Source organism: Ancylomarina sp. YFZ004 (genome assembly GCF_054254355.1).
Genome location: NZ_JBTCHQ010000002.1, coordinates 230,687 through 288,357, shown reverse-complemented (window position 1 = coordinate 288,357; position 57,671 = coordinate 230,687). Strand labels below are relative to the sequence as shown.

General features: G+C 34.6%; 50 protein-coding genes and 2 tRNA genes (2 of these 52 running past the window's edge). 36 read left to right on the top strand and 16 right to left on the bottom strand.

Translation table 11 applies throughout. The annotated features are described in order from the left end of the window. A tRNA-Gln gene (locus tag ACXR6G_RS04460) sits at window positions 1-72 on the top strand; it begins 2 nt to the left of the window's first position. A 118-nt stretch (window positions 73-190) separates the two neighbouring features. Here the strand turns inward: ACXR6G_RS04460 and ACXR6G_RS04455 are convergent. Continuing rightward, window positions 191-1,222 (bottom strand): glycosyltransferase family 9 protein, encoded by a 1,032-nt coding sequence (locus ACXR6G_RS04455; RefSeq protein ID WP_458360196.1) that lies wholly within the window; start codon window positions 1,220-1,222, stop codon window positions 191-193. A 346-nt stretch (window positions 1,223-1,568) separates the two neighbouring features. Between ACXR6G_RS04455 and ACXR6G_RS04450 the strand changes: the two genes are divergently transcribed. From ACXR6G_RS04450 to recO, 4 genes are all read left to right on the top strand, one after another. Then, window positions 1,569-2,393 carry a universal stress protein gene (locus tag ACXR6G_RS04450; RefSeq protein WP_458360195.1) on the top strand — a complete coding sequence of 275 codons (825 nt, stop codon included), beginning with the start codon at window positions 1,569-1,571 and terminating at the stop codon, window positions 2,391-2,393. Window positions 2,394-2,630: 237 nt separating this feature from the next. Continuing rightward, complete coding sequence (locus ACXR6G_RS04445) at window positions 2,631-3,455, top strand: universal stress protein (protein ID WP_458360194.1); 825 nt, start codon at window positions 2,631-2,633, stop codon at window positions 3,453-3,455. Between the two features lie 170 nt (window positions 3,456-3,625). After that, a complete protein-coding gene (locus ACXR6G_RS04440; RefSeq protein ID WP_458360193.1) occupies window positions 3,626-4,198 on the top strand; it encodes a non-canonical purine NTP diphosphatase in 573 nt (190 codons plus the stop codon). Between the two features lie 174 nt (window positions 4,199-4,372). After that, on the top strand, window positions 4,373-5,101 hold the full coding sequence (gene recO / locus ACXR6G_RS04435) for a DNA repair protein RecO (RefSeq protein WP_458360192.1): 729 nt from the start codon (window positions 4,373-4,375) through the stop codon (window positions 5,099-5,101). An 88-nt stretch (window positions 5,102-5,189) separates the two neighbouring features. Here the strand turns inward: recO and ACXR6G_RS04430 are convergent, their stop codons facing one another. From ACXR6G_RS04430 to ACXR6G_RS04415, 4 genes are all read right to left on the bottom strand, one after another. Further along, window positions 5,190-5,870 (bottom strand): deoxynucleoside kinase, encoded by a 681-nt coding sequence (locus tag ACXR6G_RS04430; protein ID WP_458360191.1) that lies wholly within the window; start codon window positions 5,868-5,870, stop codon window positions 5,190-5,192. 9 nt (window positions 5,871-5,879) lie between these two features. Beyond that, on the bottom strand, window positions 5,880-6,509 hold the full coding sequence (locus ACXR6G_RS04425) for a deoxynucleoside kinase (protein WP_458360190.1): 630 nt from the start codon (window positions 6,507-6,509) through the stop codon (window positions 5,880-5,882). A 101-nt stretch (window positions 6,510-6,610) separates the two neighbouring features. Beyond that, window positions 6,611-7,375, bottom strand: coding sequence for a hypothetical protein (locus tag ACXR6G_RS04420; protein WP_458360189.1), 765 nt, complete (start codon window positions 7,373-7,375; stop codon window positions 6,611-6,613). Between the two features lie 10 nt (window positions 7,376-7,385). Then, the gene (locus ACXR6G_RS04415) at window positions 7,386-8,900 is read right to left on the bottom strand and encodes a GH3 auxin-responsive promoter family protein (RefSeq protein WP_458360188.1); all 1,515 of its coding nucleotides are present in this window, start codon (window positions 8,898-8,900) and stop codon (window positions 7,386-7,388) included. Between the two features lie 242 nt (window positions 8,901-9,142). On the opposite strand from ACXR6G_RS04415, the gene rbfA reads away from it, so the two are divergent. From rbfA to ACXR6G_RS04400, 3 genes are all read left to right on the top strand, one after another. After that, a complete protein-coding gene (gene rbfA / locus ACXR6G_RS04410) occupies window positions 9,143-9,481 on the top strand; it encodes a 30S ribosome-binding factor RbfA (protein ID WP_458360187.1) in 339 nt (112 codons plus the stop codon). A 50-nt stretch (window positions 9,482-9,531) separates the two neighbouring features. Continuing rightward, window positions 9,532-10,752, top strand: coding sequence for an FtsX-like permease family protein (locus tag ACXR6G_RS04405; RefSeq protein WP_458360186.1), 1,221 nt, complete (start codon window positions 9,532-9,534; stop codon window positions 10,750-10,752). A gap of 120 nt (window positions 10,753-10,872) precedes the next feature. Further along, window positions 10,873-11,532 carry a hypothetical protein gene (locus ACXR6G_RS04400; protein WP_458360185.1) on the top strand — a complete coding sequence of 220 codons (660 nt, stop codon included), beginning with the start codon at window positions 10,873-10,875 and terminating at the stop codon, window positions 11,530-11,532. A 77-nt stretch (window positions 11,533-11,609) separates the two neighbouring features. Here ACXR6G_RS04400 and dusB read toward each other — a convergent pair whose 3' ends face one another. Further along, window positions 11,610-12,602 carry a tRNA dihydrouridine synthase DusB gene (gene dusB, locus ACXR6G_RS04395; protein ID WP_458360184.1) on the bottom strand — a complete coding sequence of 331 codons (993 nt, stop codon included), beginning with the start codon at window positions 12,600-12,602 and terminating at the stop codon, window positions 11,610-11,612. Between the two features lie 264 nt (window positions 12,603-12,866). Between dusB and ACXR6G_RS04390 the strand changes: the two genes are divergently transcribed. The 3 genes from ACXR6G_RS04390 (at window position 12,867) to ACXR6G_RS04380 (ending at window position 18,947) form a co-directional block, all read left to right on the top strand. Continuing rightward, complete coding sequence (locus ACXR6G_RS04390; RefSeq protein WP_458360183.1) at window positions 12,867-15,635, top strand: DUF3352 domain-containing protein; 2,769 nt, start codon at window positions 12,867-12,869, stop codon at window positions 15,633-15,635. Window positions 15,636-15,770: 135 nt separating this feature from the next. Further along, a complete protein-coding gene (locus tag ACXR6G_RS04385) occupies window positions 15,771-17,426 on the top strand; it encodes a hypothetical protein (RefSeq protein ID WP_458360182.1) in 1,656 nt (551 codons plus the stop codon). Between the two features lie 96 nt (window positions 17,427-17,522). Continuing rightward, on the top strand, window positions 17,523-18,947 hold the full coding sequence (locus ACXR6G_RS04380; protein WP_458360181.1) for a DUF5723 family protein: 1,425 nt from the start codon (window positions 17,523-17,525) through the stop codon (window positions 18,945-18,947). Window positions 18,948-19,025: 78 nt separating this feature from the next. Here the strand turns inward: ACXR6G_RS04380 and ACXR6G_RS04375 are convergent, their stop codons facing one another. After that, on the bottom strand, window positions 19,026-21,014 hold the full coding sequence (locus ACXR6G_RS04375; RefSeq protein ID WP_458360180.1) for a GTP-binding protein: 1,989 nt from the start codon (window positions 21,012-21,014) through the stop codon (window positions 19,026-19,028). A gap of 447 nt (window positions 21,015-21,461) precedes the next feature. On the opposite strand from ACXR6G_RS04375, the gene ACXR6G_RS04370 reads away from it, so the two are divergent. From ACXR6G_RS04370 to ACXR6G_RS04355, 4 genes are all read left to right on the top strand, one after another. Beyond that, window positions 21,462-21,713 carry a DUF4834 family protein gene (locus ACXR6G_RS04370; RefSeq protein ID WP_458360179.1) on the top strand — a complete coding sequence of 84 codons (252 nt, stop codon included), beginning with the start codon at window positions 21,462-21,464 and terminating at the stop codon, window positions 21,711-21,713. Between the two features lie 117 nt (window positions 21,714-21,830). Next, entirely contained in the window at window positions 21,831-23,384 is a 1,554-nt protein-coding gene (locus ACXR6G_RS04365; protein WP_458360178.1) for a glycine--tRNA ligase, read from the top strand. A gap of 675 nt (window positions 23,385-24,059) precedes the next feature. Beyond that, a tRNA-Leu gene (locus ACXR6G_RS04360) sits at window positions 24,060-24,141 on the top strand. Window positions 24,142-24,259: 118 nt separating this feature from the next. Then, the gene (locus ACXR6G_RS04355) at window positions 24,260-25,168 is read left to right on the top strand and encodes a DNA/RNA non-specific endonuclease (RefSeq protein ID WP_458360177.1); all 909 of its coding nucleotides are present in this window, start codon (window positions 24,260-24,262) and stop codon (window positions 25,166-25,168) included. Window positions 25,169-25,319: 151 nt separating this feature from the next. On the opposite strand, the gene ACXR6G_RS04350 is transcribed toward ACXR6G_RS04355, so the two are convergent. Both ACXR6G_RS04350 and ACXR6G_RS04345 read right to left on the bottom strand, forming a co-directional pair. Beyond that, window positions 25,320-25,799 carry a DUF6438 domain-containing protein gene (locus ACXR6G_RS04350; RefSeq protein WP_458360176.1) on the bottom strand — a complete coding sequence of 160 codons (480 nt, stop codon included), beginning with the start codon at window positions 25,797-25,799 and terminating at the stop codon, window positions 25,320-25,322. Window positions 25,800-25,949: 150 nt separating this feature from the next. Further along, entirely contained in the window at window positions 25,950-26,927 is a 978-nt protein-coding gene (locus ACXR6G_RS04345; RefSeq protein WP_458360175.1) for a hypothetical protein, read from the bottom strand. 256 nt (window positions 26,928-27,183) lie between these two features. Here ACXR6G_RS04345 and ACXR6G_RS04340 point away from each other — a divergent pair, with 256 nt between their 5' ends. The 3 genes from ACXR6G_RS04340 to ACXR6G_RS04330 all read left to right on the top strand — a co-directional run bounded on the left by ACXR6G_RS04340 (window position 27,184) and on the right by ACXR6G_RS04330 (window position 31,318). Beyond that, the gene (locus ACXR6G_RS04340; RefSeq protein ID WP_458360174.1) at window positions 27,184-27,711 is read left to right on the top strand and encodes an RNA polymerase sigma factor; all 528 of its coding nucleotides are present in this window, start codon (window positions 27,184-27,186) and stop codon (window positions 27,709-27,711) included. A 146-nt stretch (window positions 27,712-27,857) separates the two neighbouring features. Further along, entirely contained in the window at window positions 27,858-28,760 is a 903-nt protein-coding gene (locus ACXR6G_RS04335; RefSeq protein ID WP_458360173.1) for a FecR family protein, read from the top strand. Next, complete coding sequence (locus tag ACXR6G_RS04330; RefSeq protein WP_458360172.1) at window positions 28,760-31,318, top strand: carboxypeptidase-like regulatory domain-containing protein; 2,559 nt, start codon at window positions 28,760-28,762, stop codon at window positions 31,316-31,318. Before ACXR6G_RS04335 ends, ACXR6G_RS04330 begins: the two co-directional genes overlap by 1 nt. Window positions 31,319-31,551: 233 nt before the next feature. Here ACXR6G_RS04330 and ACXR6G_RS04325 read toward each other — a convergent pair whose 3' ends face one another. The 4 genes from ACXR6G_RS04325 to ACXR6G_RS04310 all read right to left on the bottom strand — a co-directional run bounded on the left by ACXR6G_RS04325 (window position 31,552) and on the right by ACXR6G_RS04310 (window position 35,294). After that, on the bottom strand, window positions 31,552-32,208 hold the full coding sequence (locus tag ACXR6G_RS04325; RefSeq protein WP_458360171.1) for a hypothetical protein: 657 nt from the start codon (window positions 32,206-32,208) through the stop codon (window positions 31,552-31,554). 529 nt (window positions 32,209-32,737) lie between these two features. Continuing rightward, window positions 32,738-33,541, bottom strand: a complete 804-nt coding sequence (locus tag ACXR6G_RS04320; RefSeq protein ID WP_458360170.1) for an alpha/beta hydrolase — start codon at window positions 33,539-33,541, stop codon at window positions 32,738-32,740. A 102-nt stretch (window positions 33,542-33,643) separates the two neighbouring features. Beyond that, on the bottom strand, window positions 33,644-34,219 hold the full coding sequence (locus tag ACXR6G_RS04315) for a uracil-DNA glycosylase family protein (RefSeq protein ID WP_458360169.1): 576 nt from the start codon (window positions 34,217-34,219) through the stop codon (window positions 33,644-33,646). Window positions 34,220-34,439: 220 nt separating this feature from the next. After that, window positions 34,440-35,294, bottom strand: a complete 855-nt coding sequence (locus ACXR6G_RS04310; RefSeq protein WP_458360168.1) for a GIY-YIG nuclease family protein — start codon at window positions 35,292-35,294, stop codon at window positions 34,440-34,442. A 456-nt stretch (window positions 35,295-35,750) separates the two neighbouring features. Between ACXR6G_RS04310 and ACXR6G_RS04305 the strand changes: the two genes are divergently transcribed. The 4 genes from ACXR6G_RS04305 to ACXR6G_RS04290 are packed head-to-tail and all read left to right on the top strand — an operon-like array spanning window position 35,751 to window position 41,175. Continuing rightward, the gene (locus ACXR6G_RS04305; RefSeq protein ID WP_458360167.1) at window positions 35,751-38,369 is read left to right on the top strand and encodes a YfhO family protein; all 2,619 of its coding nucleotides are present in this window, start codon (window positions 35,751-35,753) and stop codon (window positions 38,367-38,369) included. Continuing rightward, a complete protein-coding gene (locus ACXR6G_RS04300; protein ID WP_458360166.1) occupies window positions 38,362-39,585 on the top strand; it encodes a CDP-glycerol glycerophosphotransferase family protein in 1,224 nt (407 codons plus the stop codon). Before ACXR6G_RS04305 ends, ACXR6G_RS04300 begins: the two co-directional genes overlap by 8 nt. Window positions 39,586-39,636: 51 nt before the next feature. Next, on the top strand, window positions 39,637-40,737 hold the full coding sequence (locus ACXR6G_RS04295; RefSeq protein WP_458360165.1) for a CDP-glycerol glycerophosphotransferase family protein: 1,101 nt from the start codon (window positions 39,637-39,639) through the stop codon (window positions 40,735-40,737). Window positions 40,738-40,785: 48 nt separating this feature from the next. Further along, a complete protein-coding gene (locus tag ACXR6G_RS04290; RefSeq protein ID WP_458360164.1) occupies window positions 40,786-41,175 on the top strand; it encodes an adenylyltransferase/cytidyltransferase family protein in 390 nt (129 codons plus the stop codon). Here the strand turns inward: ACXR6G_RS04290 and ACXR6G_RS04285 are convergent, their stop codons facing one another. Next, window positions 41,176-42,645 (bottom strand): lipopolysaccharide biosynthesis protein, encoded by a 1,470-nt coding sequence (locus ACXR6G_RS04285; protein WP_458360163.1) that lies wholly within the window; start codon window positions 42,643-42,645, stop codon window positions 41,176-41,178. It abuts the gene before it with no gap. Window positions 42,646-42,891: 246 nt separating this feature from the next. On the opposite strand from ACXR6G_RS04285, the gene ACXR6G_RS04280 reads away from it, so the two are divergent. From ACXR6G_RS04280 to ACXR6G_RS04235, 10 genes are all read left to right on the top strand, one after another. Further along, window positions 42,892-43,764 (top strand): cell division protein FtsX, encoded by an 873-nt coding sequence (locus ACXR6G_RS04280; protein WP_458360162.1) that lies wholly within the window; start codon window positions 42,892-42,894, stop codon window positions 43,762-43,764. Between the two features lie 46 nt (window positions 43,765-43,810). Then, window positions 43,811-44,053 carry a DUF3098 domain-containing protein gene (locus ACXR6G_RS04275; protein ID WP_125029093.1) on the top strand — a complete coding sequence of 81 codons (243 nt, stop codon included), beginning with the start codon at window positions 43,811-43,813 and terminating at the stop codon, window positions 44,051-44,053. Between the two features lie 170 nt (window positions 44,054-44,223). After that, window positions 44,224-45,012 carry an undecaprenyl-diphosphate phosphatase gene (locus tag ACXR6G_RS04270; RefSeq protein WP_458360161.1) on the top strand — a complete coding sequence of 263 codons (789 nt, stop codon included), beginning with the start codon at window positions 44,224-44,226 and terminating at the stop codon, window positions 45,010-45,012. Between the two features lie 146 nt (window positions 45,013-45,158). Next, window positions 45,159-45,863: a tRNA pseudouridine(55) synthase TruB gene (gene truB, locus ACXR6G_RS04265; protein ID WP_458360160.1), complete on the top strand. Its 705-nt coding sequence runs from the start codon at window positions 45,159-45,161 to the stop codon at window positions 45,861-45,863. A gap of 185 nt (window positions 45,864-46,048) precedes the next feature. After that, entirely contained in the window at window positions 46,049-47,098 is a 1,050-nt protein-coding gene (gene queA / locus ACXR6G_RS04260) for a tRNA preQ1(34) S-adenosylmethionine ribosyltransferase-isomerase QueA (RefSeq protein ID WP_458360159.1), read from the top strand. A 148-nt stretch (window positions 47,099-47,246) separates the two neighbouring features. Continuing rightward, window positions 47,247-48,221, top strand: a complete 975-nt coding sequence (locus ACXR6G_RS04255; protein ID WP_458360158.1) for a polyprenyl synthetase family protein — start codon at window positions 47,247-47,249, stop codon at window positions 48,219-48,221. 94 nt (window positions 48,222-48,315) lie between these two features. After that, a complete protein-coding gene (gene atpD, locus ACXR6G_RS04250; protein ID WP_458360157.1) occupies window positions 48,316-49,827 on the top strand; it encodes a F0F1 ATP synthase subunit beta in 1,512 nt (503 codons plus the stop codon). Window positions 49,828-49,886: 59 nt separating this feature from the next. Continuing rightward, the gene (atpC, locus tag ACXR6G_RS04245; RefSeq protein ID WP_458360156.1) at window positions 49,887-50,123 is read left to right on the top strand and encodes an ATP synthase F1 subunit epsilon; all 237 of its coding nucleotides are present in this window, start codon (window positions 49,887-49,889) and stop codon (window positions 50,121-50,123) included. Window positions 50,124-50,382: 259 nt separating this feature from the next. Further along, entirely contained in the window at window positions 50,383-51,375 is a 993-nt protein-coding gene (locus ACXR6G_RS04240) for a dihydroorotate dehydrogenase-like protein (protein WP_458360155.1), read from the top strand. 176 nt (window positions 51,376-51,551) lie between these two features. Next, the gene (locus tag ACXR6G_RS04235; protein ID WP_458360154.1) at window positions 51,552-52,391 is read left to right on the top strand and encodes a carboxypeptidase-like regulatory domain-containing protein; all 840 of its coding nucleotides are present in this window, start codon (window positions 51,552-51,554) and stop codon (window positions 52,389-52,391) included. 3 nt (window positions 52,392-52,394) lie between these two features. Here the strand turns inward: ACXR6G_RS04235 and cls are convergent, their stop codons facing one another. Continuing rightward, entirely contained in the window at window positions 52,395-53,861 is a 1,467-nt protein-coding gene (cls, locus tag ACXR6G_RS04230) for a cardiolipin synthase (protein ID WP_458360153.1), read from the bottom strand. A gap of 75 nt (window positions 53,862-53,936) precedes the next feature. Here cls and prmC point away from each other — a divergent pair, with 75 nt between their 5' ends. The 4 genes from prmC to ACXR6G_RS04210 all read left to right on the top strand — a co-directional run bounded on the left by prmC (window position 53,937) and on the right by ACXR6G_RS04210 (window position 57,490). Next, the gene (gene prmC, locus ACXR6G_RS04225; RefSeq protein WP_458360152.1) at window positions 53,937-54,797 is read left to right on the top strand and encodes a peptide chain release factor N(5)-glutamine methyltransferase; all 861 of its coding nucleotides are present in this window, start codon (window positions 53,937-53,939) and stop codon (window positions 54,795-54,797) included. Between the two features lie 37 nt (window positions 54,798-54,834). Then, entirely contained in the window at window positions 54,835-55,326 is a 492-nt protein-coding gene (locus ACXR6G_RS04220; RefSeq protein ID WP_458360151.1) for a regulatory protein RecX, read from the top strand. 70 nt (window positions 55,327-55,396) lie between these two features. Then, complete coding sequence (locus ACXR6G_RS04215) at window positions 55,397-56,791, top strand: LPP20 family lipoprotein (protein WP_458360150.1); 1,395 nt, start codon at window positions 55,397-55,399, stop codon at window positions 56,789-56,791. A 105-nt stretch (window positions 56,792-56,896) separates the two neighbouring features. Beyond that, complete coding sequence (locus tag ACXR6G_RS04210) at window positions 56,897-57,490, top strand: hypothetical protein (RefSeq protein WP_458360149.1); 594 nt, start codon at window positions 56,897-56,899, stop codon at window positions 57,488-57,490. A 77-nt stretch (window positions 57,491-57,567) separates the two neighbouring features. Here ACXR6G_RS04210 and ACXR6G_RS04205 read toward each other — a convergent pair whose 3' ends face one another. Further along, window positions 57,568-57,671: the 3' end of an aspartate:alanine exchanger family transporter gene (locus tag ACXR6G_RS04205; protein ID WP_458360148.1), read on the bottom strand. 1,483 nt of this gene lie beyond the right edge of the window; 104 of the gene's 1,587 nt are visible here — the last part of the coding sequence; its start codon lies beyond the right edge, outside the window — the gene reads right to left on this strand; its stop codon occupies window positions 57,568-57,570.

Genomic DNA, 57,671 nt, shown 5'->3' with positions numbered 1-57,671 from the left:
TCCCATGGTGTAATGGTAACACACCTGTTTTTGGTACAGGCATTCAAGGTTCGAGTCCTTGTGGGACAACCAAAATTTAAGCTTCGAATTTATATTCGGAGCTTTTTTTATGCCTAATATTTTCATTAGGCATAAAAAAAAGAGACCTTAATTGCTTAAGGTCTCTAATGTTTTTCACTTTTGTTTCGATTTAAATCATTTCTAAAGCTTCCTTGGCTACCCATTCTGGAGAAATATCTACCATACACTTTTGATACACATCCTGAGAGCACTTCCCCGATCCATCTTTCGTACATGGGCGACACTTCATATCAACTTCTAATGTTTTAATCTGTGCGCCACTCGTAAAACCAAAAGCTGTTGGTCCCATTAAGGATAGGGCTTTTATATCAAACTTATCTGCAGCATGAAGAAAACCTGTATCTCCAGAAATGACCAGTTGTGATTTCTGTACCAGGTAGCAGGATTCCAATAGATTGGTTTTACCCATTAGGTTCAGAACTCTATTGGGGGCTACTTCTTCAATTTCTTTGCAAAATAAATCATCAGGCCCTGCCAAAATCATAAACTTGTAATCGGGCAGATTCAAAACGAGTTTTTGCCAGTGCCCAATAGGCCAGCGTTTCATGGGCCAAGCTGCAGAAGGGACAAGAGTGATTAGTTTTAAATCATCTTTATCCTTGAAGTTAAGAATGTTTGAGTCAATTTTCTGTTTGAGTTCTTCTGGAAAGTACCAATCTGTTTTATTGATAGAAAAATCTGTAATTCCCCACTGTTGAAGAGGCTTTCTGAAAGAAAGCATCCCTCTAAATGGCATAGGGAATTTATCGATTCGAAATTTGAATAAAAGGATGCGTTTTATTCTGTCTTTACTACGAAGTGTGTAGTTTGGACCAATGTCAAACCAGCGCTTCCATCGAGGAACTAAAACTGTTTTGAGAACGATAGAGCGAATATTACTATGGGCATCGAATATATAATCAAATTTTTCTTTCTTCAATTCTTTGGCTTGTATCCAAAGCCCCTTAAAACCAGCTTTTCTATCGAATCCCCAAATCTTAGTGATGCGATTATCCATTGCTAGAAAGGAGGACATGTCTTTTCTAGCAATCCAATGGATTTCAGCATCTGGATAATGGTTCTTAATACCATCAACAACTGTCATACATTGAATAATATCGCCGATGGAAGAAAAGCGAATGATGAGGAATTTTTTAGGCATGGATTCTGTTTTTTAGCTTGAAAGACAAAATTAGAAAGTTTTTTGTCAAAAGCTTAATTCTAGTCTTGCTATTGGGGTTCAAATAAATGAATTAGGAAAAAAACTTGATAGGCGATCACATTATTGATCCAGCCTTATAGATTTTTATTGATTATAAATGTGCAGTCGTCAAAATATATATTGGAAATTGGAATAGTCTTAGTAAATTATATATCAGAGCTTAAGGTGGAGTGTGATGGGTTCGATGCAGATCAATTTATGAGAAAGAAAGTGATTTGATAAGGGCTCTTAATTGACATCTTTAGGTTAGGCTTTAATAAGATTTTACCCATTAAATCCTACTGAGATGAAAAAGAGAGGGAAAGTAATAGTTGTTGGTTGGGATTTTTCAGAATATTCAAAGCTTGCTTTAGATCATGCTTTGTTTTACTCATACCAGACCAATATGAAGATTTGTTTGGTGCATATCATCAAACGAGAATCTGTTGAAAAAGAGAAGAGTATCGAGCTGCAAAAAGTTGTTGATCAGGTTTATCAGAGCAGAGGGAAGCATATTGATATGATGGTTCGTCATGGAAATGTGTCTGAAGGATTATGCTCTGCTGCCAAGGAAATTTCTGCTGCTGTCATTTTTATAGGCACACATGGCGTACAGGGTATTCAAAACTACATAGGCAGTCATGTTATGCGTATAATAATGGATTCTCCTATTCCTTTCGTGATTGTACAAGCTCCTCGTGAAAAGCATACTCATTTTTCCTTAGTATGTCCTATCGATTCACGGAAAGAGAGTAAAGAAATTCTATATTGGGTTGCTTATTTTGCTCAAGTTTTAGGGGCTAAAATATCATTGGTTTATCCTGAATATAAAACTCAAACAAGAATCCTTAGAACTAAGGCAAATGTTAATTTCTCTAAACATTATTTGAGTGATTGCAGTGTGAATTATGAAGAGGTAAAGTTGAGCTCAAAACAATTCAATAATGCCATTGTCGACTATGCGAAGAAAAAACATGCCGACTTAATTTTTACCATAACCAAACGTCAACCCAAGGTTCAAAAAATATTTTCTGCTCCAAAAATCCAGTACTTAATTGCAAATAAGGAGAAGATTCCTGTATTGTGTGTAAATCCTCGCAAAGACTTATGGTCATATGGAACTTATAAATAAAGATGATTTAAAATTGCAAAGGATTTTGGTGTGATATTGTGATTGTTATGTATTGTTTGTGCATTTCTGTACTTGTGCTGTAAGGCTGTTCATTTCTTTTATTTAATTGAATAAGATTAACTTATATTTTTGAATTTAACTTTTGTTTTGTTAGTTTTAGGCAAAGTAATATTTTCTTTTGAATAGAAAAATACTTTATCCAAATAAGATAAAAGTGTAATTGTCAAAAAAAAAGAGATGATAGAGAACGGGAAAACAATATTTGTGCCATGGGATTTTAAGGGCGTTTCTGAGTATGCTTTAGATCACGCTCTTTTTTATTCATCTAAAACTAAACTTGATGTTTGTTTGATTTATGTTGTCAAGAAAGTAGACCTTATAAATGAAATTAAAATAAAACTCGATAAAATTGCAGCTGATGTTTTAGCTAGAAAAGGCAAACGGGTGCGAACTATTGTAAAAGTGGGAAGTTTTCATTCTGGTTTAAAAGAGGCAGCTGACGAAAATCAGACAGCTATTATTTTTGTCGGTATCGATGGTTTTAAAGGGATTCAGAAATATGTTGGAACATCTATTCTAAATGTTCTATCGGGAGCTGTTATTCCATCTGTTGTGGTTCAGAGACCTAAGCGAACAAGAAGTACTTTTTCGCTCGCTTGTCCGATTGATCAAAGAAAAGAGAGTAAATTATTATTAAGATGGATTGCTTTCTTGGCTCGATTTATTGAGCTTAAAGTTTATCTGGTTTATCCTGAATTTGAAGAGGCAGGACAGAATAGGAAAATATTTAGAAATGTTGCCTTTGCTAAGAATTTTTTGAATAAAGAAAAGATAAATTTTGAGAGTGAATGCTTTAGTGTTTTTGATTTCAATAATTCTATCGTTAGTTTTTCACGTAAACGTGGAATAGATTTGATTCTGAATTTAACTAAAAATGAATTGGATTATAGAAGTTTCTTTACAACTCCTAAGAGTCATTATTTGATAGCCAATACTGAGAAAATTCCAGTCATGTGTATAACACCTACACGTGGTATGTGGAAGTTTATACCTTTTAAATAGTTTTTAAAAATATTTTATAATGAATCCCATTCTTTTGAATTGGGATTTTTTTTTCTTCTAGATTTGATTTCTATTTAATGATCTAACATTTCAGAAATTAGAAATTTTTAAAGAATGCCATTATCTTTGAAGTGAGTTATAATTCTTATAAATATTAAAAATTTCAATATATGAAACTTGTTTTTGCAACCAATAATCAACACAAACTTTCAGAGATTCAAAATATGCTTGGAAATGAATTCCAGGTGTTAAGTTTAGCCGATATCAATTGCGAGGATGAGATCCCAGAAGATCATGAAACACTTGAGGAAAATGCGAGCCAAAAAGCACACTATATTTATGATAAATTTGGGGTGAATTGTTTTGCTGATGATACTGGCTTAGAAGTTGCTGTTTTGAATAATGAGCCTGGAGTATATTCTGCACGTTATGCTGGCAGTTCACGTTCATCAGAAGGTAATATGCAGAAAGTGCTTGATAAACTTGATGGTCTTAAAGAAAGATCTGCACGATTTAGAACTGTTATTTCTTTAATCATTGATGGCAAGGAAAAGCAATTTGAAGGTATTGTAAATGGTGACATTTTGAATGAAAGAAAGGGGAAAGATGGCTTTGGTTATGATCCTATCTTCCAACCTGCATCATATGATGTTTCTTTTGCAGAAATGTCTTTATCTGATAAGAATAAAATTAGTCATAGAGGAAATGCAGTACGTAAATTAGTTGAATATTTACTTAAGTAAATCTGATGTAACAATCATTAAATGAGCAGTTAATTAGTGTTGTCGTTGTTTAGGTGTATTTGAGAATATTATTGAGCTAAATTAGGGTTAACCTAGAATTAACTTTAAGTAAGTAACTTACTTATTGCTCTGTTTTTTTAATCTGATATCAGATATTATCTTTATTTCATTTGTATGATTCATAAAACGAAAGCTATTATATTAGGTCTGGTAAAATATGGTGAAACAAGCCTTATTGTCCATGCTTATACCGAAAAATTCGGTCGGCAAAGTTATATGGTGAAAGGGGGAAGAGCGAAGAGATCTAGAACCAAATCAAACCTTTTTCAATCTCTTTTTATTCTAGATATGAATGTTTCTCATAGAGATGGGAAGAATCTACAAATGATTAAAGAGGCTCAGTTTGCAGAATCAATTCCTCACCTAAATTTTGAAACTCAGAAGAATCATCTTGTTTTATTTCTAGCAGAGGTTCTTTCAAAGGTTTTAAAAGAGGAGGAAGGAGAAGCTCAGTTATTTAGCTTTTTGAGTAATCATATTTCCTATTTGATCCAGATCGATAAAATACCTAAAGCATACCACCTTAGTTTTTTATTAAATTTAACTAGATTCCTTGGGTTTTACCCACATGATAATTGGTCAGAAGAGAATCAGTTTTTTGATTTGGATAATGCTGTTTTTGTAGGTTTGGAAAGTAGACACGCACATTGTTTGAATAGCCATATAAGTGATTTGTTGCACTTAATTCTAGAGACTCAACATAGTCGTGTCGATGAAATCGATTTATCGGCCGACGATTTAAAAATAGTGCTTAGAGCTATCTTGAACTTTTATGCCGTGCACAGTCATGGATTCACTAAGTTAAAATCACTAACTGTATTTGAAGATTTGAATGATTTTTAATCAGGCTTGCCTGGTCATAAAATAAAAGCTCCAAGAACTTCTAATGTAAGATCTTGGAGCTTTATTAATTATGAATATTTTTATTCTTTTAAAATAGGCCGTGAATTTGAGCTTCAACTTGGTCCATTATCGAGTTAAGATCGTTTGGATTCTTAAGGAAATCGATATTATCTGCATCCACAATAAGAAGTTTTCCATTTGTGTATTCCTTAATCCAGTTTTCGTAACGATTATTCAGGTTTTTAAGATAATCCAAGCGAATAGTTTCTTCATATTCTCTACCTCTTTTTTGAATATTATCAACAAGGGTTGGAACTGATGAACGTAAATAAATTAATAAATCTGGAGCCTGAATCATCGAACTCATTAGCTTGAAAAGCTTGCAGTAATTATTAAAATCACGTTCAGTCATTAAGCCCATATCAAATAGGTTCGGCGCAAAAATTTGAGCGTCTTCATAGATTGTTCTATCCTGAATGATATTTTTACCTGATTTTCGAATATCCATGATCTGAGAAAATCGACTTTTCAGGAAATAAATTTGAAGATTGAATGACCAGCGTTTCATGTCATCGTAAAAGTCATTCAAGTATGGGTTTTCATCAACATCTTCGAAGTGAGCTTCCCATCCGTATTGTTTGGCAAGTAGTTCGGTAAGTGTCGTTTTTCCTGAGCCTATATTTCCTGCAATAGCGATATGCATAGCGATATTATTTTCTGATTGTAAATCCGATTGCTTTCGGATGGATTCTGCATGCTTTAGATGCAAAAGAATGTTTTAAACTAAATTTTCTGTGAAAAGGCCATGCAGATTGGCATCGATATTTGAGATAACCTCAGATAAATCCTTAGGGTTTCCTAAGAAATCAATATTATCAACATCAATGATCAATAATTTTCCTTTATCATATCCTTCAATCCAAGCTTCGTAGCGCTCGTTTAGATTCTTTAGGTAGTCTAGACGAATGGTTTCCTCATAATCACGTCCTCTGGCTTGAATATGCCCTACTAGAGTAGGGATAGAAGCTCGCAGATAAATTAACAAGTCTGGAGCTTGAATCAGGCCACTCATGACCTCAAAAAGAGCGACATAGTTTTTAAAATCTCTCTCTTCCATTAGGTTCATACCATGTAAACTAGGCGCAAAAATATGAGCATCTTCGTAGATGGTTCTATCCTGAATAATTTTCTTTCCAGTTTTGCGTAGAGCTAAAACTTGGTTGAAACGTGAATTTAGAAAGTGAATTTGCAGAGGAAATGACCAACGCTTCATATCTTCGTAAAAATCGTTTAGATATGGGTTCTCATCAACATCCTCAAAGTGAGCTTCCCAAGCGTAATGTTTCGAAAGCAAACCGGCTAAAGTTGTTTTGCCAGCCCCAATATTTCCTGCAACAGCAATATGCATTGTTATGTTTAGTTTTATTCTTGAAAAAATCAACTAAAATTAAGAATAATTTTTAGGAATGCAACTTCTTGTTTTTGGATTGAAATTGTACAGCTTTTATATCAGTGATTTAGCTTTTTTATCGAGATTTGGTCTCCACAAAAAATATAGATTTTGTCGGACTGGATTTTGCTTTGTCTATCATTTGAATTTTTCATTTCAAAAACGATGGAGTCCGTTTTTCCTTGTGGATTATAGGCAAACCAAGTCTTATTTTTTAGATAAAGAAGAGCCTGATTCTTAAAACAAAAATCTGTTATTCCTGTTAATGAAACTTCCTGGAGGAATCGACCAAATTTATTTAGCACTAAGAGTCCTTGTGTGGGAATTAAGAAATATAGTTTTTCTTGATATTCAATTATTTTTGAAGGAGGTACATCTTTTATATAGGAAGATAAAAGGCTACTTTTATTTGAGATTTCACCTCGCTTAGAAATCAGGAAAACTTGGTTGTCATCATTATTATAGATCCAAAACCCACCAATGGAAGCATCACAACAAAGCTGTGTTTCATTATCAGAATAGGTGTATAAATCAATTGGATCTGCTATTGGAGTTAAAGTTTGATCTAAATATAGAATCTGGTTGAACTCCTTATAAAATAGAAGTAAACGAAGAGGGTTGGATACATCAATAGACGTTATTTCACCTAATAAAGCATCTGAATAATTAGAAACGAGGCTCTTGTCCGATGTGAACTTCTTAAGTACATTTCCATCAATGGTGTAGATAGAGCCCAAGTGATCAATTTCTAAAATTCGATGATTATTTTGAGCTAAAATATTAAGTGAGCTGACTAGGCTCAAGATTAGGATGATGAATTTCATTGCTTGTATTTTAAATCTGATTCATGCTTAAAACTTCATCAATCAAATCTCTATTATTGGCTAGACGAGGTACTTTATTTTGGCCTCCCAATTTACCCTTTTTCTTTAACCAATCGTAGAATAATCCAGGTCGTGCTATTGTGATAACAGGCTTATCTAGAGTTATGTTCTTATAACGCTTAGCTTCATAATCGGAGTTTTGACTCATCAATGCATTGTCTAGAAGGTAGTTGAATTCATCTATGCTTGCAGGAGCTTTTTCAAATTCGATTAACCACTGGTGTGCGCCTTTTCTGTTATCTGCCATATAAATTGGTGCACCCATATATTCTTTTAGAATGGCATTGGTTTTAGTGCAAGCCATTTGCATGGCTTTTTCAGCGTTATCGATAATTATTTCTTCTCCAAAAGCATTTATAAAAAGCTTCGTTCTTCCAGATATTTTGAATTTATATGGCTTTAGGGATGTGAATTGAACGGTATCTCCAATTTGATAGCGCCACAAACCTCCATTTGTTGTGATGATAATGGCATAATTAGTATATAATTCAACATCTTCGAGACTTAAAACTTTTGGATTCTCATCGTTAACATTCTCTAGAGGAATAAATTCATAGTAAATGCCATAATCGAGCATGAGTAACATGGATTTGTCATGAAGATCGTTTTGAATACCAAAAAAACCTTCTGATGCATTATAGGTTTCCATATAATTCATCTTTTCCGGAGCAAGAAGTGAGTTGAATTGATCGCGATAAGGATCAAAACAGACACCACCATGAACGAATAATTCTAAATTGGGCCAAATTTCATGAATGCTCTTTTTTCCACTAACTTTTAATACATGTTTTAATAAAACCAAATACCATGATGGAACACCTGAAAGGCTGGTGACATTCTCGTTAAGAGTAGCCTCAGTCATTCTATCAAGTTTTTCCTCCCATTCTTCTAAAAGAACAATAGATGAATCGGGTGTACGGATAAAATCAGCCCAAAATGGTAAGTTTTGAATTAAAATTGCTGACAGATCGCCATAATAGGATTCATTACTAAGGTTATTTATTTGATGAGATCCACCTAAGGTGAGTCCTTTCCCTTTTAGTATACCCGTGTCTGGGAAAAGTGATGTGTAAAGTGTTAGGATATCTTTTCCGCCTCTGAAATGACAATCTTCCATGGCTTCTTTGCTCACGGGAATAAACTTACTTTTAGAATTCGTTGTGCCTGATGATTTTGCAAACCATTTTATTTCGCTAGGCCAAAATATATTTTGTTCTCCTCTACGTAATCTATCAACGTAAGGTTCAATATCTTCATATGTTTGGATTGGAAGACGTTGTTTAAAATCACTTAAGGTGTTAATCGTTTGGAAATCATATTTTTTTCCCCACTCTGTATTTTTAGCATTGTCTAAAAGTTTGGTTAAAACTTCGTGTTGTGTATCAATAGGATGCTCTTTCGTGAAATCAATTTCCGAAAGGCGTTTGGTATTGAACCAGGTAACAATGGAGTTAATTAGAGGCATATGTCAACTTAACGTTATAGATTAACAAGTAAATTATAAGCTTAAATATAAGTAATTTATTTTGTTAAAAAGTTGACTTTTTGTCCAAATGAACAGATATTCTTGTTAAACTAGATGTGGTTTTTAGGCTAGTTGCTGAAATTTGTTTAAATAAAATCGTTCAATATTAAAGGAATACTATCTATTATAGATTAATCCCTATCTTTGCCAAGATAAATTAGAAACAAAGAAAATCATATATAATGGAATCAACCAGACAGAGTAAGATATCAAGATTGTTGCAAAAGGATTTAAGTGAGATTTTTCAAATGGAATCACGTAACCTTTTTCAAGGAAAGATGATTTCTGTTACACGAGTTAGAATTAGTCCTGATCTGGGATTAGCAAGAGTTTATTTAAGTATCTTCCCTTCAGATCAGGCCGAAGCTGTTTTGAAGGAAGTGAAAATTCAAACGAAAAATATGCGTCGTTTATTGGGTAATCGAGTAGGAAAACAATTGAGAGTTGTTCCCTCTTTATCTTTCTTTGTAGACGATTCACTTGATTATATTGCAAATATTGATTCTCTTTTGAAAAAATAATTGCCCTTATTCCTAAATTCTAAAGATCATCGATTTTATAAGCTAGCCATTTGAATTTACCTTTCTACATAGCCAAACGCTACCTGGTTTCTAAAAAGAAACAGAATGTAATCAATATCATTTCTATGATATCGGTGGTTGGTGTGAGTTTGGGAACCATGGCATTAATTATTGTGTTATCGGCTTTTAATGGCCTTAATGTCTTGATTGGGAATTTGTTTGGGAGTTTTGATCCTGATCTTAAGATTTTACCCCTAACTGGTAAAACCTTTATTCCCAATTCTTCGGAATTTGCTCAAATCAAGAAGATGGATAAGGTTCTGTTTTATGCAGAAGCCTTAGAAGATAATGCCCTTCTGAAATATGGAAATCGTCAACGCCCAGCCATTGTGAAAGGTGTAAGTGAAGATTTTACTTTGATGACCGGTATTGATACCATGATGATTGATGGAGAGTTTATTTTGGATCGGGGAAATCATGAATCTGCTGTATTAGGATATGGCGTGGCAGGAAATTTAGGTATAGGCTTAAATTTTATCGATCCTATAAAATTTTACGTCCCTCGTAGAAATGCAAAAATTGGCCTTAATCCTATTGATGCTTTTAAGATGGATTTTCTTTATCCCAAAGGTGTATTTGCCATTCAAGAGGATTTTGATTCGCAATACGTACTAGTTCCTATGGCTTTTGCACGCCGCTTGTTTGAGAGGAAAGAAGCTGTTAGTGCTATTGAAATTAAACTTAAAGATCTTGATCAGTCTGATGAGGTTCAAGAGCATATTCAAAACCTTTTAGGTGGGGATTATGTGGTTAAGAATCGTTTTCAACAGCATGATGTTCTTTTTAAAATGATGGAAACAGAGAAGACAGCTATCTTTTTTATTCTATCTTTTATTTTGGTCATTGCCTCTTTTAATATTATTGGATCTATGAGTATGCTGATTATCGATAAGCAAAACGATATTGAGACACTTAGAAGTATTGGAGCAAATAAAAAATTGATTCAACGAATTTTCTTAATCGAAGGTTGGTTAATTTCCTTATCAGGAGCATTGATAGGAACAGCTTTAGGTGTTATAATATGTCTGTTACAGCTTAAATATGGTTTTGTTAAAATAGGAGGAGCAGATAGTTTTATCTTTTCTCAATACCCTGTTAAAATTGAACTAGTAGATGTCTTGATTGTATTTATAACCGTTGTAATTATTGGTTATTTGGCTTCTCGTTTACCTGTTAGATATCTTACCCGTAAGTTCTTAAATGTAGGTTAATGCATTTTATTGCTTAATCTTCTCACATTACAAAACTCTTCAGCACAATAAAACTGTACCTTAGCGTTTATTATATTGGTTGTGCTTGAGAATCATAATCAGAACTAAAATTTAAACACTATGACTCGAATCTTTCTTTTTATTTTATTTTTTGTTGGTGTTGGTATGTCTTCACAAGCACAACAAATTGCAAAAACAAACACCGGTAGAGTCGTTGTTTTATTTGATAATGGCACCTGGAAATATGTAGATGATAAACCTGACGATAAAGGTAAAACGATGACTGCTGCCATTACTGCGAAGGTAAAAGTAATCAATGCTAAGATTGAATTAAAAGATGCTGAAACCGAGAAGCTAAATTTCATAAAGGGGCCAAGTGCCAAACTTTTAAAATATTTCAAGCATAAAAATATCGTAAACGCTGACTTTAATCTTATTTCTAAGGATGGAAGAGTGAGTTTAATGATTGATTGGAAAGTGATGACTGGTGAAGGGTTTTCTTACTTTGGTTACATTAAAAAAGGAAACAAAATTAGCCTTGAGTTGATGGGAGGCCAAGTTGTTGACCTTATTTATACCGAGGAATTTGAGCCTAAGGAGTATGTGAAATATGGTTTTTCAACTTATAGAACTCAATTGAATTTAAGTCTGGAACAAATTGCTTTATTGCAGTCGAATATCGTTACAAAGGCGACTATGACCTGGAGTAAGCGTAGCGAAGATTATAAGATTACAAATCCGGCATACTTTGTAAGCGAGTTACCCAAGTTGATGAAGTAAGCTTAATAAGATAAAATAAAAAAAGCTGGTAAGTCATTCGACTTGACCAGCTTTTTTATTTGTATGACTTAGAATATCTAATCTTCAGAAATGCTTTCTCCCCATTGATCTGAAATACCATCAAGTATTAGCATCAGTTCATCATAATTTCCTGAACGAAGCATTTGAATACGAGTTTGCTTAAAATTGTAAAGACCTTTAAACATACCTGCCATATGTCGTCGCATATGAAGAATACCACGTGTTTCATCTATCCAATCGATAGCAGCATCTATTTGTTGTTTTAGCATTTCAACTTGCTGAGAAACTGTAGCTGGAGGTAAAAGTTCACCAGTTTTCAGATAATGTTTCACATCACGAAAGATCCATGGCTTGCCAACAGCTGCACGTCCAATCATAATGGCATCCACACCATATCTATCGAAAGCCTCTTTAGCTATAATAGGGTTTGTAATATCGCCATTCCCTATAATAGGGATATGTATACGTGGGTTGTTTTTCACCTTCCCAATCATATCCCAATCAGCTTTCCCAGTGTACATTTGGCAACGGGTTCGACCATGAACGGTTAATGCTTGAATCCCAGTGTCTTGTAGTTGTTCTGCAAGATCGACAATGATTTTAGAATCTTCATCCCAGCCTAATCGGGTTTTAACCGTGACAGGAATATTGACAGCTTTAACAACTTCTTCGGTAATCTTTAGCATCAAAGGAATATTCTGAAGCATACCTGCCCCAGCTCCCTTTGTCGCTACTTTACGAACAGGGCAACCAAAGTTTATATCAATAAATTCAGGATTAGCTTGCTCAATAATTTTGGCAGCTCCAACCATAGCTTCGACTTCCTTGCCATACATTTGAATGGCAACAGGACGTTCATCATCAAGAATGGTCAGTTTTTTCATTGTACGATTTACCAAGCGAATAAGTGCATCAGATGATACAAATTCGGTGTACATTAAATCGGCACCATATTGCTTACACAACAAACGAAATGGTGGGTTGGTCACATCTTCCATGGGTGCCAGTAACACTGGCTGATTCCCTAAATCTAAATTTCCTATCTTCACTTTATAACCTGTATTAAGAGCTAGCACAATGATGTCAAAAACACAATATTGATCTGATGTAAATACTTAATTCAGACCGACTAAAATCTCTATTGTTGTCTTTTTATTTGACTGCAAAGATATAACAGATCTTCAAATTAAAAATAGGGCCTTAGAAACATCTGTTTTTTTAATAAAAGCAGGCTAAAAGGTATCATGTAGTTTAAGTATAAAATGTTAATTTTGTTTCTGTTGTTCAAAATCTGCTATAGAAAAACTGTTTGTATGCTAAAAAAAAGTTTGATTCCCCTAATAGCCATATTCTTTATAGGAATACTTGTTTTGGCTTATTTATATATGCAAAAACAGGAAGAATATAAGACTAGTGATCACTTCTTAGCTATTCCCGCCTCTTCTGAAATTATGATACATTTTGATGACTTGGAAGAATTGATTTCTAAACTTAGCGATAATCAAGGTGTGTGGAAAGAGCTTTGTCAATTTAAAACCCTTAGTGATATTGACAATAACTTAAAAGATTTTTCAAATCTTATAAACGACCCATCTTCTGAGGCAGAATTGGATTTAGATCGATCCTTGACGATTGCAAGTCAGATCATGGGAAAAAATCAGGTTGAATACCTCTATGTTCTTCCAGTTCGCAGTTACCTTGAAGAGAAAAGAATTCAATCTTTCATTCAAGATAAATTGAATTCTCAAAAAGCATTGATCAATCGAAAATACAATGGCGTGAGTTTATATACGCTACCAAAATCTAATTCTGGAAAGGAATATTTGCATTTCTGTTTTTCAAAAGGATTAATGATGGTCAGTTCATCCATGATTTATCTTGAAAATTCTGTTAGACAACTTGATGAATCTGGTTCTATTAGCGAATCGATGGGCTTTGATCAGATTTATAAGACGAAGGGTGAAAATGTAGATGCTAATATTTATTTTAACCTTAAGAAATGCCAAAAACAGTTTGCAAGCCTATTTGATAAGGATTTAAAATCACATATAAACCATTATTCTCATCTTGGGAATTGGGTTGAATTGGATTTAAGCTTCCGTGATCATTTGGTTCTTCTGAATGGTTTTACTTATTCCAATCAACAAGAAAATAATTATTTGAACGTGTTCATGAAGCAGGATGCCGTTAAAATGGAGATGGAATCTATTTTACCAGCAAATTCAGGCTTAGTTGCGATTTTAGGATTAAATGATCCAAATCAACACAAGAATGCATATCGTAAATTTCTTGAAGGGAATGATGGTTTAGAGAATTACTTAGCGGGATTAAAAATATTGAAGAATAAAACTGGAATCGATTTTGAGAAGTTGTTTTACTCACTAATCCATAGGGAAATAGCTCTTGTTTATCTGGATAACCAGACAGATAAGGAATTTTCAATCATTAGAACTAAATCAGCAAGTGCAGCCAAAGAGAAGTTGGTGAGTATGTTAGCGGCTTATGCTGAAAAAACCAAACGCAGCTTGTCGTATTATTCGACAACTATAAAGCTAGATGGTGCAACAAGATTCGATGTTTTTAGAATGCCCGATGATTTGATATTTGAGAAGATATTTGGTCGCATGTTTAAGGGAGCTCCTTCTAACTATGTTACCATTTTTGAAAATTATTTGATTTTTGGAAAAACTAAAGCTCAGTTATCAGAATTTATTCATGCCTCTTTCCTAAGAAAAACGTTAGATAAAGATCCTGTCTATGATGAGAGCAAGGAATATTTATCGAATAAGGCGAATTTCTTCTTTTATACCTCAATGCCTCGATCAAATAAGGTAGTTACCAGTTTCTTGGGTGAGAATTATCAAACTGATATTTTAGAACAAAGAGAAAGCCTCAATAAGTTTCAAGCCATTGGACTACAAATGAGTGTCAATGAAGATTTGATTTACAATAATATTTTTGTGAAACACAATCCTGTCTTAGAGTTGGCTCCTCAAACAGTTTGGGAATCGCGTCTTGATACAGCTTTTGTGCATAAACCTTTCTTGGTAAAGAACCATTATACTCAAGAGAAGGAAATTTTGGTTCAGGATCTAAGTAATCAGCTTTATCTTATCAATCCTGCATCGGGTCGTATTCTATGGAAAAAACCTTTATCATCTTCTATTGTGGGTGATGTTAGCCAAGTGGATTTATTCAGAAATAATAAGTTGCAATATGTGTTTGTTACGGAAGATAAATTATATCTAGTCGATAGAAATGGTAAAGATGTAAGAAATTATCCTGTTCTATTACGATCTAAAGCTGTAAGAGGCTTGTCTGTTTTTGATTACAGCAAGAATAGAAATTATCGATTTTTTGTGCCAGGACTTGATCAAAAAATATACGCTTATTCAAAAGATGGAAAGATATTAGATGGGTGGAAATTTAAAAAAGCAGAAAATCCTATTATTAGTGAAGTGCAACATTTTAGAATAAAGAGTAAGGATTATATTGTTTTTGCTGATGAATATCGTGTATATATCCTGAATAGGAAAGGGCAAATTCGCTTAAAACCTAAGAAGCAGATTGCTAAATCGAAGAATAATATTTTCTACTTTGAGAGTGCTAACTCTAAGAATTTAGATAGATTGGTTACTACCGATAGAGAAGGAAATATCCAGTATTTCTATATGAATGGTAATGTTGAGACCAAAAATATAACTGGTTTAGATAATGATCATCATTTTGTAGCTAGAGATATTGATGCTGATGGTGCATCTGAATATATTATAAGTGACCAGAATAAATTGCATGTATACGAAACGAATGGGAGTGAGATTTTAGAAAAGGAATTTTCTTCGACTATTTATGGAGCTCCTGCAGTTTATCGGTTTTCGAGAAATAAATGCGAGATAGGAATTTGTTTAAAACATGATAATGAGTTACATCTCATCAATACCAATGGGGATAATCACAAAGGCTTCCCATTAAAGGGAAACACTGCTTTTTCAATTGCTTTTTCGAAAGGAACACAAAAAGGCTTCTACTTATTCGCATGTGATGATCGTAACTTCCTGTTGAATTATTCCGTTAAACTGTGATATTCAGTGATAAAAAGCCTATATTTGGTGTTTAATTAAATGTGGAGTGAACGATTATGTTTTGAAAAGGGTGTTTACTTTTGCGGATAATTACTGATAGTATTATAATTTTAAACGACACAAATCATTATCTATATGAAAAAGAAACTCCAAATCCCTATTTTGCTAGTCTTGTTTTGTTGCTTGACTATGCCATTTAAATCATGCGTTGATTCTGATGACTATGATTTCGATAAATTATCTGATAAAATTGATTGGCAACCAAATTTTGTAGCACCTGTTGGTTATGGAGAGTATAGTCTTTGGTATTTGTTGAATCAGCATAAGGCAGTATCAGCTGATCAAACAATTGTTCTTGGTGATGATGGTTTAATTCACATCAAATATACCGAAGCTAATATTTTTGAATATTCTGTTGACGAAGTCTTAGAGTTTCCAAATGACAATCAACTTGAAAATGATGCAAGTAAAGATATCGGTACGTTTCCCAACGGTTCCCAATTATTAGGAGATAAAAGTTTTAATGTAGAAAGTAATTTCGCATTTGAAACAGGTGATAGTCAAATTATTCTTTCAGAAGTTACTTTTGGAGCTAATCTAAACTTTACTATTTCAAATCCAATTAATAAAAATATTGAGATAAAAGTTTCTTTACATGATCTAGTTGATAATAATCTTATTGAGGAGAAATTGATTGATGTAGTGATATCTAATTCCTCTCAGAGTTTTGTATGGAACCTATCTGGTACGACTTTGCCATTTGTAATAGATGATAATACAACGCAAAACACAGTTAAAATAAATTTTGAAATTCTTGTTAAGGATGATGGAGTAGATGTAGTTTCTAGCGGCTCTCAATTAGGGATAAGTTATAAATTACAAGATGTTAATTTTGATGTTGCCAAAGGTGATTTTGGTGATCAAACTATCGATATTGGTTCTGGTGATATCGACTTGGGTGTTGACTTCTGGGATGACATCGATGGTGAATTCACTTTCGCTGATCCAAGTATAAAACTAGTTTTGAACAATAAGGTTGGCGTACCTTTTAAGGTGTTAGCTAATATGACAGCTTCAAATTCTGATGGAGTTACCTTAAATCTAGATCCTCTTGATCAGTTACCAGATTATCCTAAAACTGAAGCCGAGGTATTAGAAGGTATAGAAGTCTCAATCATATATAATAAGGATAATTCTCAGATTGTACCGTTTATGGCTTTGCCTCCTTCAGGAAATATTACTTATTCGGGTAGTGTAATAATTAATCCTTTAGACTATAATCCGTTAGCTCCAGGGAATGATATCAATATTATCACAGGGACATCATCTATTTCTGCAGATTTAGAAATGGATATCCCAATGGATTTCAAGGCTGACAATTTAAGTATTTCTGATACCATTGATGAAGTTGATATTGATGATGCAGAGAAGATGATAAAGGCTGCCATTATTATCACATCGGAGAATGGCTTACCATTGGATGTTATAATTGAAAACGTATTGTTTACTGATGCAAGTTTCGCAGTACTTTCAACAATTTCGAATGAAAGTATTATCAAGGCTGCAGGAGTTACTGCAACGGGTGAGGTAGATGCATCTACAATTACTAAGGAGATTAGTAGAATTGAATTGACTGCAGATCAGATTAAGAGTTTGAATGATACTGAAAATATCATTATTAAAGCTTCTGTGAATACATCTGGTGATGGAACACAGTCTGTGAAACTTAAAGGAACCGATAAGTTGAAATTTTCAATTGCGGTAAATGCACAACTTGACCTATCTAAATAACCTTAAGCTTTTATACACATGCATAAAACAATAATAAAATATAGCCTGCTGTTATTTGTCGGATTAATAGTGACAAATTTAGCCTCAGCACAAAAAATGAATAACACACTGTATTTAATGCAGAATGTGCCTCAAAGCAATCAGTTGAATCCAGCAATTCAGCCAGAATGCAAAGTCTTTATTGGCTTTCCAGGTTTGAGTTCAATCTACTTTAATTACGCCAATAATGGTTTCACTTATAATGATATCATTAAAGACGGAACGGGCTTACAGAAGGATTCATTAGTTGTGGATATTAATAGTTTCCACGATGCTTTGAAATCGACAAATATAATTTCAAATCAATTAGATTATACATTTTTATCTTTGGGAATTCGTGCCAAGAAAATGTTTTTCACACTTGATGTGAGTTCAAAAGTTGATACCCGTTTAGGTTTTGATAAAGGTTTAATTTCTTTTTTTAAGGATGGTAATGCCGGATACATGGGACGTACAGCAAATTTGGGTGCTATAGGACTTGAGGGGACTGCCTATAATGAAGTTGCACTGGGTGTATCGAAACAAGTTACTGAGAAGTTGACTGTGGGTATAAAAGCTAAGATGCTTTTTGGAGTTGCCAATATGCATATGGATCAATCTAATTTATCGGTTTTTACATCAGAATCGGGTGATTTGGTTCAGCTACGTTCTAAGCAATTAATGAAAGTATCTATGCCTCTTGATATAACACAAAAGATTGCTGATGATGGAACAAATTACATTGACGATATCGATGTTTTGGATGATGATATGGATGCAAACTTCTTTTCAGGAACTAATAATAAGGGTTTTGCTTTTGATTTAGGAGCGACATACCAATTCGATGATAGAACAACTTTCTATGCTAGTATACTAGATATTGGAGGTATTAAGTGGAATGATTCGTATGAGTTGTATCAAGATGCAAGTTTTGATTGGAAAGGTGGCGATTGGTCACAGTCAGGAAATTCGAATGATCCTAACTATCGCGAGATTGAGGATGTAATGGAAGATTTGACGGATTCCATTTCAGATGCTTTCCGATTCAGAGATAATACAGGATCTTATTCTAAAGCTTTGCCGACTAAAGTGTATTTAGGAGGTTCATATGAGCTGAATGAGCGTATTAATCTTGGAGCAGTCAGTCGTACTGAGATTTATGATGGGAAGTTTCGTCCTTCTTTAACTTTATCGGCTAATACTCGTGTGATTCGTAATTTTTCGGCATCGGTAAGTTATTCTATGGTGAATAACTCGTACAATAATATTGGCGCTGGTATTGCTGCCAAGTTGGGACCTTTCCAAATTTATGCGGTGAGTGATAATATTCTTGCTATGAATCCAAACACGGCTCAAACAGCTAATTTTCGTTTTGGTTTGAATATGATGTTTGGTTGTCGTAAAAAAACTAAGAAGAAGGATGTTTGTAAAATTCAGGAAGATCTAATTCTTGAGCATATGGAAAAAATAAAAGAACAAACTAGAAAAGAAATTGAAGAGTAATTTCTCATTATTAATATTTTAAAAAAAAGAGCTTGTCTGAAAGGATAAGCTCTTTGGGTATTATGGTAAATGATTTAATTACATTCGCCATTCATTGGTTTTAAAAGCACCTCTGGCATGTAGTATCCACTGGCTTTCGTCCAGAGGATTAACCCCTTTATATTCTCTCTCTTTCCCTTCTCCTTCGGGGCAATCTTGATAGCCAGAAAAGCCAAACTTCACTTTCCCTTTACCGCCAGTAAGTGAACTTAAACGGATATTAAAATCCATAGATGTCGCAGCTGGAACTTCCCCCTCTAGGTGAAATTTCCCATCGTCGAATTCAGGATTGGCAAATACAGCTCGCATCTGATTCAATTCACTCGCAATTTTTCCAAGAAATTCTTCTGGTGCAGATATTCTGAACTTCAATACGGGCTCTAATAAGTTTGTGTTGGCTTCTTTCAAGCCTTTCATTAGTCCCATTGGAGTCGCTATCATAAAATCACCAGGACGTGAATGCATCTCGTGATCTTCTCCCTCTATGAGTGTAATTCTGATGTCTGTAACTTCCCATCCTTTTATTCCTTGTTCCAAAGCTTTAGGGATGGTTCGTTCCACTTCGTTTTGATATTTTTGTAGAACATCGTTAACCCCAACTGTCGATTCGTAAACTACGCCGCAACCTCTTTCTCCTGGTTCAATTTTGAATCGTAAGACTGCCCAACATGGCTTTGGCATGGTGTAACGAATATAGCCTTCAATTTCTTTTGCGGGTGTTTCTTTATATACAACAGTTGGTTCGTCAAAACTGACTTCTATGCCAAATCGACTACGAAGAAGCATCTCCAAAATTTCCATTTGGATGGTTCCCATGATATGAAGATTCATTTCCCGATCTTCTTTGAACCATTCAAATTGCAATAAAGGATCTTCACTTGAAAGTTCTTGCAAGGCTTCAGCAAGCTTGGCATAATCGGCCTCATTTTTTGATTTAACGCCAACAATCAGTAGTGGAATTTGCAGTGTTGTATTTTCGGGAATACCATTTTTATTTCCTAATATATCGCCAACCTGGACTTCTGGCATACCACTTACCAAACCTATATCTCCAGCTTGCAAGCTCCCAATATCAACTTGTTTATTGGTGTAAATCTTTCGGATCTGAGCAACTTTCTCATCTCTGTTAGCAATTACATTCCGTATGCTATCTCTGTTTTTCAAACTTCCTCCAAACATTCGAATATGCGCCAAACGCCCCAGGGTTTTATCGTGTTCAATTTTAAATACCAGAGCTGAGGGTTCGATATCTGATTCTGCGGATGCATTGGGAAAATAAGTCACAATAGCATCGAGTAATTCAGTCATTCCCGAGCCATTTTTAGCCACTCCCAATAATACAGGGTTTATTTTTGACTGCTTGCACAAGTGCTGAGCTTTAGAAATACAGTAAGAGGGATCCAATTTTTCTCCATCCAAATACTTTTCGAGGACTTCCTCGTCGGTATTGGCTAAGACCTCGAGAGATAATTCTCTTAGTTCTTCTCCCAACTCGTTGGTTTCATCTTGCCATAAATCACAAATTGCAGCTTCATTACTACCTTCCTCTAAGCAAGATTGGAGAGAAAAGACAGGCGCTTTTAGTTCCTTTTGTAAATCTTGAATAACCTGAAGGACATCGGCTCCAGAACGATCAATTTTATTGATGAAAATCAGAACAGGAATGTCTCGTTCACGAAGAGCTTCGTATAAAGTATGTGTATGTGCTTGGACGCCTTCTGCGGCCGAAACAACGAGTATGGCAGCATCTAAGACTCGAAGGACGCGTTCCACTTCGGCCGAAAAATCGACGTGACCTGGTGTATCAATCAAATTAATCTGCGTGTCTTTCCAAATAAAGGAGGTGCAAGCAGAGCGTACCGAAATACCACGTTCTTTTTCTACTTGAAGCGAATCGGTGATGGCACTTCCCGAATCGACACTTCCCATTTTTCGTGTTGCTCCACCAAGAAAAAGGAGATTTTCAGTTATTGTTGTTTTACCAGCATCTACATGAGCCAGCACAGCTATATTTCGTATGTTTTGCATGTTTTTCAAAATAGATTCTGAAATAAATTCAGGCTATGAATATAAGCAAGTATAGTGGAGGATAAAAAGGTTTAATAATAAATAGATTTGAGGCTTTAACATACTTTCGATAAGCGCCAAAATTGACTGCTTATACGAAATATAGAATCAAGTTTTGTGTTAGGGATTACTCATTCATGCCTATTTAATAAGTATTCGTGAATCGCTCCGCTTATTGGAAGTGAAAACCCCACAGCGAAGAATGCAAGAATAGGGTTTGTGTTGAAGACTGTGGACTCAAAATCTGTGGATTGATTAATAAAGCTAAAAAAGAGCGAGGAGTTAAAACGGAAAGCCCACCGCTTATAGCTCTTTTAAGAGTCTAAAAGCGAACACCCAAAAGCAAAAAGTGAAGAAGGGTATAAAAAAAAATGAAATGCTTATATTTGTCCTTCAAAATCGAATAATATGGCATTATTAAAATTTATATTAGTTGGAGCAGGTATCTATTACCTTATCAAATTTTTGTTTCGAGCTTTCTTCCCAGTTATTGTGAAGAAGACTTTCGAAAAGATGCAGCAGAAGCAAAATCAGCAGCAGCAACAACATCAGGAGAAACCAGAAGGTGAAGTAACTGTTGAAAAGAATACGACAAATAAAGACAAGCACGACACAAAAGGTGTAGGTGACTATGTCGATTTTGAAGAAGTTGACGATTAATTTATTTTGAATATGAATGATTCTTAGGCAGTTTGTGCTTAAGAATTTGTTCATTATAAGATGAACGGCTACTTTTGTTATCCAATTTCAGAAAAAATATAATCTAAATATAAAACTATGGCTCAGGAAGATGTTTTCAAAAAACTGGTAGCTCATTGTAAAGAATACGGATTCGTATTTCAATCATCAGAAATTTATGATGGTTTATCTGCGGTTTACGATTATGCGCAATTGGGTGTTGAATTAAAAAACAACATTAAAAAGTATTGGTGGGATTCGATGGTAAAACTGCACGAGAATGTGGTTGGTATTGATACTGCTATTTTTATGCACCCTTCCATTTGGAAAGCATCGGGCCACGTTGATGCTTTTAGTGATCCTTTGATTGATAATAAAGACTCAAAGAAGCGTTACAGAGCTGACGTTTTGATTGAAGACTTGATGGCTAAGTTCGAGGCTAAAATGGATAAGGAAGTTGCAAAAGCTCAAAAGAAGTTTGGTGATAGTTTCGATGAGGCTCAATTCCGTGCGACTAATCCTCGTGTATTGGCTAACAAAGAAAAGATGGATGCTGTGCATGCTCGTTTCGTTGTAGCTTTAGAGAAAAATGACTTGGACGAGTTGAAGCAAATCATTATCGATAATGAGATTGCTTGTCCTGTTTCGGGAACTAAAAATTGGACTGATGTTCGTCAGTTTAACTTGATGTTTTCAACCGATATGGGTTCAACTGCTGATGGTAGCAGCAAAATTTACCTTCGTCCGGAAACGGCTCAGGGTATTTTTGTGAATTACCTGAATGTACAGAAAACGGGTCGTATGAAGATTCCTTTTGGTATTGCTCAAATTGGTAAGGCATTCCGTAACGAGATTGTTGCTCGTCAGTTTATTTTCCGTATGCGTGAGTTTGAACAAATGGAACTTCAGTTCTTTGTTCGCCCAGGTGAGGAGATGAAATGGTTCGAGGCATGGAAAGAAACACGTATGAGCTGGCACAAAGCTCTTGGTTTTTCAGATGATAAATACCGTTTTCATGATCACGATAAGTTGGCTCACTATGCCAACGCTGCAACAGATATTGAATATAAGTTCCCATTCGGATTTAAAGAGGTTGAAGGAATTCACTCTCGTACCGATTTTGACTTGAAACAACACCAGGAATTTTCTGGTAAAAAAATTCAATATTTCGATCCTGAGTTGAATGCAAGCTATACACCCTATGTGGTTGAAACCTCAATTGGTGTAGACCGTATGTTCCTCGAGATTATGTCGGAAGCCTACAGGGAAGAAAAAATTGAAAAAGAAGATGGTAAAGTTGACGAACGTATTGTTCTGAAATTGCCTCCAGCATTGGCGCCAGTGAAACTGTGTGTAATGCCATTGGTTAAAAAAGATGGTTTACCTGATAAAGCCCGTGAGATTATTAAAGAATTGAAATTTGATTTCAATTGCCAGTACGACGAGAAAGACTCTATTGGTAAGCGTTACCGTCGTCAGGATGCTATTGGAACACCTTTCTGTGTAACTTTAGATCACCAGTCGTTAGAAGATAATACCGTAACAATTCGTCATCGTGATACGATGGCTCAAGAGCGTGTTGAGATTGCGAAACTATATGATATCATTAAGTCAGAAGTAAGCATGAAAAAGTTATTCAAAAAACTGAAATAGTCTTTACAAGCTTAAATATATTGAGAGGCATCCATTGGGTGCCTCTTTTTTTTGCTTGTGGATTTAGTTGAACCCCTTCAGGGTTCTTGTTCTATTGATTCATAACCACAGGTTTCACCTGTGGTTATTTAAGTTCAATCCCTTCGTGATTTTTTTTAAAAATTGTTGTGTGAGGATTGATAAATGTATAATTGGCTAATAATTGATCTCCACTACGGATTGGTTGAATACCTTCGGGGTTCTGTGTTTTGTTATTTGTAAGCACAGGTTTCAACTGTGCCTATTTAGGTTTAATCCCTTCAAGATTTATTCTGGGTAATGATCAATGGATTTTTGGATATTGTTATTAATCGGAATGGTGTAAATGAAAATTAACCACGAAGAGGTTAAATGTGAATAGTCATGGATGTCATCCATGCCTATGGGGCAGTATGAGTGAGAACTCTGAAGAAGTTCAACATATAAGCTGGTTCTATGCTTGGAATATGTCATGCCTAACTAGAAAATATAAAAAAAAAGAGAAATTTTCATCTGCGATATATTTTATAGAATAATGAGACTCAGAGACGTACCTGTAGGTGGGTGTTTCTCTCACTTTTTTTTATTAAAAAAAGCTTGGTTTTGTTTTGCAAGAATGAAACATTTCCATACATTTGCAACGCATTCAAAAGCAATGCCCAGATGGCGGAATTGGTAGACGCGCTGGTCTCAAACACCAGTGAGGCAACTCGTGCCGGTTCGATCCCGGCTCTGGGTACCGCGAAAATCCTCTTGAGAAATCAAGAGGATTTTTTTGTGCTTTTTTTTCTGATCACGTAAATGGGGAATTGACCTGGACGGCTGTCATAGCTCAGTCAATTTAGAACAAAATATCTATGAATAAAATACGTTTAGTACTCTTATTGCAATTGGTATCCTTTTTAGGATTTTCTCAGGACTACAAATATCTACCCACACATACAGGCGAAATTATCAAACACAAAAACTACATTTTATCTTATAGTGAGAAGTTTGAGCAAGCACAATGGGTGGCTTATGAGCTAAATGCGAATGAAACGACTGGTTCAATTAAGCGAGCTGATAATTTTAGACCCGATCCCATCGTAAAAACAGGCTCTGCAAATCTTAAAGATTATAAGGGGAGTGGTTACGATAGGGGACATTTGGCTCCTGCGGCTGATATGGGATTTACAACAGCAGCCATGTCCGAGAGTTTCTATATGTCGAATATGTCCCCACAAAGGCCTTCCTTTAATCGTGGTATCTGGAAAAAATTGGAAACTCAGGTTAGAAATTGGGCAAAAGCTTACGACAAGATTTATGTGGTAACAGGTGCTGTCTTAAAGCCAGGCTTGCCAATTATTGGGAAGAATAGAGTTGCTGTACCTGAGAAGTATTATAAGATTGTTTTTCGCGAAAAAGCAGGTCAATCAGATATGATTGCTTTCCTATTAGCTAATAAGAAGTCAGAACAGCCCTTAACGAGTTTTGTTGTAACTGTGGATCAGCTTGAAAAGTTAACGGGGCTTAACTTCTTCCCACAACTACCAGATGGTATTGAGAACAAGCTGGAAGCTAATCGAGGTCTACATAACTGGCGATTTGGATCAAGAAAAGGATATTCTCATGCTATTGTAAAGGCTAATAAAGATATTGAAGCAATTCGAATAAAGCCGTATGTAGGCCAATGTTGTGGCAAAACGAAGAATGGTTCACAATGTAAGCGAAAGTCGAGCTCAGGCTCTCGCTATTGTTGGCAGCATAAAAAGAAAGGGAAAGCTTAACTTTCCCTTTTCCTTCTGAATAACTTAAAGCTCTACTGGTGTGATTCAATAAAAATGAACATCTAAGATTATTGCCTGTCTATATTTTTTTTAGGATTACTTTCTTGCGATAGAAATGTATCGCTTAGTTAAGAACAATTAGAATGGACATTCATCGATCAGCGTGTATTGATGTCAGCTTGTTATGTTTTTTCTTATTATATGTAGAAATATTTTCTTGTATTAAGCCATCCAGTCTTTCTACAATACTCTTGAAAGGAGATGCTTCCCAAGATGAGCGATAATAATGTGATTTGCCTTTATACTTTAAAGTCGTATAGGGTACATCTCTATATTTTGTCTTCTGCTGAAGCTTGATCTCTTGAAATTTGAACTCAGTGAAAAGTTTTTGTAGCTCATCTAATTCTACTTTGCTAAGTCTGAATTTAATTATTCCTTTATTTCTCACATTTGAAATACCATGATAGATTGCTTCTCCTTCTGTGTTGATGTTGAGTTCATACACAGGACATTTTCCGCGACATCTCGATTTTATTAAGGTAATCAAGTTTGATTGTTGTGAATATTCTGCCTTTTGATAGGCCGAACAACTGAAAAGTAGAATTGCTAGTATTATTCCTATAGCTTTCATAAGAATTTGTTTAAAGTTGTGATGAAAATAGCTTAGACTTAAAATGAAGTATCATCCCAGTTTTAAAAGTCAAAAACTGGGATGATAACTTCTATGATTCTTAATCCCCTAAAAAAAGAATCAAATTTGAAGAGTAGGTTAATACTTGCTTCAAGATCTTTTCTGCCCTTTCTTTCCGAAAGTAGCTCCACGTTTCCAGACTTTAATTGTAGGTGCCGATTTGGATTTAGTACCTATATTCAATGACTTGCGGATGTAATTTCTTAACTCAACAAATTCAGGATAATTATAAAAAAGCTGAACTTTCTTATTGGCATAAGTATCTCCTGTTGGTTTGTTGAAGATGACAAAGTGAGTAAAGCATTCAGCAATGTCCTCACCAGGGTTAGTGGAGGCGTATTGTGTCACAAATCGATCTTGATACTTCTCGTAAAAAGTTTGCTTTTTGCTTTCATCATCACCAGTATCCAGAAATTCATCATGAATATCTTTCCAGAAATTTTGATAGAGTGCATTTATATACGATCCTTCTTTTGCGCAACCTTCTCCTGGGAAATAATTTTGACAATTATTTTCAGTTTTTTTCGAATCGACCTGTGTATCGTTCAGTGTTAAAACATGTCCGAATTCATGAATAATCGTATAGGATAATTCACCATCTGAATTAAAACCACCATAGTAAGCCATGTCAATGGCAATTCCGATCTGCCATTTTGTAAGATCATTTGTTGTTTGAACAACATAGCCTGCAATTCCACTTTCTTCCCCCGTAATAACAATGTATTCGTTAAAGAATGTTATGTAATTATTTGGTACAATTTTACTGATTAAGTCCCAAATCTCGGTGTGTTTTTTACTGTCCTTCTGTAATTCCAAAAGGTTATCAGCAACTTTGTAGTCTGTTGTTTTATTTATGTTGTATCCCTCTACTGAATAAAGTGTAATACCCCCTTCTTCACTTGTCGGACCATCTGTCGACTCATCTTTGTCTTCAATAGGTTTGTTAGGCGTCTCTTTTTTTTCGGGCTCTACGACATCATCATCCTTACTACAGGCATTAAATGTATTGAGAACTAATAAGGACAGTAATAGAATTACGAGTATTCTCAGTCTTTTTTGAAGGAGCATATTATTCAAATTTTAGTTTGACTTGTATCTCATTGTAATACTAAAACAACTCTCGAATTGAATACCCTACTTTTTTTTTTAATGTTTAGACTTTAATCAAGTTACTTACGTTTATTTACTAATCAGAATTTGATTTTTGTGAGAACTTAAAAAAAATATGTAAATCGTATTTACTTGCAGAATTTAATTTAAATTGAGCCCAATTAAACTGTCATAGAGTTTGTGAAACGCTTATTTCTATATCGAAAGAAAACCTGTGGAAGAATTAGATAAGAAAAATATAAATTTATCCTTGTGTAAAACGAAGGTGTTCGAGAGGGTTTTTAACTTACATGCCCCCTTACTCCATAATTTTATCTACTACAAGTGCGGTGATCCTGACATGTCAGATGATATCGTACAAGAAGCTTTCGTTAAACTTTGGGAGAATTGCAAGAAAGTACTTTTTCTAAAAGCTAAATCTTTTGTCTTTACAGTTGCAAAAAATCTATTTCTTAATCATGTGTCGCATCAGAAGGTTAGACTGAAATATCATCAGGAAATACCAGATGAGTTAAATATTGAGAGTCCTGAGTATATTATGGAAGAATCTGAGTTTCGGGTGATTTTAAATAATGCTATTGCTGATTTGCCAGAAAAACAGCGTGTTGTTTTTCTGTTGAATAGAATCGATAAAAAAACATATGCTGAGATAGCCGAGATGTTGGATATCTCGGTAAAAGCCATAGAGAAACGAATGCATATAGCATTGATAGCTTTGAGAGAAAAAATTGGTAATGTTTAGATATAGAGGTAGGGTAATTGAACTTTAACATGTTTTAATTGTAGATACAACATAAATTTCAATCACCTTAATTGATGGTTTAGACTTATTTTGTAATAAAATAATAGAATTCGACCTGATAAATTTCAGGATTTAATAAGATATCCATGCAGAATAATTTCACTGATGATACATATTTGGCAAGATGGCTTAATAATGAGTTGTCTGATGCAGAAGTGAAAGCTTTCGAGAAGACTGAAGATTATTATGCTTATAAAAGAATAGCTGAAACTTCATCTCTATTAGAAAAGCCCTCCTTTGATAAGGAAAAAGCTTTTCAGAAACTTCTGCAAAATAGAATGGCTGCAAGGAGAAAGCCTATAATTACCTTTTGGCCTTACTGGCTAGCAGCTTCTGTTGCTATACTAATGGGTATCCTCTTTTTATTACCATCAGAAACAGGATACAAAAGTTTGAATGGAGAGCAGCTTGCTTTTAATTTACCTGATGGGTCAAAGGTTAAGTTGAATTCTAAATCTGAAATTTCGTTTCATGATAAAAAATGGGATAATAAAAGAGAGTTAAACTTAAAAGGGGAAGCTTATTTTAAAGTAATTCCCGGATCAAAATTCAAGATACATACCAATTGTGGTGATGTGAGTGTATTGGGAACTGAGTTTAATGTTCATTCCCGAAACAATTTTTTCGAAGTACTTTGTTTCGAAGGTCGTGTGAAAGTCGATTTTATGGGAGATTCTATCATCCTAAAAGGGGGTGATGCTGTTCGTTTTATCGATGAAGATAAAGAGTCATGGATATTTTCGCAACAATCTCCATCATGGACAAAAGGAGAAAGTACCTTCGAAAACCTGCCTCTTAAAGAGGTGGTGAAGGCTCTCGAGCGTCATTATAAAGTTCGTTTTGAGGCTAACGGAATTGATCTAAGTCAACGATTCACAGGGAGTTTTACTCATGATGATTTAGAATTGGCTCTTAAATCTGTTTTTTATCCTATGGAGATTAAATATAAAATAAGAAGAAAGAAACCGATTTTATTGTATCGTAAATAATGAAGTATCTAATCTTATATTTCTTTATCCTGATAACTTTCCCTCTCTTATCTCAAGAGAAAACCAGCACTTTGAGCTTTGAAAGTGCAAGCTTGAAAGAGGTGTTGAATAAGCTTGAATCTCAGTTTGATGTTCGTTTCTCATATCGCGATGATATTGCGAATCAATACAAATTTAGTTTCGAGATATCTGATGCCTCACTTTATGTCATAATTACTAAACTTCAGCAGGAAACCCAATTAATTTTTGAGAAGATAAGTTCCCGATACATCATTGTGAAAGAGGATGAAACTCCACGTTTTATCACTATAAGAGGCAGGTTGGTCGATAAGACGACACAAACACCTCTTTGGGGTGGTACTATTATTAACCAGACTCAAAAAAGGGGATGTACATCTGATGAAGAGGGGTATTTCGAATTGAGAAGAAATACTTCAGTAGATACGATCTTGATTCAGTATATTGGATTTACTTCTATAAAATTTTGCGCCAATATCATCAAGGATAATTTGCTGATAAAGGCTGAATTATATGAATCGCACGAACAACTGAATGAAGTTTTGATTGATCAGATTAGTGATGGGACAGGCAACAATTACGATGGATCTATTATGCTTTCTTCTGACGATATTAAGTCGGTTACTGCTTCTCCAGACCCAGACGTTTTTGAGACCCTTCAACTCATTCCAGGAGTTGTTAGTCCTTCAGAGTCGAATTCTGATTTGCATATTAGAGGGGGAACTCCCGACCAGAATCTGATTTTATGGAATGGCATCACTATTTACCACAATTCTCATTTTTTTGGCATGATTTCAGCGCTTAATCCTCACCAGATTTCCGATGTGAAGATATTTCGAAGTGGTGCAAGTGCTCAATACGGTAATCGTATTTCAGGTGTTATCGATATGCGCTCTGATAGGAGGATTCCTGAACAAGTGGGTGGGAGTTTAGGAGCTAACTTTAATTATATGGATGCCCTACTTAAATTGCCGATTAAGAAAGATAAAGTGGGGATAAGTTTAAGTTTCAGAAGATCGTACAATGATTTCATAAAGACCCCGTCCTTTAATCATTATTCTGAACGGGTTTTTCAGAATACAATCATATCAGAGAATAAAGCCTTTGATTCAGAATACACCAAGACAAATACGGACTTTTATTTTAAGGATTTGTCATTGAATACCACTATAAATTTCTCAGATGATCATAAGTTGTATGTGAACTATTTGTATTCGATCAACGATTTAGATTATTCATTTTCTTACGATGATTATTATAAAAGTAAGGATAGGTTAAAGATCAATAATCAGGGCTTGAGCTTGATTTCAGAAGGAAAATGGAGTCGGAATGTCAGACATAGCATTAAAGGAGAATTTTCGTATTACGATCTGGATTATTCTTATCATGGAGAGATTGATAATGGAGAGAAAGCTAAAAATACCAAAGCAAATTCTATTAAAGAGCTAGGACTCGATGCTGATGTGCAAGTTCGCTTAGGTCCCTGGAGTAAATTACGCACGGGATTACAGATTACTTCACAAACAGTAGAATATCACTTTCAGAGTGTAGCAGATGCCTCCGAGAATAACTATATCGATAAAAATAAAGGTGACGAGAATTCCTTTGCCCTTTATTCTGAATTACAGTTTAATAAGAAAAAGGATTTTTATATCAATTTGGGATTAAGATTCAATTATCTGACATCTACTGAAAAGATGTTTTTTGAACCTCGCCTATATGCAAAGTTAAAGCTGGCTAAACCACTTTATTTTAAGTTAACTGCTAGCATCAAGAATCAAAATATAAGTCAAATTCTGGAGTTTCAAACCAGTGATTTTGGTTTAGAGAATCAGGTTTGGGGATTGGCCGATAATTTGAATATTCCAATTCTAAATAGTAAGCAGATATCTGGAGGATTAGAGTGGGATAAGGATGGTTTGAATATCGGTTTGGAAACATACTTTAAGCAAGATGAGGGTTTGACTTCAGTTTCTAAGGCTTTTGTTAATAAAAATGTCTTTTATGCTGAAGGCAAAAGTAAAACATGGGGGTTTGATGCCCTCTTCAGAAAAAGAGGTCAGAATTATAATTCTTTACTGTCCTACTCTCTGATTAAAACCAATTATAGGTTTCTTGATTTGAACGAAGGAAAAACATTTCGCGGAAATTTTGATATTCGCCATGCCGTGGCTGCTGCCTTTACCTACCATTGGCAGTCTTTCGAATTTTCTCTGAATTGGAAATGGCGAACAGGAAAACCCTTTACCCCTGCCAATAGTATTGATCCCGAAAATGGTCAGATCTATTATGATATCATCAATAGCAGTAGGATTTCTAATTACCATCGACTCGATTTCTCATCGGCTTATAAGTTTAGCTTATCGGATTCAAGTAAAAGACAGCTTAAATTAGGATTTAATCTGCAAAACTTATACGATAAAAAAAATGTTCTGGATAGGTCATATATGGTCTATTATGATGAGACATACCAGATGAACGAGCTGAAAAGCTATTCTCTTGGGATAACACCCAATGTGTTTGTGAGATATGAATTTTGATATTCTGTATGTACAGAGTTATAATGATCTTGCTAAGTTTTGTGGGTTTCCGATCCCGAAGTGTCAGGAAACTCCTTGAAAAATAGAATAAGTGAATTGTTTTAGTGGCTTTCAAGTGTTTAATAACTTCACTAAACTTTCAATCCCTACATATCATTTACGTAACGTGTTGTGAAAGCTTTTCCACATGGTAATGACCTTGCGACTGACTACTAGGTTGTAAACGAGTTGCTTTACAATTTATTTCTAAGTTCAGTTAGTTTTTTTTCTATTGATTTTACCTTTTTATTTGCAGATGTTTCTTTATAAATATTTAAGCTTTGAATAATATTTGAGTTTGTATATATGTAATGAATTTTTAATTCCATTGTATTTTCAATATCTAACACCGTCTGATTTTGATCAATAATACTTTGCGTGCATATATCTATTGATAAGCCATCTAAATATTTTTCTTGAATTATTCTTATAATATCTCGAAGTTGTTGATTGTTTAAATTACGTGTAAATGTATAATTGTAATAAAACAATTTATTATCACTTAAATGTATCTCCAATCTAACCTTGTGTCCGCCAATAATAATCTTATAAAAATAGATTTCAATGTCTAAGTTATTTTTTCTAATTCTATATTTAAATTGAGGATATTTAAACTTCTTTAATATATGTTTCTTATTTTTTTGATTAAACAAGTAACCTTCTTGAAAGGCAATTATTTTATTTGTTGTAGATAATTCTTTCTTCTTGTATAAATCAATTATTCTCGAATATTCAGACAAATCTGTGTAATACTCAATTAATCTACTGTAATAATAGTATTTACTATAGTAATACCTATTTATCAAACCGTTTCTTCTATAATTATCTATTATAGCTGAAATTAATCTCATAGTAATTTTTTATGCCTTGCTGCAGGTATGGCCTTATCCCTTTTCCCTGCAGATTTGTTATTTTATCGTTAAATTCTCACTTACATCTTCAGCTAAGCCTTACAGATAGCTATTTGTATGCTCTAAAAAAGGCTTCAAAGATGTAAAATTAAATTTGCATAAGTTGTGAAATTTTATATTAATTTAACGCAAACTCGAAGAATTTGATGTTTGTTTGTGCAACCGACATAGATGTTGATTTTTGTTATTCTTTCAATAGAGAAGTGTTAACGGCCTTACTAAGCTCGGGGCTCCTAAGCTATAGGGATTTAAGAGTTGTCTTATCAACCGCCAAAGAAGCAAGCCGCATTTTTAAATCACGAACACTTTTAAAGTCATTATTCGTGAGTAATAAATTTGTTTATATTTTGAGCAAACCAATTTTAGTGGCTTACTGGTGTTTATTAACTGAACTAAGCTTTCAATCCCGAAAGATTTAGGGAGCACATCAATGCCCATGAAATTTAGCTTTTATTGTGCATTCGTACTTTTATTCACGAGTCAATATTCTCTTTATTTCAATGTTATATTCTTGGTTGCATGTCATTCCATTATGTCCTTGTCCGTTTAATGTAATTAAAGTGTCAGATTTTTTAAATTCATTTTTTAGTTTCAATGAAGAGCCATAATAAATTACTCTATCTTGATTCCCATGGAAAATTACAACTGGCATTTGACAATCTTTCAAGTATATGTTGGTTTCAAACTTGTATTTTAAAATTAAAGTAGGAATAATTGGAAATGTATGTTTCATCATATCTTTCAAACTATAATAAGGTGCTTGTAAAATTAAACGCCTGGGGTTGTTTGTCGAGGCAATTTTTGAGGCGAGTCCAGTTCCAATAGAATATCCTAATATAACTATTTTGTCTTCGGTGTATTGTTTTTTAAGTTCATCATAAACGTTTTGTATGTCCTCAAAAAGTTGTTCTTGTCCATTTATTCTCCCTTCACTTTTACCGTATCCACGATAATCTAAAATAAAAATGTCGTAGTTTAAATCTGTGTAAATCTTTGCAACGCCACCCCAAGAACTTAAAGAACCTGCATTACCATGTAGATAAAAAATCAAACCTTTTGCACTGTCTGCTTTAAATAAAATTCCATTTAAAACTGTACCATCGGTAGTTTTTATATTCTGTTCTTCATTTTTATCGCCAAATTGAAATTGATATGTTTTATCTAATTTCTGAGGGAAGAATATTAATCTTTCTTGAAAAAAGTATAAAAGGCCACATAATAAAATGTATAGTGCTAAGACTATTTTCAGTGTATTTATTAGGACTTTTATCATTAGTTGGATCTATTTAATATGACGCACAACGACCCTACTAGACATCTGCCACAAGGCTTTGGGTTTGATGGGGTGCTTGCGTTTAGTTATTGCTAGCAAATGTTATAATTTTAGAATTCTTTCAATTCTTAATTTTAATTTGGGAACTACTTTATTTAAAAACCACTCGTTTTTTTTCATCCAAATATTGTTTCTGGGAGATGGGTGTGGGAGCACAAAATACTCGGTTAAATACTCATTATAGTTCTTCACTGTTTCAGTTAATGTTTTTTTTGATTTACTTTCCAAGTAATATTCTTGCGCATACTTACCAATTAGAATAATCAATTCCGGTTTTTCTATTTGACTTAGTAGAATATTATGCCATTGAGGAGCACATTCTTTTCTTGGAGGATTGTCACCAGATTTACCCTTTCCCGGATAGCAAAATCCCATTGGAATTAACGCTATATTCTCAACATTGTAAAATGATTCGTTCGTAATACCCATCCAATTCCTTAAATTATCACCACTTTTATCATCCCATGGAATTCCAGTTTTGTGCACAACTAATCCTGGAGCTTGACCTATTATTACTATTTTACTTTGTGGGTGTGCTGCAAAAATTGGTCTAGGTCCTAATGGTAGGTTTGACTCACAAATTCGACAATTCCGTATTTCTTTTATCAATTTATCCATTAATTAAATTTTTAGGAAACTTCGTGAACTCTCTTTAAATATTTGCCTGTCTCGATAATTTCGGGAAACACCTTTAAAATCTTAATTCGTGAGTCATTAAATTTACTTATTTATATTTTGAACAAACCAATTTAATTGGCTTTCTGGTGTTTATTAATTGAACTAAGTTTTCAATATGAGTGTTGTCGCTCATAGTTCTATTTATTACCATACGTATTTATTAATTCTCATTAAGTCCGTGAGCTCTTGTTCCTAGTTTCTCTTTCCAAAGGTTTTCAGCATTTATACATTCTTTCTGATTTGCATTTTTTGGCAAAACTTCCAGAATTGAATATTGAAAATCTTTATGAAAATCAGTATCATAACTTTTTAGTTCAACTAATTTTTTATTTCCACCAGTAAATCCACTCTTTACATAGCTTTCCCATCTTTGCCATAAACCATTCTGACCATATGTTGTACCAACATATTGACTTCCTGTATTTTTATCCATTATCAAGTAAACAGCTTGCAATCTTGTTAATGAATCATACCATTTCGAGTGTGAATCTGGGTTTTCTATTATTTTTTTTAATTCGCTTGCTGATACTTTTATATTCATTAATCCAGGGAATTCATCAACAAAATTCCGAGGCAAAACCTTAATAACTTCTTTGTCTTGTATATTGCCATATGTACTATACCATCCACGTGGTACTATCCAGTCAATTATTAAACGACCTTCATATTTTGCATACTTTTCTTGTTTGACAAGAGTTAAGCAAAAATCAGTTTCTCTATTCTGAGCCTTACACAAAGGGCTTAGCCTTTCTGAGTGATATGGCAAGTCGGCTTTTTCTCTAATTCCTTCATTAAGATAGACACCGTATAGTTTACAGTAATTATTAGGCTCTGCAATAAAGCTGATTAAGTATTTACATTTTCTAAATGCAGGTCTGTCTTGAAAAGTTTGAAACTCTTCAATCAAATCTAATTCTTGAATCTTTGCCATATTCTCGTCCGCATGCCTTACTAATAAAACAGGACCGTCTTTTGTCATCTTATCTAATGGCATAATATCTTGTAGTAATATCATCTACTGTTTCTTTATATGTGTGGTGACTAGTGTATAGGTTGCTATACACTTTACACACCTTATCTGTTGGTTTTTATAAGTTGTTTTTAGTTCATTGATTGTACTTGAATTTACCGTCTATAGTGCGGATGGTTCTTGCAAGACTTATCAGTGAATTTTTTGTCTCAAAGACCGTTTATCAAATTTATAAAATCAAATTTATAAACAAAATATTAACTATGCGTATAGTATGCTTGTGGGTGTAGAATAGAAAGTGTCTAGTTAATGAATGTCTATTTCACTAAAATTGATTTGTAACGAAATGAATGATTTATGTTCTTTAAAAAGCATGCACATCTTTAGCTGAAGCTTTCTGCTTTTTTTGTACTTTAGGAGCTGAATTGAAAATGAAAATTATTAATTATAAATTATGAATTGATTCACCCATAATTTATAACTCTTCATTCATAATTTAATATGAGTTTTAAGTCGATATTTAAATCTGCAATACCACATCTGGTCTCAATTATTATCTTTTTAATCATAGGCTTTATCTACTTTCAGCCCGTTCTCGAGGGCAAGCAGTTGCGCAAAGGCGATTCTCTGAATGCCTGGGGTGGAAAAAAAGAGATTATCGATTATCGAAAAGCCACTGGGGAAGATCCACTTTGGACCAATTCCATGTTTGGAGGTATGCCCGCTTATCAAATTAATGTGGATTATCAGGCTAAGGATATGTATTTCTTCAAGCAATTGATGGAACTTCACACACCCGATCCTGTCCGCTACTTTTTATTATACCTTATTGGATTTTATATTCTCATGCTTTCGCTTCGTGTGAACCCTTGGCTCTCAATCGCTGGGGCACTGGCTTATGCATTATCCACTTATTTTATCATCATTATTGGGGCAGGTCATCTCTGGAAAGTGAATGCTCTGGCCTTTATCCCACCTGCTTTGGGAGGTATTCTCATGGTGTTCCGTGGGCGCTATCTTTGGGGAGGTTTATTGGCAACTTTCTTTCTGATTATGGAGCTTTATTCCAATCATATTCAGATGACTTACTATTTTGCCATCATGGTTTTCTGTATAGTGATATTTGAATTCTATCACCGACTAAAAGCCAAAGAAATGAAACATTTCTTCAAGGCAATTGGGGTACTGCTAGCTGCTTCCTTTATCGCTATTGGTGTGAACAACACCAACCTTTATAACTCATACGAATACAGTAAGTCGACCATACGTGGCAAATCAGAATTAACATTTGGTGATAAAAATGATAAAACCGCTGGGCTCGATAAAGGATACGCAACGCAATGGTCTTATGGCATCCAAGAGACTTTAAGTTTGCTTATTCCTAATGTAAAAGGGGGAGCGGGTTCGCCACAAGAAGTGGTTCAAATTGTGAATTACGTGAGCGGTGGACAGATTAAAAAAGTTGACGATTATTATAAATTAGAGCAAGTTGACAACCATCATTATTGGGGGAATCAACCCTTTACAGCCGGGCCTGTTTATGTCGGCGCTTTACTGATGTTTCTTTTCGTTTTAGGTCTGTTTATCGTTCCAGGACGATTGAAATGGGGCTTGCTTACGGCAAGCATTTTGGCCATCATGTTATCATGGGGGCATCACTTTGCAGGATTAACAAATTTCTTTTTGGATTATGTGCCGCTTTATAACAAGTTTCGTGTGGTATCGTCCATATTGATTGTTGTTGAACTTTGTGTGCCACTTCTGGGCATATTAGCTGTTAAGAAAATCATTGAAGAACCCGAAGTCCTAAAACGTAAAATTGCTTTTGGTTCATTCAAGTTAAATATTGGGATCATTCCTTTAGCACTTACAGGAGGTTTAGCTCTACTTTTATATTTACTACCTAGTTTAGGTTTGGATTTCATGAGTGATATTGAAACCAACTATCTGGCTCAAATAAAATCGGGTAATCCCGATGCTATAGGCTTTATTTCTCAGATACAAGCTGATCTGATTGATGCTCGAATCGCAATTTTTAGAGCTGATGCTTTACGTTCGGTGGTATTTATTGCCTTGGGAGCCGCTTTGTTGTTCCTATTCTATCGAAAGATAATTAATACTAAGATCCTGATCTTGGCTTTAATCGTATTGCTACTAGCCGACCTTTGGCCAGTGAATAAACGTTACTTGAATAACGATAGCTTTGTTGCCAAAAAGGATTTAAAGTTGGCTTTTAATCCGACTCAAGCTGATTATGAAATTCTTCAATTGGAGTTAAAAGCACAGCCTGAATTGCAAGCAACACTTCAAAAAGCTGCTGCCAATTATAAAAAGGAAAATCGCAAAGCCAATCAGTACGAAATGATCGCTGCTCAATTGTGGGCATTGAATATGAACTCCAACTACCGTGTTTTAAATAAAACGGCTGGTACATTTCAGAATTCTAGTACGTCCTATTTCCACAAATCTATTGGTGGTTATCATGGGGCTAAGCTGAGACGTATTCAGGAACTCTACGATTTCCATATAGAGAAAGGAAACGCCAAGGTCCTAAACATGCTAAATGCGCGTTATGCAATTGTCCCTAAAAAAGAGGGAGGCAGCCAAGCTGTTTATAATGCTGATGCTTTGGGGTGTGTTTGGTTGGTTTCAACCTTTAAGATGGTTGATAATGCCGATGAAGAAATTATGAGTTTGAATGCATTCGATCCTGCAAAAGAATTGATTGTTGATAAGCGTTTTGCAGATCAGGTAAATGGTTTTGTTGGGAATGTCGATTCTTTGGCAACAATCAAAATGACTCATTATGCACCTAATGCGATTCAATACGATTACCAATCAGCAAATGAGCAATTAGCCGTTTTCTCTGAGATGTATTACCAACCGGGTTGGAATGCCTATGTCGATGGAAAGTTGAAACCTCACTTTAGAGCAAACTATGTGTTGCGTGCAATGCGTTTGCCAGCAGGTAAGCATAAAATCGAATTCAAATTCGAACCTAAAGCTTTCTATGTTGGCGAGAAAATCTCATTAGTTAGTATGTTTCTCTTCTTTGCCTTGGTGTTGGCTGGTTTAGCTTGGACCCTAAAAACAAATAGAAAAGCCACTAGCGATGAGTAAGAAACTCAGTAAGACTCAGCAATTCATAGCTTTTATGCAGAAAATCGTTTTTCTGCATCTAGTCATCTTTATTCTTCGTAATTTCTACTATTTATTAGAGAAGTTAGTAAGGAAGGATAAGCGAATTGCCCTGTTTTTCTTGACTGAGAAATACTACTACGATAACTCGAAATACCTTTTCGAATACATGCGAGAAAAGGATGATTTTAGAGCCATCCTTTTTACAGCAAACAAGACACTATACAAGAGTTTGCAGGAAAAGTTTCCTGGCGAAGTTCAATATGCTTGGTCATTAAAAGGCTTCTTCCTTTTTCTTCGCACACGAAATGTGATTATTTCATATGGCATTAGTGCCGCGCCATTTTTGCCTTTCTATCTGCATGAAAAATGTAAGTATGTTATTTATTTGGGGCATGGTACACCAATGAAGAAAATGGGATTGCAAACCGATGTTTGGCAAAAATATGGCAAGCGATATCAGATGCAAAAATACTCTTATATGGCTGGCTGTTCGCCTCTGGAACAGGAGCTTCATAAGGCTGGATTTAATATGGATATAAATGATGTATGGGTATGTGGTTTACCTCGCAACGATTATTTGTTGTCTGCATCGAAAGATGAGGAATTGACTGATAAACACCCTTATTTGAATCAGAAGGTTATTCTTTATGCACCAACATGGCGTGAAGAGACACAATCGGCAGAGTTTTTCCCTTTTCAGGATTTCGACTCTGAGCAATTGGATACTTTCCTTGAAAAAGAGCAAGCTTATATTCTATTAAGAGGGCATAAAGAAGATATCAAACGTGCTGATGAATTGAGCCGATTCGATGTTTCTAAAATGAAGCGTGTAATAAAGGCTGATCAGGATCTTTTCCCTGATGTTTATGAGCTATTACCTTACGTTGATGTCTTGTTGACTGATTATTCATCCATTTGGATTGATTACTTGTTACTGGATAGACCAATAATATATATTCCTTACGATTTGGAGGAATATAAGAAAACAAAGGGACTGTTTTTAGAGTTTGAGAAAAACACACCTGGCTTTAAGGCGAATAACTATAAAGAATTTGAGCATCAAATTAAAACTTATTTGCAGAAGCCTACGGAACATGCTGGTTGGCGAAAAGATATCCGTGATATGTATCACAAGTATCAGGATGGAAATAGCTGTCATCGCGTTTATAATATGATAAAGGAATTGAATCAATAGCATTTAACCCTCGGCGTTTAATTAAAAATAGATTAGGCAAGATCAGCAATCATGAGAAAAAAGAAACTGCTTTTTATCGATTATATCCATTCTAGTGTTCGTGACCTAATGGCCTATTACGATAGGAATCTTCGCGATGAATTTGATGATAAAATTGACATTGAGATCTATAAAAAGACCTATCAAAAGAACCGTTCTTCTATTTGGGGAATTATTTCGCGTAAATGGTACTTGCTTACAAAGATTAGAAAACCCGATTTGGTTGTCGGTGACACCTATACACATGCTATTTTTAAAGCAGGAAAGAAAAGTATGTATATTTTTCATGGGGCACTAACGAAACGCCATCCTGCTAAGAATCACAACGCAATCACCGAAAGGGGAGGCGATATTCGAAAGATGGATTATGTGGTGGGTTTCTCAAAACGAGATCAGGATAACTACATGTTGGATCAAGATGGAAAACCCAATGGGAATTTTGAATTACTTCCTCTAGGACTTCCTCGAAATGATCAATTATTTTCAGACGATTATAAGAAGGAAAGCCGTGCTTACTATGATGAGAAGTATGACTTAAGAGGAAAGCAAATTGTACTTTATGCGCCTACATTTCGGAATTATTCTGAAGAAATCAAACTGCCTTTTTCGGCTTCGGATTTTGATAGATTAAACGATTTCTTCAAAATGAATAATTGGGTGATGATTTATCGTCCTCATTATATTGAAAATATTATTCCCAAAGAATATCTGAAATCGAAAGAAAATATTTTAATTTTGGATTCAATTAAGGAAGAGGATAGTCAGAAATTGCTTGCTGCTACTGACGTTTTAATGACTGATTACAGTTCTATTTTCATAGATTATCTCATTCTTGATCGTCCAATTTGTTTTCTCCCTTTCGATTTAGACCTTTATGAGGAAGAAAAAGGCTTAGTGATTGACTTTAAGGATGAGGCTTGTATTCCAGGGCCAATTGTTAATGATGCTGATGAATTATTGACTTTTTTTAATAAAATCAATGCATCAAAAGATGAGTTTGCTGGCAGAAGAACTCTTGCGAAGAATTATTATTTTGAGTTTTTTGATGACAAGAGCAGCAAACGTGTTTGGGATGCTATTCTTTACGATGTTCTTGAATTGAAAAGAGGATAGTCTAAAATAGCTTTGATAAATTTACAGAATTGTTAAAACATACATAGAATGAGAAGAGTTATTACTTTCGGAACATACGACCTATTTCATATTGGACATTTGCGTATACTTGAACGTTCTAAGCAGAATGGTGATTACCTAATTGTTGGTATCTCAACAGATGCCTTGAACTATTCTAAGAAGCAGAAGAATCCTATCTACAGCCAAGAGGACAGAATGGAAATTATTAAGGCACTTAGTGTAGTTGACGAGGTATTCTTTGAAGAATCTTTAGAGCTTAAGGGTGAGTATATCAAAAAACATAAGGCCGATGTCCTAGTTATGGGTGACGATTGGGCTGGACGATTCGATATGTTCAAAGAGTTGTGCGAAGTGGTTTATTTGCCACGTACTCCATCTGTTTCAACAACTGAAATTATCGAGATTATTAAAAAATAATTAACGTTTGATCAGTTTCATTGCGAACTTATTTAGATCTTTCGAAATACGAAAGGCTAGACTTAATGCAATATAGATAAGGCTTACTATGGCTCCTCGAACGATAATATCTATGATAAAAGAATCTTGCTTGGGGAGTAAGTAGGCGATATAATAGGAAACAAGCGCACTGACAACAACTAACAGATAACGATAGTTGAAAGGTTGAAATTTATATCGCCTTAGTAAGAAAACATATTTCATCAGATTAAAACACAAGCTAGCTGCAAATGATGCTGCGGCAGCTCCAATAATTCCCCATAGAGGAATCATAATTGCATTGCTTACGACAATGATAATGGCATAAATTCCCAGAAAGAGTGATTGTTTACGGTAAGATGGTGAATTTTGAATGACCACGCCACTAATGCCAGATAGCATTAAGACCACATTAGATAGACCGATAAAGAAAACCACATACTTTCCTTCAATATATTCAGGTGTGACTATCTGAAGGACATTATCGATATTGACCCACAAACCCACAAATAGTAGACAAGCCACCATAAATTGATGTAAGCCACTTTGTGCGTAAGTCTTTGATATGGTTTCAAGATCTTTCTTCTTCCAGGCTTCAGCAATTACAGTGCTTGAGATTTTATTTAGGCTACGAGATGGCATTGAGATCAAGACGCCAAAATTCGCCATAACTGCAAATATTCCTGTTGCACCTAAACTTATCATACCTACAAGCATCAGTTTGTCAATTTGGGATGCAATTTTATCTCCAAAATTATTTAGAAGCCCGTATAGTGATGTGTCAATCATGATTTTTTTCAAATCAGGTTTGATAAAGTTCATCTTCGGTTTAAATGAGACCTGTTTACGCTTGATGAGAAGTCCAAATAACAAAACTGCTGGCAAACAATAGGCAGAAATATAGATGAATACGAGTTGTTTAAAGTTGATGTAATCGTACCATAATAAGAGAAGAGAGGCTAAGACAATTAACTTGAAAATAATATCCCTGAAAAATGTTCCTGAAACGGCATCATAAAGAACTCGATTGTAAGCATCGAATAAATTAAAAAAGAGGCTGAAGAAAACGAGAGGAATCAGGTAAATCAGGTAATTGAGATTGAGGGCATCATCGCCCTTGAAATAAGTAGCAGCAAAGGGTTGAAAAGAAAAATAGGCAATAAGCGATATTGCAAAACCTAGTAAACCAACACAGAATAGAATAAACATGAAACCGTTGTGTTGGTTTTCTTCGTTTCGAAAGTAGGGAAATAATCTGGATACCACAGCTCCGAAACCTAAACTGGATAATTGCGCTGCCATCATGGTGGTTGCAATTAACCAAGATAGTAATCCAACTTCTTCAGTAGAAAGAACACGAGGGTATAGAAAAGCAATATTTGCAAGCCCAATTAGAGCTCCTGCATATGAAAATATTGATCCAATAATGGTTTGTTTTCGAATAATACCCAAGCTGATTCCTTTTAGTGTGAAGTATGACTAATCAAAAGTAATAAAACTAAAGAGAAAATGCTTATCGAATATTGGGGCTTCTGTTAAAGATGAAATTAGAACTTAAACTTGCTATTGGTTTGAGAGCTGAAGTCTTATGAGGTGAAAATATTGAGTAAATTACTCTGAATCTAAAGGTCTATTTCTGATTAAAAATTGTATTTTCGCATGTTGCCATAAATTTACATTCATATTAAAATCAGTCGCATGGCTCAAAGAAATAAAGCTTCTAAACGTCGTTTAAGAACTTCATATTTTAGCTCGATAATTAGTATTTCATTGGTTCTATTCATGTTAGGGCTTATGGGTTTGCTCGTATTGAATGCTAAGCAGTTATCCAATTACGTGAAAGAAAACATAGGTCTTTCGGTTGTATTAAAGGATAATGTAAAAGAAGTTGAAATTCGTCGTTTACAGAAAATTCTGGATGCCAGTTCTTTTGTGAAATCAACCAAATTTATCGATAAGGAAACTGCAGCAAAGGATTTACAGAAAGATTTGGGTGAGGATTTTATTTCGTTTTTGGGTTATAATCCTTTATTGGCAACCATCGATGTGAAACTTTATGCTGATTATGCTAATCCTGAGAGTATTGCGAAAATAGAGAAGAATTTAGCTAAGCACGATGAGGTTCAAGAAATTTATTATCAAAAATCTTTAGTGCATTTGGTCAATGAGAATGTGAAAAAGATCAGTTTTATCTTGCTTGCATTTAGTGGCTTACTCTTTTTAATATCAGTAACATTAATTAATAATACCATTCGTTTAACGATTTATTCACACCGAATGCTGATTAAAACCATGCAATTGGTTGGAGCAACCAGAGGCTTTATTCGTCGTCCATTTGTTGGTCGAAGTTTTTGGCATGGTGTATTGGGAGCCATCATTGCAAACTTACTTTTAAGTGGTGTTATTTATTTATCTCAAAGAGAATTGCGAGAGGTTATCACATTTGAAAATGTAGAAGTTCTGGGCTTATTATTTATTCTAATCATTCTGATTGGTATTGTGATAACTTGGATTTCAACCTTTCTAGCAGTGAACAGATTTTTAAGGATTGATACAAGACATTTGTATTAATTGTCTAAATAGATACGTTTAAACAGGATTAAACTCTTTTTTATATATGAACAAGGACGATAAAAAACTTGAATTTGCTTTGGCAAAAGAAAACTATAAGCTTCTACTTATTGGTTTTGCTATAATTATTATTGGCTTTATGCTAATGATGGGTGGAGGTTCTGAAGATCCAACCGTTTTTGATGAAGACATTTTCAGTTTTCGTAGAATTACATTAGCACCTTTGGTTGTACTTTTCGGATTTGCCTTCGAAATTTATGCCATTATGAAGCGCCCTAAAGAAAAATAGATCTCGATTGAGCTAAGGGCTTTTAAAGTTGACCGTTTCCATTTATTTGGTTACGGTTTCATTTTGTTTAAGCCCTTAAGGTCTCAAATGAATCATAGATAACACATAGATAATAACTCTAACAAAATCCGACGGTTCTGCTTATCGGCTTTTGTATTTAAAACGAAGAAATGGATTGGATAGAAGCTCTTATATTAGGATTGGTACAAGGATTAACGGAATTTTTGCCTGTAAGTTCTAGTGGTCATCTGGAAATTGGGAAAGCTCTTTTGGGGGTAAATGCTGAAGATAACTTGAGGTTTACTGTTGTCGTTCATGGTGCTACCGTTTTGAGTACACTTATCGTTTTCCGTAAAGATATATTGGCTTTGCTTCAAGGATTGCTTGAATTTAAATGGAACGAATCGACTCAGTATGTAGCGAAAATAGCCTTTTCTATGCTTCCAATAGCTGTTGTTGGGCTTTTCTTTAAAGATCAGGTCGAAGAGATTTTTAATACGGATAAAATCCTGTTGTTAGTGGGCTTTATGCTTTTACTTACAGCATCATTATTAGCTTTTACTTTTTTTGCCAAGCAAAAAGAGAAAGAAATTAGTTTCCGTGATGCCTTGATTATTGGAGTTGCTCAAACTTGTGCTGTGCTTCCAGGTATCTCTCGTTCAGGCTCAACCATTGCGGTGGGTTTGCTTTTGGGGAATAAAAAATCGGAAGTCGCTAAGTTTTCATTCTTGATGGTTCTTGTACCTATCATTGGAGAGAATATTTTGAGCCTTTTTAAAACAGATGTTTCTCAAGTTAGCAGTATGGATACCTCAGTTCTAATTGTTGGTTTTATTGCAGCATTTGCATCAGGTTTGTTGGCTTGTAGTTGGATGATTAAGATTGTGAAAAAGGGTAAGCTAATTTATTTTGCAATTTATTGCCTTATTATCGGTCTTATTGCCATTTTTGCATCCTAAAATTTTTACAGAATTCAAATCAGATTATATCTGGTTAAATAGCATAGAATAAAGCTCCTGGAATTTTATAATTCTAGGAGTTTAGTTTTAGAATAAATGCGAGATATTTATTAAATTGGAAAATCGCTTAAACTATTTATAAAAGCATGATTAAATTTGAAGTAGATCAAGATTTTCAAACAGGTTCGTTTATTCTTCTGAATAAACCTTATAAATGGACTTCTTTTGATTTAGTGAACAAGGTTAAGTTTAAAATAAAGCATAAGTACGACCTAAAAAAGATTAAGGTTGGTCATGCAGGAACGCTTGATCCACTGGCAACTGGCCTGATGATTGTTTGTACAGGAAAATATACCAAGCAAATAGATACATATCAAGCACAGGTTAAGGAATATATTGCGACAATAAAACTGGGATCAACCACACCATCATTCGATTTGGAAACAGAAATTGATGAGACCTTCCCAACAGAACATATCGATAGCGCTTTAATTGATGAAACCTTAAAAGGCTTTTTAGGGGAAATTAGACAGCGTCCTCCAGCGTATTCTGCTATTAAAATTGATGGCAAAAGAGCCTATGAATATGCTAGGAAAGGACAAGAAGTCGAGATTAAGGAGAAGATTCTGGTTATTGACGAAATTGAAGTTTTGAGTTTTGAAGCGGATGTTTTGAAAATTAGAGTGGTTTGTAGTAAAGGAACATATATAAGAGCATTGGCTCGCGATATAGGAAGTCGCCTTAATAGTGGAGCTCATCTTATTGCTTTAGAGCGAACTCGAATAGGTGAGTATAAAACAGAGCAGGCGCTTGAAATAGAAGATTTTATAAGTTATTTAGATAATTTATAACTATCTTGCAGCCATTTTCGTAAAGTTTTCACTGTTGAGAAAAAGTGCACTTGTATTAACTTGCTGTATGTGAGTTGAAAAGCTTGTGTGCTTGTGCGATGCAATTAATTGATTCTCATCAGTCTATATAATTCAGGGTTCTTTTGAACTCATATCTATCATCAAAAATATCTAAAGTCAGCCTTATGAAGTTATCTAAGTTTAAGTTTAATTTACCACAAGAACTTATTGCTTTACATCCTGCCTACAATCGTGACGAATCTCGATTGATGGTACTTCACAAAGATACCGGAGAGATTGAGCACCGTATTTTTAAAGATGTTATCGAGTATTTCGATGATAAAGATGTTATGGTATTTAATAATACCAAGGTTTTTCCTGCCCGTTTATATGGAAATAAAGAAAAAACTGGAGCTGAGATTGAAGTATTCTTATTACGCGAGTTAAATCGTGAGCAAAGACTATGGGATGTTTTAGTTGATCCGGCACGTAAAATTCGTATCGGTAATAAATTGTATTTTGGTGATGATGATTTGTTAGTTGCTGAGGTAATTGATAATACAACATCAAGAGGTAGAACATTACGTTTCTTATTCGATGGACCGTACGATGAGTTTAAACAAGCTCTATTTAATTTAGGTGAAACACCACTTCCTAAGTTTATCAATCGTGAGGTTGAGGCGGAAGATGCTGAACGTTTTCAAACGATATTTGCTAAGCACGAAGGAGCTGTTGCAGCGCCTACTGCTGGTATGCACTTTAGCCGTGAGCTAATGAAGCGTCTTGAAATTAAAGGAATCGATTTTGCTGAAATCACACTTCACGTGGGATTAGGTAATTTTAGAGATGTTGATGTTGAAGACTTGACTAAGCATAGAATGGACTCTGAGCAAATCTTGATTGATGATGAGGCTGTAAGTATTGTAAACAAAGCTAAAAAGGGTAAACGTAAAGTTTGTGCTGTAGGTACAACTGTTGTCCGTACGCTTGAAAGTTCAGTTTCTACAATGGGTACTCTTAAGCCTTTTGAAGGATGGACAAATAAATTTTTGTTTCCTCCACACGAATTTAGTATTCCAGATGCTATGATTTCTAATTTCCACTTACCATACTCTACATTGATGATGATGGTAGCTGCTTTCGGAGGTTATGATAAGGTTATGGAATGTTATGAGATTGCTATTAAAGAAAAATATCGTTTTGGAACTTATGGTGATGCCATTATGATTATCTGATAAATTCTATCAGAACAAATAATATATAAGAACCACTCCAATTTATGGGGTGGTTTTTTTGTTTGCTAAGATTTTAAAAAGGAGGCTTAATACGTCTATTTTTTTTCTATTTTAGTGCATTCTTAAAATGAATTTATAAACGACTCATATGTACACTTTCAACGAGCTTCAAATTGATATTCAAGAAAGAATTGACAATTTGGAGTTTTCTACTCCTCCTGAAGGCCTTTTTGAGCCAATGAAATACATTCTTTCTATCGGAGGCAAACGACTACGTCCTATTCTTGTTCTAATGGCTGCAAACCTTTATAAGAACGATCTTGAAAAGATTTATTTGCCCGCAATTGGGATAGAGGTTTTCCATAATTTCACTCTTCTTCATGACGATGTGATGGATAATGCTCCAATCAGAAGAAATAAGTCTACGGTTCACGAAAAGTGGAATTCAAACGTGGCTATTCTTTCAGGAGATGCGATGTCTATTAAAGCTTATCAATTTATTGTGAGTTGTGATAATCAGCACTTGAGCTCAGTTCTTGAGGTTTTTAACCAGACAGCACTTGAGGTTTGTGAAGGGCAGCAATTCGATATGGAGTTTGAAGACAGAACAGATGTGCGTGTTGAGGAATACTTGAATATGATTCGTCTAAAAACAGCCGTCCTTCTTGGTGGAAGTCTTAAGATGGGAGCCATTATGGGAGATGCTGATGCCAAGGATGCAGATGCGCTGTATCAATTTGGATTGAATCTAGGGATGGCTTTCCAACTTCAGGATGATATGTTAGATAGTTTTGGTGACGAAGCTATTTTTGGTAAAAAAATTGGTGGTGATATTCTTTGTAATAAGAAAACGTTCTTGTTAATCAAAGCTCAGGAATTAGCTAAAGGTGAAACTAAAATTGATCTTGAGAAATGGATTCGTTTGGAAAATTTTAATCCAGACGAAAAAATTGCTGCTGTCAAAAAGATTTACGAAGATTTAAATGTTCGTGATTTGGCCGAAGTTGAAATTGATAAATATTTCGACTTATGCCTAGGTAATTTGGCATCTGTCAAGGTTGAAGAAGATAAAAAAGAGAACTTAAGTTTGCTTGTAAAGCGCTTGATAAACCGTTCCGTTTAAGATTATTAAAAATATAAGATAAATTCATCCTTTTTGCGGAAAAATGCTAAATTTGTCATCACACGATAATGAATGTTCCAATAAAACAAACGCAATGTCACAAAATATTGGCAAGATAGTTCAGGTAATCGGTCCTGTAATCGATGTTAGTTTCGAAAAGGAGGGCACTGAGCTTCCTGATATTTACGACTCATTAGAAGTCGTAATTGAAAATGGTAAAAATTTAATTGTTGAGTGTCAACAGCACATTGGTGAAAACACCATTCGTGCTATTGCAATGGACTCGACCGATGGCTTGAGAAGAGGAATGGATGTTATATCAACAGGCTCTCCTATTATTATGCCAGCTGGTGATAAGATAAAAGGACGTCTTTTGAATGTAGTGGGTGAAACCATTGATGGTATTGGACAAGTAGATAAAGAAGGTGGCTATACAATTCACAGAACACCTCCCAAATTCGATGAATTGAAAACTGAATCAGAGGTTTTCTTTACAGGAATTAAAGTGATCGACCTTATTGAACCTTATGCAAAAGGTGGTAAGATTGGATTGTTCGGTGGTGCTGGTGTTGGAAAAACGGTTTTGATTCAAGAGCTTATTAATAATATTGCGATTGGTCAAGATGGTTTATCTGTATTTGCCGGTGTAGGTGAGCGTACTCGTGAGGGTAATGACTTGCTTCGTGAGATGATCGAATCGAAAGTTATTCGCTATGGCGATGAGTTTGAGAAAGACATGGCAAAAGGTGGATGGGATTTATCTAAAGTTGATAAAGAAGCTCTAGATCAGTCACAGGTATCACTAGTCTTCGGTCAGATGAATGAGCCTCCTGGGGCACGTGCTCGTGTTGCTCTTTCAGGATTGACAGTTGCAGAGAGTTTACGTGATGGTGATGAGAAATCAGGCGGACGTGATATTCTTTTCTTTGTGGATAATATCTTCCGTTTTACTCAAGCAGGTTCTGAGGTTTCGGCACTTCTTGGTCGTATGCCTTCTGCGGTAGGTTACCAGCCAACTCTTTCAACAGAGATGGGTATTATGCAAGAGCGTATTACTTCTACAAAACGAGGTTCTATTACATCAGTACAAGCGGTATACGTACCAGCTGATGACTTGACTGACCCAGCTCCAGCAACAACATTTGCTCACTTGGATGCAACGACTGTATTGAATCGTAAGATTGCCGAGTTAGGAATTTATCCTGCGGTAGACCCTCTTGATTCAACTTCTCGTATTCTTACACGTGATGTCGTTGGTGATGCACATTACGATTGTGCAACTAATGTAAAAGAGTTGTTACAACGTTATAAGGAGCTTCAAGATATTATTGCAATTCTTGGTATGGAAGAGCTATCTGATGAGGATAAATTGGTTGTACACCGCGCACGTCGTGTTCAACGTTTCTTATCTCAACCCTTCCATGTTGCCGAGCAGTTTACGGGCTTAAAAGGATGTTTGGTTCCAATTGAGGAAACAATTAAAGGCTTCAACATGATTATGAATGGTGAGGTTGATAAGTATCCTGAGGCAGCGTTTAACCTTGTAGGTAATATTGAGGAAGCTATTGAAAAAGGAGAAAAATTATTAGCAGAAGCTGAAGCTTAAAAATAAAAGTGTCTTAAGTACTTATAACTTTAAGTACTTGTAACTTTAAATTGATAAAAATGCTTTTAGAAATCGTAACTCCTGAGAAAAAAATGTTTTCGGGTGAAGTTGATCTAATTCAATTACCAGGGATTAGTGGTTCTTTTGAGATTCTTAAAAACCACGCACCAATAATCTCAACTCTTGATCGTGGTGTTATTAAAATTAAGACCACAGACGGACAAGAAGAATTGTTCGAAGTTGATGGAGGAGTAGTTGAATGTAAAAAGAATATCGTAACGGTTTTAGCTGATTAAGCTAATAAGTTTCATAATATTTTAAAGGCTTGTCGTTTTTCGACAAGCCTTTTTATTTGGCTATGTTTCTAGATATGAATTACTGATTTGAATTAACTATATTTATATAAAGATTATCGATTTGAATTATAGGACTGTCTGAGTTAAATTTGTTTTATCGAGATTTTCAGATCGACATATCTCTTTATGATGTCAGCTGATAAATTTCAATCAAAAAAAACAAAATCCAAACAATAAACATCTACTAAAACAAAACCTTATGCCAAACTTAAGCACAAACTATTTAGGACTTGAATTAAAAAACCCAATTATTGTAGCAAGTTCGGGTCTTACTGATTCCGTAGAAAAAATTAAAGAACTAGAAGAAAATGGTGCCGCTGCTGTTGTTCTTAAATCAATCTTCGAGGAAGAGATTGTGATGGAAATGGATGAGAAAATGTTAAATATGACAAGTCGTCCGTACATTTACCCTGAAACTTTCGATTATATGAGCGATGAGCCTGAAGAGGATATCGTTCGCAAGTATTTACGTTTAATAAAAGAAGCTAAGGCTGCTGTATCTATTCCAGTAATTGCAAGTATCAACTGTGTGAGTTCACAAAAATGGACTTATTTAGCTCGTGAAATTGAAAAGGCAGGTGCTGATGCTTTAGAGATTAACTTCTTTGTCCTACCTACTGATTTGAACCGTACTGTTGATGAGAATGAGAACATTTATTATGAGGTTTTAAAAGTTATTAAGGAACAAGTTGCTTTACCAGTTTCATTAAAAATAAGCCCTTATCATTCTAATTTGGCTCATATGGTTAAAAAATTAGATGACTCAGGAGCTGAAGGAGTTGTCATGTTTAATCGTTTTTATAGCCCAGATATTGATATTCATAACTTGAGCTTAAATACGGGACAGGTTTTATCTGGAGCTGATGATTTTAAAAATACACTTAGATGGGTAGGTATTCTTCGCGATAGAGTTAAATGCTCAATAGCTGCTACTACGGGTATTCATTCTTCAGAAAGCATTATTAAGCAACTGTTAGCTGGTGCTGATGCTGTACAATTGGCTTCAATTATTTATAAAGAAGGACCAGGTTATATCGATACTTTAACGAAGGAGATTTATTCTTGGATGGAAGATCAGGGTTTTGAAAACTTGAGCGATTTCCAGGGCAAGTTGAGTCAGGACAAATCGAATGACCCAGCTGCTTTTGAAAGAGTTCAGTTTATGAAACACTTCAGAAGTTTTGTGATGTAATATTCAAATAAATATATCAAAAGCCGAATCATAAGTTCATGATTCGGCTTTTTGATGCCATATTGTTAGCTATTCTGAGAACAATAAAGGAGGTTAATCTCTGTTAAAAAATGTAATAAGCTTATAATCTATATCTTTCAAATTATATCTTTAAACATCATTAAAGAAAACTAGCCTTGAATTCAACTTATTCTATCCTCATATTTTTAAGCCTTTTTGTGCTGCGCCCTTTTATTTCTTATGCGCAAGATTCTACAGAAGATGAAAGTTTCATTCTCTCTGGGAAGGTTGTCGATGCGTCAACACTGGAAGGGATTCCTTTTTCACATATTAAGCTTGATGAAACTTATTGGGGTGTTATTTGTGATAGCCTTGGTTTCTTTAATGTTACCGTAAAGCCTAATCAAAATTTAAAGGTGTCTTCTTTAGGATTTGCTGAAAAAATTATTCCAGTTACCAGCGAAGTTACCGATGGATCAGCTTTTCAAGAGGTATCTCTTGATAGAGTTAGTTTTATGCTTGAGGAAGTTGATATCTATTCATTAGGGACATGGAAACAATTCAAGGAAAATTTCGTTAAGATGGAATTGGCAGATGATTCCAATATTGCAGGAGGATGGGATTTTGGTAATCTGAAATTGCAACTGAAAGAAGCTATAGCTATGGATAGAGGAGGAGTTGGAATGAGTATTTCTATGGGAAGGAAATATACTACCAGAAAGGATATTATTAGGGGATTAACCATAAGAGATGATCATCGCGATAGATTAGCATTAAAGTTTAATAGACAAATCGTAGAAGATATTACAAAAGAGAAAGGGGTTAGGCTTGTGGCTTTTATGGTATATATTGTAGAAAGAGAGCATTTCACATATCAAACTAGTGATGTCTATATACAACAAAGAATAAAAGCGTGTTACGATACTTTCGTTTTGGAGTATATCGACGGTGAATATGAGTATGCTTTAGATGATACAACGAAAACGTTTAGAAATCATCTACGTCCCGGTAAATAGACATTATAGTAATGGAGCGAAGATTCTAGCCATAGATTCTTTCAGTCTTTGGCCTTCTGAGCGCTTTTGCCACGATATTAAATCTATCTCATCACTTAGGTCAAGATCTTTTAAGAAACGCTCCCTAAGCTCCATTGTGATCGCTTCATCATAAATAAGTGCATTCACTTCAAAGTTTTGTTCAAAACTTCTGATATCCATATTAGCAGTTCCAACTGTAGAAATGACACCATCCACCATCATAATTTTACTATGGTTGAAACCTTTTTTATAAAAGAATAGTCTAACACCAGCCTCTAATAATTCTTCTATGTAAGATAGGGTTCCATAATATGTCATCACTGAATCAGATTTTTCAGGAATTAGGATTCTAACATCAATACCACTCATAGCTGCCGTCTTTATAGCCATTAAAACACTTTCGTTAGGCATGAAGTAGGGCGAAGAGATGTATACATTTTGTTTAGCAGATGCAATCGCCGAGAAATAGGCTTGTAAAATACTAGCCCAATCTGAATCAGCTCCTGATGATACAATTTGTAATAGACAGTGTTCTTTAACTTTGAAATTTGGCCTGTATTTTTCATCAAGCAGGACTTCTTGACGAACGAAATACCAATCGATAAGAAAAACAATTTGCAAACTACTTGCTGCTTCACCAACGATTTTAAGATGGGTGTCACGCCAGATACCGATGTCAGGAATACCATTTTTATATCGGTCAGCAAAGTTCAAACCGCCGACAAATGCAGTCTTCCCATCAATAACAATGATCTTTCGATGATTTCTATAATTGATTCTACTGGTTAATATTGGAAAGCGTACTGGTAAAAAAGCATGAATTTTCACACCAACTTCTCTTAAACTATCAATATATTCCTGACTGAGTTTCCAACTCCCAACAGCATCGTATATTATTCTGATCTCAACACCAGCAAGTGCACGTTCCAGAAGAATTCTGTGGAGTTCACTAGCTAGTTCTCCATCTTCAATAATGTAGTATTCTAAATGGATATGTTCTTTTGCTTTACGAAGAGACTTGTATATTTCAGAGAATGTTTCTTCGCCATCGTTAAGAATCTTGACCCTATTTTGTTCTGTAAGTAATGCTTTAGAGTTGTTTAGGAGGAGTGTCATCACGTTTTTCTTCTCGTGAATTCGCTCATTTTTTAAGAATTTACTTTTCTCTAGTTTTCCTTTCTGATCCTGACTTAATGTTTGTAACCATTTTAGGTCTCCAAGTTCTTTTAAGCTAAACATTTTTTGTTTTCGGTAGCTTTGACCAAATACCAAATAAGATACTAAGCCGATAATGGGTAATAGAATGAGAACAAGAATCCAGGATATTGTTTTTTGTGGGCTACGATTTTCGAGGATGACGACGATTAACGTAAAAACGATTGTAAGTGTGTAAATTACACCTATCAATCCGAAAAGATAAAGCCATATGTCGTTCCAATTGAAAGTCATAAGTTTTTTTAAGGCTAAAATATTAGCAAAATGTATAGAGAGAAGATTTGTATATTTGCTTCAAATTTCAACAAAATGAATTCAGATCACACTATAAAATCAATTCAAAATCTTTTTAAGGAGGAGCTTAAAGCGCTTTACCCTCAAAGAGAAATTGAAGGTATCACCTACATTCTTCTCGAATACCTACTAAATTACTCAAAAATTGAGATTCAATTGAATAAGAATGAGAAAATTGAACAAAATAATTTTGATCGGCTTAGTGAGGCTTTGGAAGATTTAAAGAAATCAATACCAATTCAGTATGTGATTGGTGAGACAGAATTCTACGATCTAACATTTAAAGTGAATGAACACACTTTGATTCCAAGACAGGAAACAGAGGAACTTGTTCATGCAATAATAAATGAGAATAAAATTAATGCTCCTAAAATCCTTGATATTGGAACGGGTAGTGGTTGTATCCCTATTGTTCTAGCTCGCAATATTGTTGATGCGAATATTAGTTCAGTGGATGTTTCAGAAGGGGCAATCGTAATAGCAAAAGAGAATGCGCTATTGAATAAAACTGCAATTAGTTTTTATCATCGTGATTTTTTAAAGTGGGAAGATTATTCATGGGATAAAGATTTTGATATCATTGTTAGTAATCCTCCATACGTTAAGGAATCTGAGAAAGAGTTGATGGATGAGAATGTTCTTGCTTATGAACCACACACAGCTCTTTTTGTAGATGATAATGATGCTCTAATTTTTTATCGAAGAATAGCAGAATTTGCGAAAGACCATTTGAAAAAGGGTGGTAAACTCTATTTCGAAATAAATGAAGCATTGGGGCAGGAAATGATTGAATTACAAGAATCACTTGGCTTCTCTTCTGTTCGGTTGATGAAAGATTTGAATGGCAGAGATCGAATGACTTCTGCAGAATTGTAATGTAGCCAACTTCAATAATACCATATAACTTTTGACAATGTATTCAGAAGATAAAAAAGTAAAAGAGATTAGTTATTCTTCAGCACTTTCAAAGATGCAATCTATCTGTAGTCGACAAGAAAAATGTTGCTCAGATATTAGAAAAAAACTTGAAAACTGGAACTTGTCTTACGATGAGCAAGATAGCATTATTCAGTCTCTGATAGATCATAAATTTCTTGACGAAAAGCGATACACGGGCTTTTATGTGCGTGATAAATACAAATTTAATAAATGGGGGCGTGTGAAAATCTCACATCACCTCAAGCAAAAGCAAATACCTGAATATATTATCATGGAAGCTTTTGATAGCATTTCGGAGAAACTCTATGAGGAAAACTTAGAAGAAATTCTAGCTTCAAAAATGAGAAGTACTCGCGAAGAAGATCCATACAAACTTAAGGCAAAGCTCTATCGGTTTGCTCAATCAAGAGGTTTTGAGTCGAATTTGATTCTGCTAAATATCGAAAAGCTAGTACATAAAGATTAACAATCGTTCAATCAATGGCATGTTTATTGCTTAGAATCTTTATCTTTATATTTCATCCAAATAAAAAATTATGATTAAACTTTTACGCCAACTCTTTTGTCTATCGCTAATCTTACTTGTTTTTTCGAGTATTAGTTATGCAGGTCGTCGTCGTCCTCCAAAGTGGGTTAAGAACAGACCCGTTTCGTCTGAGTATTATATTGGAGTATCAGTTGTAAGTAAAGATGTTGATAATTATATGCAGTTGGCTAAGAACAAAGCTCTGCAAGATTTAGCTTCTCAAATTTCTATCAATATTTCATCAAATTCTGTCTTGCATCAATTTGAAGATAACACGAGTTTTAAAGAAGAGTTTGAATCTCAGGTTAGAACCTCTTTGGTTCAAGAATTAGAAGCTTATGAATTTGTTGCCTCTTGGAACAATAAAAGAGGGAATGAGTATTGGGAATATTATCGTTTATCGAAGAAGCAATATGCTTTATTGCAACGACTGAAATTAAATAAAGCTAAAAAGTTAGCTCAAACTTATTTTGAGGAAGCAAAGGCATATGAGAATAAGTTAGATCTTATTCAGGCATTAAGTTATTACGCTAAATCGATAGATGCTTTAAAGAAGCATCTTGATCAAGATTTATCGGTGATGACCTTTGATGGATCGATAAATTTAGGTACTGAAATTTATAAACGAATTCAGAATATCTACACAAGAACTCATCTTGTGCCAGTAAATAAAAATTTTAAGATAGAGATTTCAACTTCAATTAAGGAGCCATTTCTGGTAAAAGCAAATTGGGTATCAGATGAGGGTGATAAGGAATTAGTCAACTTGCCTTTAAGTTTCGATTTTATTACGGGTGGTGGTATATTGAATAAGCTGGCTAATACCGATGAGTTTGGTTATGCTTCTTCACAATTAACTCGTGTGACTTCTAAAGAGAAATTCCAGAAAATTGAAGCTGCTCTAGATTTATCAACCATTCTGAATCAGGATGATGAAGATTATGAGCTCTATAAAATGTTTCTAACTCCAGAATTAGCACCTAAGTGTGTAATTACTTTGAATGTAGAACGCTTGAAGGCCTATATGCTTTTTAGCGAGAAAATATTTGGTGTAGATTCTCAGCGATCTATTCTCAAAAATGCAATTAAAAAAGAATTGTCTGAGAATTTCTTTTCGTTTACAGAAGATAAAGATAGTGCCAATGTACTTCTTGATGTAAAAACCAATGTTACAAAAGGTGAAATTAAAGAAGGACGTAATTATAAAGTTCATATTGTTTATCTGGATTGTTTTTTCTCATTGACAGATATGAAATCGGGATTTGAAATCTTTAATGATGCCATATATGAAGTGAAAGGGATGAAGCCAGTGAGTTATAATTATGCTGTGAAAGAAGCTTATGAACAAGCTGTAGAAGAAATTCATAATACCATTATTCCAAAATTGAATCAACTTGATCTTTAATCGAGATCTGAGTAAAATAAGAAAATAGAATAATAAAATCATTCAGTCTTAAACTTATACATAGATTGTATTTTGATACTGAAGTATAAATTAAAAACGATGAAAGTGAAAAATTTGAAACAAGTATTTATCCTAGGATTAGGAATGATAATGACTGCAGGATTAAGTTCATGTGGTTCTAGTGAAAAAGTAGCTTCAGTAAAATCACAAGGAGAAGAATTGATTGAAGTATACTGTACTGGTAACGATTATCAAAGTGATAAAAAGAATTTTAGAGCTTCTGCCGTTGGCGAGAGTTTAGACCAGATGGTATCTAAGAAGAAAGCAGGAACCAACGCACGTGCTGAACTAGCTACTTTGGTTGCTTCTACAATTAAAGGAACCATTGACAATTACATTAATTCTACAGAATTGAATAATGTTGAGCAAGTTGAAGAACGTTTTGAAGGATTAACACGTGAGGTCATTAATCAGCAATTGAATAATATCAAGGTAATCTGTGAGAAACAAACACGTACTACTCAGAACAAATACAAGACTTATATTGCTCTTGAGATGAGTGCAGAAGATTTAGAAAAGGCAATCGATCAAAAATTATCTCAGGACGAGAAATTGAAAGTTGACTACGATTACAATAAGTTCAAAGAGACTTATGACGCTGAAATGCAGAAATTAGAAAGCAAGCAAAGAGGTTTTTAATCTTTAGCTTTTCAATAACACAAAAACAGCGCTTATCCTCATGGGTAAGCGCTGTTTTTTTATCAAGAGTATATCTTTTAGATCATACTAATAAATTGCACACAAATGATTAAAAATACCATTGCAATTGGATAAACTGTTGCGTAAGCAATGGCTTGCGCATTAGAATCTGTCATACCAT

Coding starts and splice junctions, on each gene's coding strand:
- ACXR6G_RS04455 (WP_458360196.1), bottom strand. CDS start 1,222: ATGCCTAAAAAATTCCTCATCATTCGCTTTTCTTCCATCGGCGATATT.
- ACXR6G_RS04450 (WP_458360195.1), top strand. CDS start 1,569: ATGAAAAAGAGAGGGAAAGTAATAGTTGTTGGTTGGGATTTTTCAGAA.
- ACXR6G_RS04445 (WP_458360194.1), top strand. CDS start 2,631: ATGATAGAGAACGGGAAAACAATATTTGTGCCATGGGATTTTAAGGGC.
- ACXR6G_RS04440 (WP_458360193.1), top strand. CDS start 3,626: ATGAAACTTGTTTTTGCAACCAATAATCAACACAAACTTTCAGAGATT.
- recO (WP_458360192.1), top strand. CDS start 4,373: ATGATTCATAAAACGAAAGCTATTATATTAGGTCTGGTAAAATATGGT.
- ACXR6G_RS04425 (WP_458360190.1), bottom strand. CDS start 6,509: ATGCATATTGCTGTTGCAGGAAATATTGGGGCTGGCAAAACAACTTTA.
- ACXR6G_RS04420 (WP_458360189.1), bottom strand. CDS start 7,375: ATGAAATTCATCATCCTAATCTTGAGCCTAGTCAGCTCACTTAATATT.
- ACXR6G_RS04415 (WP_458360188.1), bottom strand. CDS start 8,900: ATGCCTCTAATTAACTCCATTGTTACCTGGTTCAATACCAAACGCCTT.
- rbfA (WP_458360187.1), top strand. CDS start 9,143: ATGGAATCAACCAGACAGAGTAAGATATCAAGATTGTTGCAAAAGGAT.
- ACXR6G_RS04400 (WP_458360185.1), top strand. CDS start 10,873: ATGACTCGAATCTTTCTTTTTATTTTATTTTTTGTTGGTGTTGGTATG.
- ACXR6G_RS04390 (WP_458360183.1), top strand. CDS start 12,867: ATGCTAAAAAAAAGTTTGATTCCCCTAATAGCCATATTCTTTATAGGA.
- ACXR6G_RS04385 (WP_458360182.1), top strand. CDS start 15,771: ATGAAAAAGAAACTCCAAATCCCTATTTTGCTAGTCTTGTTTTGTTGC.
- ACXR6G_RS04380 (WP_458360181.1), top strand. CDS start 17,523: ATGAATAACACACTGTATTTAATGCAGAATGTGCCTCAAAGCAATCAG.
- ACXR6G_RS04375 (WP_458360180.1), bottom strand. CDS start 21,014: ATGCAAAACATACGAAATATAGCTGTGCTGGCTCATGTAGATGCTGGT.
- ACXR6G_RS04370 (WP_458360179.1), top strand. CDS start 21,462: ATGGCATTATTAAAATTTATATTAGTTGGAGCAGGTATCTATTACCTT.
- ACXR6G_RS04365 (WP_458360178.1), top strand. CDS start 21,831: ATGGCTCAGGAAGATGTTTTCAAAAAACTGGTAGCTCATTGTAAAGAA.
- ACXR6G_RS04355 (WP_458360177.1), top strand. CDS start 24,260: ATGAATAAAATACGTTTAGTACTCTTATTGCAATTGGTATCCTTTTTA.
- ACXR6G_RS04350 (WP_458360176.1), bottom strand. CDS start 25,799: ATGAAAGCTATAGGAATAATACTAGCAATTCTACTTTTCAGTTGTTCG.
- ACXR6G_RS04345 (WP_458360175.1), bottom strand. CDS start 26,927: ATGCTCCTTCAAAAAAGACTGAGAATACTCGTAATTCTATTACTGTCC.
- ACXR6G_RS04335 (WP_458360173.1), top strand. CDS start 27,858: ATGCAGAATAATTTCACTGATGATACATATTTGGCAAGATGGCTTAAT.
- ACXR6G_RS04330 (WP_458360172.1), top strand. CDS start 28,760: ATGAAGTATCTAATCTTATATTTCTTTATCCTGATAACTTTCCCTCTC.
- ACXR6G_RS04325 (WP_458360171.1), bottom strand. CDS start 32,208: ATGAGATTAATTTCAGCTATAATAGATAATTATAGAAGAAACGGTTTG.
- ACXR6G_RS04320 (WP_458360170.1), bottom strand. CDS start 33,541: ATGATAAAAGTCCTAATAAATACACTGAAAATAGTCTTAGCACTATAC.
- ACXR6G_RS04315 (WP_458360169.1), bottom strand. CDS start 34,219: ATGGATAAATTGATAAAAGAAATACGGAATTGTCGAATTTGTGAGTCA.
- ACXR6G_RS04310 (WP_458360168.1), bottom strand. CDS start 35,294: ATGATATTACTACAAGATATTATGCCATTAGATAAGATGACAAAAGAC.
- ACXR6G_RS04305 (WP_458360167.1), top strand. CDS start 35,751: ATGAGTTTTAAGTCGATATTTAAATCTGCAATACCACATCTGGTCTCA.
- ACXR6G_RS04300 (WP_458360166.1), top strand. CDS start 38,362: ATGAGTAAGAAACTCAGTAAGACTCAGCAATTCATAGCTTTTATGCAG.
- ACXR6G_RS04295 (WP_458360165.1), top strand. CDS start 39,637: ATGAGAAAAAAGAAACTGCTTTTTATCGATTATATCCATTCTAGTGTT.
- ACXR6G_RS04290 (WP_458360164.1), top strand. CDS start 40,786: ATGAGAAGAGTTATTACTTTCGGAACATACGACCTATTTCATATTGGA.
- ACXR6G_RS04280 (WP_458360162.1), top strand. CDS start 42,892: ATGGCTCAAAGAAATAAAGCTTCTAAACGTCGTTTAAGAACTTCATAT.
- ACXR6G_RS04275 (WP_125029093.1), top strand. CDS start 43,811: ATGAACAAGGACGATAAAAAACTTGAATTTGCTTTGGCAAAAGAAAAC.
- ACXR6G_RS04270 (WP_458360161.1), top strand. CDS start 44,224: ATGGATTGGATAGAAGCTCTTATATTAGGATTGGTACAAGGATTAACG.
- truB (WP_458360160.1), top strand. CDS start 45,159: ATGATTAAATTTGAAGTAGATCAAGATTTTCAAACAGGTTCGTTTATT.
- queA (WP_458360159.1), top strand. CDS start 46,049: ATGAAGTTATCTAAGTTTAAGTTTAATTTACCACAAGAACTTATTGCT.
- ACXR6G_RS04255 (WP_458360158.1), top strand. CDS start 47,247: ATGTACACTTTCAACGAGCTTCAAATTGATATTCAAGAAAGAATTGAC.
- atpD (WP_458360157.1), top strand. CDS start 48,316: ATGTCACAAAATATTGGCAAGATAGTTCAGGTAATCGGTCCTGTAATC.
- atpC (WP_458360156.1), top strand. CDS start 49,887: ATGCTTTTAGAAATCGTAACTCCTGAGAAAAAAATGTTTTCGGGTGAA.
- ACXR6G_RS04240 (WP_458360155.1), top strand. CDS start 50,383: ATGCCAAACTTAAGCACAAACTATTTAGGACTTGAATTAAAAAACCCA.
- cls (WP_458360153.1), bottom strand. CDS start 53,861: ATGACTTTCAATTGGAACGACATATGGCTTTATCTTTTCGGATTGATA.
- prmC (WP_458360152.1), top strand. CDS start 53,937: ATGAATTCAGATCACACTATAAAATCAATTCAAAATCTTTTTAAGGAG.
- ACXR6G_RS04220 (WP_458360151.1), top strand. CDS start 54,835: ATGTATTCAGAAGATAAAAAAGTAAAAGAGATTAGTTATTCTTCAGCA.
- ACXR6G_RS04215 (WP_458360150.1), top strand. CDS start 55,397: ATGATTAAACTTTTACGCCAACTCTTTTGTCTATCGCTAATCTTACTT.